Source organism: Actinopolymorpha sp. B11F2 (assembly GCF_040195635.1).
Lineage (GTDB): Bacteria > Actinomycetota > Actinomycetes > Propionibacteriales > Actinopolymorphaceae > Thermasporomyces.
The window spans coordinates 57,331-115,001 of sequence record NZ_JBEFTX010000010.1 but is presented as its reverse complement, the minus strand read 5'-3'; the positions used below and the strand labels follow the sequence as shown (position 1 = coordinate 115,001).

Annotated in this window: 48 protein-coding genes and 1 pseudogene (2 of these 49 only partly in view); 28 read left to right on the top strand and 21 right to left on the bottom strand. The window is 69.3% G+C overall.

All coding sequences use genetic code 11. From position 1 onward, the window contains the following. The 3 genes from ABN034_RS19100 to ABN034_RS19090 form a co-directional block, all read left to right on the top strand. Positions 1-374, top strand: partial view of a methyltransferase domain-containing protein gene (locus ABN034_RS19100; RefSeq protein ID WP_349692340.1) — the 3' end only. It extends 436 nt beyond the left edge of the window; only the last 374 of its 810 coding nucleotides appear in the window; its start codon lies beyond the left edge, outside the window; the stop codon is at positions 372-374. A gap of 144 nt (positions 375-518) precedes the next feature. Further along, positions 519-974, top strand: coding sequence for a carboxymuconolactone decarboxylase family protein (locus ABN034_RS19095; protein WP_349692339.1), 456 nt, complete (start codon positions 519-521; stop codon positions 972-974). A 112-nt stretch (positions 975-1,086) separates the two neighbouring features. After that, a complete protein-coding gene (locus ABN034_RS19090; RefSeq protein WP_349692338.1) occupies positions 1,087-3,447 on the top strand; it encodes an ATP-binding protein in 2,361 nt (786 codons plus the stop codon). On the opposite strand, the gene ABN034_RS19085 is transcribed toward ABN034_RS19090, so the two are convergent. Both ABN034_RS19085 and ABN034_RS19080 read right to left on the bottom strand, forming a co-directional pair. Then, the gene (locus ABN034_RS19085; RefSeq protein WP_349692337.1) at positions 3,444-4,742 is read right to left on the bottom strand and encodes an MFS transporter; all 1,299 of its coding nucleotides are present in this window, start codon (positions 4,740-4,742) and stop codon (positions 3,444-3,446) included. The genes ABN034_RS19090 and ABN034_RS19085 overlap by 4 nt on opposite strands. After that, positions 4,742-5,794 carry a helix-turn-helix domain-containing protein gene (locus ABN034_RS19080; protein WP_349692336.1) on the bottom strand — a complete coding sequence of 351 codons (1,053 nt, stop codon included), beginning with the start codon at positions 5,792-5,794 and terminating at the stop codon, positions 4,742-4,744. The genes ABN034_RS19085 and ABN034_RS19080 overlap by 1 nt, the downstream gene beginning before the upstream one ends. 178 nt (positions 5,795-5,972) lie before the next feature. Here ABN034_RS19080 and ABN034_RS19075 point away from each other — a divergent pair, with 178 nt between their 5' ends. Further along, positions 5,973-9,905: a S8 family peptidase gene (locus ABN034_RS19075; protein WP_349692335.1), complete on the top strand. Its 3,933-nt coding sequence runs from the start codon at positions 5,973-5,975 to the stop codon at positions 9,903-9,905. 8 nt (positions 9,906-9,913) lie between these two features. On the opposite strand, the gene ABN034_RS19070 is transcribed toward ABN034_RS19075, so the two are convergent. Beyond that, the gene (locus ABN034_RS19070) at positions 9,914-10,162 is read right to left on the bottom strand and encodes a hypothetical protein (RefSeq protein ID WP_349692334.1); all 249 of its coding nucleotides are present in this window, start codon (positions 10,160-10,162) and stop codon (positions 9,914-9,916) included. A 208-nt stretch (positions 10,163-10,370) separates the two neighbouring features. Here ABN034_RS19070 and ABN034_RS19065 point away from each other — a divergent pair, with 208 nt between their 5' ends. The 3 genes from ABN034_RS19065 to ABN034_RS19055 are packed head-to-tail and all read left to right on the top strand — an operon-like array spanning position 10,371 to position 12,794. Then, on the top strand, positions 10,371-10,934 hold the full coding sequence (locus ABN034_RS19065; protein WP_349692333.1) for a hypothetical protein: 564 nt from the start codon (positions 10,371-10,373) through the stop codon (positions 10,932-10,934). Further along, positions 10,867-11,853: an alpha/beta hydrolase gene (locus tag ABN034_RS19060; protein ID WP_349692332.1), complete on the top strand. Its 987-nt coding sequence runs from the start codon at positions 10,867-10,869 to the stop codon at positions 11,851-11,853. Before ABN034_RS19065 ends, ABN034_RS19060 begins: the two co-directional genes overlap by 68 nt. An 11-nt stretch (positions 11,854-11,864) precedes the next feature. Further along, positions 11,865-12,794, top strand: coding sequence for a phosphotransferase family protein (locus ABN034_RS19055; protein WP_349692331.1), 930 nt, complete (start codon positions 11,865-11,867; stop codon positions 12,792-12,794). Between the two features lie 83 nt (positions 12,795-12,877). On the opposite strand, the gene ABN034_RS19050 is transcribed toward ABN034_RS19055, so the two are convergent. After that, the gene (locus ABN034_RS19050) at positions 12,878-14,185 is read right to left on the bottom strand and encodes an NAD(P)/FAD-dependent oxidoreductase (protein WP_349692330.1); all 1,308 of its coding nucleotides are present in this window, start codon (positions 14,183-14,185) and stop codon (positions 12,878-12,880) included. A 265-nt stretch (positions 14,186-14,450) separates the two neighbouring features. On the opposite strand from ABN034_RS19050, the gene uidA reads away from it, so the two are divergent. Beyond that, entirely contained in the window at positions 14,451-16,268 is a 1,818-nt protein-coding gene (gene uidA / locus ABN034_RS19045; protein ID WP_349692329.1) for a beta-glucuronidase, read from the top strand. Positions 16,269-16,340: 72 nt separating this feature from the next. On the opposite strand, the gene ABN034_RS19040 is transcribed toward uidA, so the two are convergent. Both ABN034_RS19040 and ABN034_RS19035 read right to left on the bottom strand, forming a co-directional pair. Then, positions 16,341-18,056, bottom strand: a complete 1,716-nt coding sequence (locus tag ABN034_RS19040; protein ID WP_349692328.1) for an MFS transporter — start codon at positions 18,054-18,056, stop codon at positions 16,341-16,343. An 89-nt stretch (positions 18,057-18,145) separates the two neighbouring features. After that, the gene (locus tag ABN034_RS19035; RefSeq protein WP_349692327.1) at positions 18,146-20,662 is read right to left on the bottom strand and encodes a DEAD/DEAH box helicase; all 2,517 of its coding nucleotides are present in this window, start codon (positions 20,660-20,662) and stop codon (positions 18,146-18,148) included. A gap of 106 nt (positions 20,663-20,768) precedes the next feature. Here ABN034_RS19035 and ABN034_RS19030 point away from each other — a divergent pair, with 106 nt between their 5' ends. Then, positions 20,769-21,428 carry a hypothetical protein gene (locus ABN034_RS19030; RefSeq protein ID WP_349692326.1) on the top strand — a complete coding sequence of 220 codons (660 nt, stop codon included), beginning with the start codon at positions 20,769-20,771 and terminating at the stop codon, positions 21,426-21,428. Between the two features lie 2 nt (positions 21,429-21,430). Here ABN034_RS19030 and ABN034_RS19025 read toward each other — a convergent pair whose 3' ends face one another. Continuing rightward, positions 21,431-22,012 carry an NADPH-dependent FMN reductase gene (locus ABN034_RS19025; protein WP_349692325.1) on the bottom strand — a complete coding sequence of 194 codons (582 nt, stop codon included), beginning with the start codon at positions 22,010-22,012 and terminating at the stop codon, positions 21,431-21,433. 113 nt (positions 22,013-22,125) lie between these two features. Between ABN034_RS19025 and ABN034_RS19020 the strand changes: the two genes are divergently transcribed. Continuing rightward, the gene (locus tag ABN034_RS19020) at positions 22,126-23,121 is read left to right on the top strand and encodes an AraC family transcriptional regulator (protein ID WP_349692324.1); all 996 of its coding nucleotides are present in this window, start codon (positions 22,126-22,128) and stop codon (positions 23,119-23,121) included. On the opposite strand, the gene ABN034_RS19015 is transcribed toward ABN034_RS19020, so the two are convergent. Next, on the bottom strand, positions 23,088-23,837 hold the full coding sequence (locus ABN034_RS19015; protein WP_349692323.1) for a GAF and ANTAR domain-containing protein: 750 nt from the start codon (positions 23,835-23,837) through the stop codon (positions 23,088-23,090). The two genes, ABN034_RS19020 and ABN034_RS19015, sit on opposite strands and share 34 nt — an antisense overlap. Beyond that, on the bottom strand, positions 23,834-24,637 hold the full coding sequence (locus tag ABN034_RS19010) for an ANTAR domain-containing protein (protein WP_349692470.1): 804 nt from the start codon (positions 24,635-24,637) through the stop codon (positions 23,834-23,836). The genes ABN034_RS19015 and ABN034_RS19010 overlap by 4 nt, the downstream gene beginning before the upstream one ends. A gap of 391 nt (positions 24,638-25,028) precedes the next feature. Here ABN034_RS19010 and ABN034_RS19005 point away from each other — a divergent pair, with 391 nt between their 5' ends. The 5 genes from ABN034_RS19005 (at position 25,029) to ligD (ending at position 31,601) form a co-directional block, all read left to right on the top strand. Continuing rightward, positions 25,029-28,094, top strand: coding sequence for a DUF5722 domain-containing protein (locus ABN034_RS19005; RefSeq protein ID WP_349692322.1), 3,066 nt, complete (start codon positions 25,029-25,031; stop codon positions 28,092-28,094). Positions 28,095-28,097: 3 nt separating this feature from the next. Continuing rightward, entirely contained in the window at positions 28,098-28,595 is a 498-nt protein-coding gene (locus ABN034_RS19000; protein WP_349692321.1) for a cupin domain-containing protein, read from the top strand. A 125-nt stretch (positions 28,596-28,720) separates the two neighbouring features. Next, the gene (locus tag ABN034_RS18995; protein WP_349692320.1) at positions 28,721-29,083 is read left to right on the top strand and encodes a YciI family protein; all 363 of its coding nucleotides are present in this window, start codon (positions 28,721-28,723) and stop codon (positions 29,081-29,083) included. A gap of 18 nt (positions 29,084-29,101) precedes the next feature. Next, positions 29,102-30,361 (top strand): RNA polymerase sigma factor, encoded by a 1,260-nt coding sequence (locus ABN034_RS18990; protein ID WP_349692319.1) that lies wholly within the window; start codon positions 29,102-29,104, stop codon positions 30,359-30,361. Between the two features lie 4 nt (positions 30,362-30,365). Next, positions 30,366-31,601, top strand: coding sequence for a non-homologous end-joining DNA ligase (gene ligD / locus ABN034_RS18985; protein WP_349692318.1), 1,236 nt, complete (start codon positions 30,366-30,368; stop codon positions 31,599-31,601). 30 nt (positions 31,602-31,631) lie between these two features. On the opposite strand, the gene ABN034_RS18980 is transcribed toward ligD, so the two are convergent. Genes ABN034_RS18980 through ABN034_RS18970 form a run of 3 tightly spaced genes read right to left on the bottom strand, consistent with a single transcriptional unit; the run spans position 31,632 to position 34,312 of the window. Further along, complete coding sequence (locus ABN034_RS18980) at positions 31,632-32,054, bottom strand: Rieske (2Fe-2S) protein (RefSeq protein WP_349692317.1); 423 nt, start codon at positions 32,052-32,054, stop codon at positions 31,632-31,634. A gap of 14 nt (positions 32,055-32,068) precedes the next feature. Beyond that, entirely contained in the window at positions 32,069-33,169 is a 1,101-nt protein-coding gene (locus tag ABN034_RS18975) for an amidohydrolase family protein (protein ID WP_349692316.1), read from the bottom strand. Positions 33,170-33,202: 33 nt separating this feature from the next. After that, positions 33,203-34,312, bottom strand: coding sequence for an amidohydrolase family protein (locus ABN034_RS18970; protein WP_349692315.1), 1,110 nt, complete (start codon positions 34,310-34,312; stop codon positions 33,203-33,205). A gap of 361 nt (positions 34,313-34,673) precedes the next feature. Between ABN034_RS18970 and ABN034_RS18965 the strand changes: the two genes are divergently transcribed. Continuing rightward, complete coding sequence (locus tag ABN034_RS18965; protein ID WP_349692314.1) at positions 34,674-35,429, top strand: MBL fold metallo-hydrolase; 756 nt, start codon at positions 34,674-34,676, stop codon at positions 35,427-35,429. Positions 35,430-35,437: 8 nt separating this feature from the next. Here ABN034_RS18965 and ABN034_RS18960 read toward each other — a convergent pair whose 3' ends face one another. The 5 genes from ABN034_RS18960 to ABN034_RS18940 all read right to left on the bottom strand — a co-directional run bounded on the left by ABN034_RS18960 (position 35,438) and on the right by ABN034_RS18940 (position 42,610). After that, positions 35,438-37,747, bottom strand: coding sequence for a glycoside hydrolase family 9 protein (locus tag ABN034_RS18960; protein ID WP_349692313.1), 2,310 nt, complete (start codon positions 37,745-37,747; stop codon positions 35,438-35,440). A gap of 234 nt (positions 37,748-37,981) precedes the next feature. Next, positions 37,982-38,749 carry a class I SAM-dependent methyltransferase gene (locus ABN034_RS18955; RefSeq protein WP_349692312.1) on the bottom strand — a complete coding sequence of 256 codons (768 nt, stop codon included), beginning with the start codon at positions 38,747-38,749 and terminating at the stop codon, positions 37,982-37,984. Between the two features lie 265 nt (positions 38,750-39,014). Further along, positions 39,015-40,052 carry an NAD(P)-dependent oxidoreductase gene (locus tag ABN034_RS18950; protein ID WP_349692311.1) on the bottom strand — a complete coding sequence of 346 codons (1,038 nt, stop codon included), beginning with the start codon at positions 40,050-40,052 and terminating at the stop codon, positions 39,015-39,017. Beyond that, positions 40,049-41,023, bottom strand: a complete 975-nt coding sequence (locus tag ABN034_RS18945) for an aldo/keto reductase (RefSeq protein ID WP_349692310.1) — start codon at positions 41,021-41,023, stop codon at positions 40,049-40,051. The genes ABN034_RS18950 and ABN034_RS18945 overlap by 4 nt, the downstream gene beginning before the upstream one ends. A 60-nt stretch (positions 41,024-41,083) precedes the next feature. Continuing rightward, positions 41,084-42,610 (bottom strand): threonine/serine exporter family protein, encoded by a 1,527-nt coding sequence (locus ABN034_RS18940; RefSeq protein WP_349692309.1) that lies wholly within the window; start codon positions 42,608-42,610, stop codon positions 41,084-41,086. Between the two features lie 303 nt (positions 42,611-42,913). Between ABN034_RS18940 and ABN034_RS18935 the strand changes: the two genes are divergently transcribed. After that, entirely contained in the window at positions 42,914-43,681 is a 768-nt protein-coding gene (locus ABN034_RS18935) for an SDR family NAD(P)-dependent oxidoreductase (protein ID WP_349692308.1), read from the top strand. A 52-nt stretch (positions 43,682-43,733) separates the two neighbouring features. On the opposite strand, the gene ABN034_RS18930 is transcribed toward ABN034_RS18935, so the two are convergent. Both ABN034_RS18930 and ABN034_RS18925 read right to left on the bottom strand, forming a co-directional pair. Continuing rightward, a complete protein-coding gene (locus tag ABN034_RS18930; protein WP_349692307.1) occupies positions 43,734-44,954 on the bottom strand; it encodes an SGNH/GDSL hydrolase family protein in 1,221 nt (406 codons plus the stop codon). Positions 44,955-44,991: 37 nt separating this feature from the next. Next, on the bottom strand, positions 44,992-45,894 hold the full coding sequence (locus ABN034_RS18925) for an aminoglycoside phosphotransferase family protein (protein WP_349692306.1): 903 nt from the start codon (positions 45,892-45,894) through the stop codon (positions 44,992-44,994). A gap of 145 nt (positions 45,895-46,039) precedes the next feature. Between ABN034_RS18925 and ABN034_RS18920 the strand changes: the two genes are divergently transcribed. Both ABN034_RS18920 and ABN034_RS18915 read left to right on the top strand, forming a co-directional pair. Beyond that, the gene (locus ABN034_RS18920) at positions 46,040-46,468 is read left to right on the top strand and encodes a protein-tyrosine phosphatase family protein (RefSeq protein WP_349692305.1); all 429 of its coding nucleotides are present in this window, start codon (positions 46,040-46,042) and stop codon (positions 46,466-46,468) included. 30 nt (positions 46,469-46,498) lie between these two features. Then, complete coding sequence (locus ABN034_RS18915) at positions 46,499-46,663, top strand: hypothetical protein (RefSeq protein ID WP_349692304.1); 165 nt, start codon at positions 46,499-46,501, stop codon at positions 46,661-46,663. A gap of 44 nt (positions 46,664-46,707) precedes the next feature. On the opposite strand, the gene ABN034_RS18910 is transcribed toward ABN034_RS18915, so the two are convergent. Both ABN034_RS18910 and ABN034_RS18905 read right to left on the bottom strand, forming a co-directional pair. Then, positions 46,708-47,187, bottom strand: a complete 480-nt coding sequence (locus tag ABN034_RS18910) for a GNAT family N-acetyltransferase (RefSeq protein WP_349692303.1) — start codon at positions 47,185-47,187, stop codon at positions 46,708-46,710. Then, a complete protein-coding gene (locus ABN034_RS18905) occupies positions 47,184-48,671 on the bottom strand; it encodes an aminotransferase-like domain-containing protein (RefSeq protein ID WP_349692302.1) in 1,488 nt (495 codons plus the stop codon). The genes ABN034_RS18910 and ABN034_RS18905 overlap by 4 nt, the downstream gene beginning before the upstream one ends. 65 nt (positions 48,672-48,736) lie before the next feature. Between ABN034_RS18905 and ABN034_RS18900 the strand changes: the two genes are divergently transcribed. The 9 genes and pseudogenes from ABN034_RS18900 to ABN034_RS18860 form a co-directional block, all read left to right on the top strand. Next, entirely contained in the window at positions 48,737-49,984 is a 1,248-nt protein-coding gene (locus ABN034_RS18900) for a Tm-1-like ATP-binding domain-containing protein (protein ID WP_349692301.1), read from the top strand. Between the two features lie 85 nt (positions 49,985-50,069). Next, on the top strand, positions 50,070-50,909 hold the full coding sequence (locus ABN034_RS18895) for a phosphoenolpyruvate hydrolase family protein (RefSeq protein ID WP_349692300.1): 840 nt from the start codon (positions 50,070-50,072) through the stop codon (positions 50,907-50,909). A gap of 46 nt (positions 50,910-50,955) precedes the next feature. After that, positions 50,956-51,318: a cupin domain-containing protein gene (locus ABN034_RS18890; protein WP_349692299.1), complete on the top strand. Its 363-nt coding sequence runs from the start codon at positions 50,956-50,958 to the stop codon at positions 51,316-51,318. A gap of 13 nt (positions 51,319-51,331) precedes the next feature. Continuing rightward, positions 51,332-51,844: an alpha-L-arabinofuranosidase family protein gene (locus ABN034_RS18885; RefSeq protein WP_349692298.1), complete on the top strand. Its 513-nt coding sequence runs from the start codon at positions 51,332-51,334 to the stop codon at positions 51,842-51,844. After that, positions 51,844-52,686, top strand: a pseudogene (locus tag ABN034_RS18880) (alpha-L-arabinofuranosidase C-terminal domain-containing protein). Before ABN034_RS18885 ends, ABN034_RS18880 begins: the two are co-directional and overlap by 1 nt. A 219-nt stretch (positions 52,687-52,905) precedes the next feature. Then, positions 52,906-53,877: a Gfo/Idh/MocA family protein gene (locus ABN034_RS18875; protein ID WP_349692297.1), complete on the top strand. Its 972-nt coding sequence runs from the start codon at positions 52,906-52,908 to the stop codon at positions 53,875-53,877. Further along, positions 53,874-54,617 carry a sugar phosphate isomerase/epimerase family protein gene (locus ABN034_RS18870; protein ID WP_349692296.1) on the top strand — a complete coding sequence of 248 codons (744 nt, stop codon included), beginning with the start codon at positions 53,874-53,876 and terminating at the stop codon, positions 54,615-54,617. The genes ABN034_RS18875 and ABN034_RS18870 overlap by 4 nt, the downstream gene beginning before the upstream one ends. 120 nt (positions 54,618-54,737) lie before the next feature. Next, positions 54,738-56,735, top strand: coding sequence for an ABC transporter substrate-binding protein (locus ABN034_RS18865; RefSeq protein WP_349692295.1), 1,998 nt, complete (start codon positions 54,738-54,740; stop codon positions 56,733-56,735). A 34-nt stretch (positions 56,736-56,769) separates the two neighbouring features. Beyond that, positions 56,770-57,671, top strand: the 5' portion of a protein-coding gene (locus ABN034_RS18860) for a metal-dependent hydrolase family protein (protein WP_349692294.1). The gene runs 361 nt beyond the window's last position; the window shows 902 of its 1,263 coding nt (coding positions 1-902); its start codon is at positions 56,770-56,772; its stop codon lies off the right edge, out of view.

Below are 57,671 nucleotides of genomic sequence, written 5' to 3'. Positions count from 1 at the left end.
ACGGATCCACCTACTTTCACCCGGACAGCGAGCCAGCGTGCCGAGCCGTCCAGTGCCTGGTCGACCTCCAGCGGCAGGCCGGTGGCGACGCCCTGATCGGCCGCCGGCTGTATCCGCTCCTGGTCCGGGCCGGCTACCGCGACGTCCACGTCTCACCCCGCATGGTGTACGTCGATGCCAGCAGGCCGGCCCTGGTCGACGGCTTCACGCGGAAGACCTTCACCGCCATGGTCGAAGGGGTCGGAGAGCAGGCCGTCGGACAGGAAATGATGAACGAGGCGGACTGGGCGGCCGGTATCAGGGATCTGTACCGCACCGCCGAAGACGACGGGACTTTCTGCTACACGTTCTTCAAGGCGGTCGGACGGGGATGACCAGGTGATCGGCCTTGCCGGCAAGAAGTGGATGGTCGGCGTCAGCGCGGCGAGCCAGTCCAGCTGTCACATTCTCCGCTCGCGATCCGTCATGAGGATGAAGGATCGAAATGGCCCGAAGTGACGGGCCAGAGGGAGGACAGAATGGAAGCTCGCATGCCCAACCCGGCGACCCTGCTGCCCGGCGCGACGGAAGGCATCCAGGCCGCGGTCAGGGAGATGTTCCAGGCCGGGGTACCGCAGGCGACGATGGAACTCGTGCACCAGCGGGTCAGCCAGATCAACGGCTGCGCGTGGTGCCTGAACTATGGGGCGAAGAACGCGAAGCAGGCGGGTGAGACCGACGAGCGGCTGGCCCTGGTGGCGGGTTGGCGTGAGGCGCACTGCTACACCGACGAGGAGAAGGCCGCGTTCGCGCTCGCCGAGGCCATGACGCGCCTGGCCGACGGGTCCGGCGTCCCGGACGACGTGTGGGACGCGGCGGCCGACCATTTCGCCGAGAAGCAACTCGCCGCTCTGGTCCTGTACATCGCTATGACAAATCTGTTCAACCGGGTCAACGTCACCACCCGGCAGCCGGCGAACGCCAAGCCGTTCTGAGCCGGGGGTCAGGTCACCAACCCCCATAGCGTCTGGGCACGCCGCACCTCGTCCAGCGCGCTTTAGGATGAAGAAGGCGTGGTGAGGAGTCAGCCGACCACGCCGGTAGATTATGACGAGAGTCGCGGTTCGCGAGGAAGGTAACCTGCGCACGGACCTGCCCGGTTTCGTGGGTCGCCGCGAGGCGACGGCGCAGGTGCGGCGAAAGCTGTCCGAGGCGCGTGTGCTCACACTGACCGGTGTCGGAGGGGTCGGAAAGACCCGTCTGGCCCGGCACGTGGCGTGGGAGTCCCGGCGCGCGTTCCACGACGGGGTGTGGCTGGTCGACCTGGCCAAGCTGGATGATCCCTTACTTCTGGACCATGTGGTGGCGGCCACCCTCGGCCTGCAGGAAACCGCGATCCGCGAACCACAGCGGGCACTGGTCGAGCACCTCCAGGACAGGCAACTTCTCCTTGTTCTGGACAATTGCGAGCATGTGTTGGACGCGAGCGCGCGCCTGGTGGCGGAGCTCCTGCGGACCGCGCCGGACATCCGCGTACTGGCCACCAGCAGGGAGCCGTTGATGATCGTCGGCGAGCACGTCTGGCCGGTCATTCCTTTGTCCGTACCGCCCCAGGACGCCCTCGACCCGAGTGCCGGGCATGACCGCCGGTACGAAGCGATTGACCTTTTCTGGCAGCGGGCGGAGTCGGTCCTGCCAGGCGTCGCGAAGGACCGGTCGAACGACCGGGCCGTCGCTCGCATTTGCCACCTTCTGGAGGGGCTCCCGCTGGCGATCGAGCTGGCTGCGGCACAGCTGCGGAGGATGTCGATCGGCCAGCTGCTCGCCCAGCTCGCTGATCGTTACCGCGTACTCGCCGACGACCACACGGCATCGAGACACACCACGCTCGATGCCGCGATGGGCTGGAGCTACGAGCTGTGCTCACCGCCGGAGCGGGTTCTGTGGGCACGATTGTCCGTGTTCGCCGGCGGCTTCGATCTCAGTGCTGCCGCCATGGTCTGCACCGACGCCAGTCTGCCGGCCGACGATCTGCTCTCCGTCCTCGGCGGACTCTCGGACAAGTCCATCCTCACATTGGACCAGGACGCTCCTGAGGCGCGCTACCGGATGCTGGAGACGATCCGTGAGTACGGCAGGAGCCGGCTTGGCGATGGTGAGAGCGACACGCTACGGCGCCGGCATCGGGACCACTACCTGGACCTCGCGGAACGGGTGGAGTCGGCGTGGTTCGGCGAGGCCCAGCTCGATCTGGCCAGGAACCTGCGGAGCGAGTACGCCAACCTCACCGTCGCGTTGGAGTACTGCCTGTCCGAGCACGGGGAGAACCGCTCGGGGCTGCGGTTGGCCGGCGCCCTGTGGCCCTACTGGATTCCCTGCGGATTCCTCCTCGACGGTAGGTCATGGCTCGACCGGGCGCTCCAGCTCGACACGACACCGTGTCGGGAGCGCGCACAGGCGTTGTGGGCCTGCGGTTATGTCGCCACCAGGCAGGGCGACATCGCTACCGCGCTGGACATGCTCGACAGCTGTCGGGCTCTCGGGCGGGAGCTCGGCGAGGAGGACATCGCGGCCCATGCCAACAGCGCCGCCGGGCTGACGTTGCAGTTCGCCGACGATCTGCCCAGCGCCGTCGCGCACCTGGAAGACGCCATCGCGTACTACCGGACCGAGCGTGCCAGGCCGGACACCCAGCTGATCCTCGCGCTCTTCTTCCTTGCGTACGCGATGTGCCTGCGCGGGAACACCGAGCGGGCGGTCGCGCTCTGCGAGGAAGGCGGGAGGATCTGCCGCACCCACGACGAGCACTGGGCACTGTCATGGACGCTGTGGGGACTCGGCCTCGCCCACTGGATCGCGGGGAACATCGAGGACGCCATCGCCCAGCTGCGTGAGTCACTGCTGATCAAACACGCGTTCCACGACCTTGCCGGCACGTTGTTGAGCGCCGAGTGCCTGGCGTGGACGCTGGCGACTCCCGGGGACACCGCGATGGCGGTTCGCGCGGCGCGACTGCTCGGCGCGGTACATGCGCGCTGGAAGCCGATCGGTACGTTTCTGTACGGGCACAAGGCGTTTTTGGACTGGCGCGAGCGATGTGAGGCGCGGCTGCGTGCGCTTCTCGGCGATCAGCCCTACGAAAACGAGTACCAGCGCGGGTCGCTCCTCACCGTCGACGCGGTCGTCTCCTGCGCCACCGGTGAGAAGAAGAGAGGCGCACGGGCCGCACATGGCCAGGATGACCAGAAAACCCTGAGCAGTCGGGAAAGAGATGTCGCGAAGCTCGTCGCCGATGGTCTGTCGAACCGGGAGATCGCCGCGCAGTTGGTGATCGCGGAGCGGACCGCCGAGAGCCACATCGACCACATCTTCACCAAACTCGGCTTCACCTCCCGCACGCAGATCGCGGCGTGGGTCGGCCAGGACACTTCATTCGAGCCGAACGCCGCCGATGACACTGGACGCTAGGTTCCAGAAGCGCCCGGAAGGGTGCGGAGAGTACGCAGCGGTGACATCACCGCGACGGCCACACCCGTGAGCATGCCGACGCTCGCGACGACCATCGTCGACCGGAGCCCCAGCACGCCCCCGGCGACGCCGCCGAGCAGAGCGCCGACCGGTTGGGCGCCGAAGACGAGGAACCGCCAGGTGGCGTTGATACGCGTCAGCATCTCGGGTGCGACGAGGGACTGGCGGATCGTTCGCTGGTTCACGGCGTAGAGCGGCGGCCCACTTCCTGCAAGGACCTGCCCGATCAGGACGATGCCCAGCACGAGGGGCAGCGGACCCGTCGCCGTCGCGAGGACCAGGCCTGCCGTCGAGGCGATGAGCCCGCCGGCGATGAACGTCGGCCCGTGGCCCAGCCGCCCGGTGACTGGACCGGCCACGAACGCTCCCAGCACCGCGGCCCCTCCGCTGACGGCGATGGCGATCCCGACGACGCCGGGTGCGAGGCCGAGCTGACGGGTGAGATACAGGACGAGCATGACGCTCTGCATCTGGCCGGCGAGTGCGCCGATCGTCGCCGACGCGACGATGGCGCGCAGGATGGGGTCGGCGACGGTGGCACGCAGGCCCTGTCCCACCAGCGACCACAGGCGCTGTTTCGAAGAGTTGTCCGGGGTGGTCGCCTCGCCAGCGAGCGGCCTGCTCGTTTCAGCGCCCGACGCCACCACCCCGGGCGTACGGATCCACATCGTGGTCAGTCCCGCGACCAGGAACGAGAAGGCGTCGGCGGCGATCGCGATCGGAGCCGTGAGCAGCTGCACGAGTGCCCCTCCCGTCGCCGCCCCGATGGTCTGGACGATCGAGGCGCTCTGCACCGTGGCACTGTTCGCCTCCAGCAGGTGCGCGCGCCCGACCAGCAGCGGAACGAACGACATCGCGGCGAGGGTGGCGAAGAGTGTCCCCACACCGGCCAGCATGGCCACGGCGTACAGGTGCCACATCGCCAACATGCCCAGCACGGCCAGCACCGGGATGCAGGCGAGGAGCAGGGCACGCGCCAGGTCGGCGAGGACGAGCACCCGGCGGTAGGGCATCCGGTCGACCCACACGCCGGCAGGCAGGCCGAGCACGAGATGCGGAAGGAAGGTGGCGGCGCCCAGGAGTCCCATCTGAAAGGGCGAGGCGTCGAGCACGACCACGGCCGTCAGCGGCAGTGCGACCGTGCTGATACTCGATCCCCACCCCGAGATCGTGTCGGCCGTGAAGAGCTTCAGGAAGTCGGGATAGCGCGCCAGGACGTTCCACTGCCCGAGCACTACGGGAGGTCCCCTTCCACCGACGTCGAGCCTGGGGCGTCGAGCCAGCCGAGCCTAGCCACCTGCCAGGCGAGCTGCATCCGCGTCTGTGCGTGCGTACGCCGCATCAGGTCGTGGATCCGCCGCTGTACCGTCCGCTGGCTGATCCTGAGCTGGGTCGCGATCGCCTTGTCGGTGACGCCGGCGACCAGCAGCGAGAGCAGGTAGCGCTCGTCCTCGGCGTCCGGGTCGCCCGGCTGGCTCTCGGTGAGCCGGACCGGCGACCCGCGGTCCCAGTAACTTTCGAACAACGCGAGCAACGCCGCCAGCAGGCTGCTCTCGCGGACGAGTGCCGCCGTCGGCTCCCCAGGACCGTCGGCGACCGGGACCAGCGGGCAGATCGCGATCGACCGGTCGGCGATCACCAGGCGTACGGGCAGGTCCGCGGTGGCGCGCGCGACCTCTCCGTGCCGGATGCCCTCGGCGACGTTCTCGAGCATGCCGGGTTCCTCGAGCAGGGCGCGTTCGTAGAGCACGCGGTAGCGGACGCCGGCAGCGAGCGCGTCGAACTCCTCGGTGTTGTCGTTCGACGTCATGGCGACATGGCCGGCCTTGCAGAACCACACGAGCTCCTCCCGCGCACCCAGCTGCAGGTTGCGCAGTTGCTGGCGGATCGCCGGTGCGCCGGTCAGGACCTCGACGAGCTGCCCGGCGTCGCGGCGGCGGGCGCTGCTGCGGTACTCCTCGGTGAGCTGGGCGACCGCACTGCGCGCCCACTCCAGCGACTCCTGACCCTTGAGCAGCAGCGGGCCGAAGCCGACGTCCGGCGGGGTCGGCGCGAAGCGTGGTGTGGGGTCGGACATCCGGCTGACCAGGCCCTTCGCGTGCAGGGACTCGAGGATCCGGAGGGTCTCGCCGGCCTCGAGGCCATGCCGCTTCGCGATGCGGCCCGGCTCGGTCTCGAACGACGTGACGAGCAGGCGGTAGACGCGCTCCTCCTCCGTGCTGACGCCGGCGGCTTCGAGCATGCGGACCTCCCATGGCGGGTCGTGCGGCGATGCGGTCGTACGCATGCACAGCCTCGACCATCCGGCCGCCTTGTCCAAGACGCGACATGTCGCAAGTCCGGCAGCCCGGCACCGGTGACAGCGGCCCGTGCCTGGCTCGACGCTGTGCGGTGGCGGAGTCCTTGCGTTCCGGTGGTGGAGCCCTGCGTCCCGCCGATCCGGGAACGGCTGGAGGGGCGGATCGATGCGTACGAGGACCATCGCCGGGAGGGCAAGCACCGGCAGCGTGGCACGCACGGCACGCACCAGCAGCGCGGCACTCGCCGGCTGCGCGGCGCTTGCCGTCGCCGCGTCGTTGATGGCCGTCGTCCCGGCGGCGGCAGGTACGCCCGGCGTCCGGTCGGCCGGACCAGGCGTGGCGACGGCAGCGGAGTCGCCGACGTCCGTCCAGGCCGGCGTGGGTAGGACCCGGTCCATCACGCTCGTCACCGGCGACCGGGTGGATGTCGACCAGGTTCAAGGTGGGCGGCAGGCGGTGACCGTCGTCCCAGGCGAGGGTCGGGCGGAGGTGTCGTTCAGCCAGGTCGAGGTCGACGACGAGCTGCAGGTGATCCCGCTCGATGTCGTTCCCTATCTCGCGTCAGGTCAGCTCGACCGTGCACTGTTCAACGTCACGGAGCTGCTGGAGCAGGGCTACGACGACGCGCATCGGTCGAGCGTCCCGCTGATCCTCACCTACCGAAAGGGCGTCGATCCTGGCCACGCGCGCACGGCCGCTCCGCTCGCCGCGGCCGACGTCGGCCCCCGGCTCGAGAGCATCAACGGGCAGGCGGTCGCGGCCGACAAGCAGGACGCCGAACGGTTCTGGGCGTCGGTGGACGACGACCGGCCGGCCTCGGCCTCCGACGCCGAGATGGCGGGCGCGCCCAGGCTCGCCGGTGGGATCGCCCGCATCCGGCTGGACCGCCAGGTGCACGCCACGCTCGACCGGAGCGTCGCCCAGATCGGTGCCCCCGAGGCGTGGGCCGCCGGCTACGACGGACAGGGCGTCGCGGTGGCCGTACTCGACACCGGCGTCGACGCCACACATCCCGACCTCACCGGCGTGGTGACCGAAACCCGCAACTTCACCACCAGCCCGTCGACGGCTGATGCGGTCGGCCACGGTACGCACGTCGCCTCGACACTCGCGGGCAGTGGGGCGGCGTCCGGCGGTGCCCGGACCGGTGTGGCGAGGGGCGCGACGATCATGGCCGGCAAGGTGCTCGGCGACAACGGGACGGGCCAGCAGTCCTGGGTCCTCGACGGCATGGAGTGGGCGGCGAACTCGGGTGCTCGCGTGGTCAACATGAGCCTCGGCGCCGGCCCGACCGACGGGACGGATCCGATCAGCGAGGCGGTCGACACGCTGACCGCGCAGACGGGGACGCTGTTCGTGGTGTCGGCCGGCAACGACGGGAAGGAGGGCGAGTTCACGGTGGGTACGCCTGGGGCCGCGACCTCCGCACTCACCGTGGGCGCGGTCGACCGGGACGAGTCGCTGGCGGAGTTCTCCAGCCGCGGACCACGGCTCGGCGACTTTGCCGTGAAGCCGGACATCACCGCGCCGGGTGTCGGCATCGTCGCGGCGCGCGCGGACGGCACGAGCATGGGCAGCCCGGTCGACGCTTCGTACACCGCGGCCTCGGGAACCTCGATGGCCGCACCGCACGTCGCCGGCGCCGCCGCGATCCTGGCGCAGCGCCACCCCGACTGGTCGGCCGACCAGCTCAAGGACGCGCTGGTCAGCACGGCTGAGCCTGCCGACCTCACCGTCTTCGAGCAGGGCGGTGGGCGGGTGGACGTGGCACGCGCGATCGAGCAGGACGTGTACGCCACGGGCACGCTGGACCTCGGCGTGCTCGCCGACGAGGCCGGAGCGGGATCGGCAGCGGCGGCGGAGTTCAGCCGGCCGGTCACCTACACCAACCTGGGCGCGGAGCCGGTGTCTTTGGACGTGGACCTGGACCTGCGCGACGCGGCCGGCGATCCGCCCGCCGATGACGCCGTACGACTGGACGCGTCGAACGTGGAGGTGCCGCCCCACGCGACCGCGACCGTGACCGTCACGGTCGACCCGACCCGGCTCCGGCGCGGCATCTTCGGCGGCCACCTCTCCGGGCGTACCGCCGACGGGCAGGTCGTCGTCCACACCTCCCTCGGCCTGGTGAAGGAGGCACCCCGGCACACGGTGACGATCCGCGGGGTCGGGCGTGACGGCGAGCCCGTCACCGTCAACCCGATCTCGTTGTTCGGTGCGGACTCCCGCTTCGACGTCGTGAGCTACATCCCGGCAGGGAGCAGCCGTACGGTCGAGCTCGCGGAGGGGTCGTACCACCTGCACGGGATGGTCACCGAGGGATCGGCGCCGGACACGGAGGTCTCGGAGATCATCGACCCGGCGTTCGAGGTCACCGGTGACATGGACGTGACGCTGGACGCCCGGGACGCGAACCCGATGACGATCAGGACGCCGAAACCCGCTGTGCAGGAAGGGATCCTGAGCTTCCACTCGCATCGCGAGTTCGCGGGAAGGCGGATCACCAACGCGGTGATGAAGTTCCCCGGCATCCGGCATCTCAACGTCACACCGACCGCGCCGGTCGCCGAGGGGACGTTCGAGTTCGGATCGCGCTGGCAGCTGGTGGCACCGCTCCTCGATGCCCGGGTGGTCGGCCACGTGCCCGAGGTGCCGGTCGAAATGTTCTACCTCAGCACGTCTCCGGCGTTGGAGGGCGTACGCACCCTCCCCGTGGTCGACGTCGGCGCGGGAGCCCCGGAGGACTACGCCGGCCGCGACGTCAGGGACCGGATCGCGCTCATCGCAGCGACCGGCACGAACTACACCCAGCTCGCCCGCGATGCGGCGGCCGCAGGCGCTGCGATGGCGGTGATCAGCGTGCGCGACGGTGCCAAGCCGTGGAGCCGGTGGAACCCCACCACCAGCGACCGGCTGCCCACCATGGCGGTCCTGGTCTCCCATGCGGCCGGCGCCCAACTCCGTGGCCTGGCGGAGGCAGGAACGACGACAGACAAGGGAAAGCTGACGCTGGAGCTGCGCGGTACGCCGGCCAGCCCGTACCTCTACGACATCCAGCAGGTCTCACTCGGTCGCGTCCCGGAACACATCATCCACCGGGTGAACGACGAGAACACCGCGACCGTCGTCACCTCCTACCGCGAACCCGGCGGAGCCTCGTGGTCGAAGGAGCAGCGGTTCGGCTGGCGGCCGTGGCAGGACTCGGCACTCAACCAGTACCAACGCCTCGTGCGTACCCCCATGGTCCGGCGCGAGATCGTCAGCTCCGGGGACACGTGGTGGCAGCAGCGGGTGAAGTACCACGCGTCCGGCGACTCCCTCAACCCGTTGCAAGGCGGGATGACACAGCCGCCGCGGCGGTACGAGGCCGGGCAGGAGGCGCACGAGGAGTGGTACGCCCCGGTGATCCGCCCGGCGATCCCGCGCGATGTCCCCGGTGTCACGTCGTACCGCGAGGGTGACACGCTGCGGATCCGCGTGCCGGAGTTCGCCGACGCACAGCGCGGACACTACGGCTTCGCGGAGGGCGGCTTCGGTGTGCCGTCCGACGTCGGAGTGGCGCGGCTCTTCCGCGACGGTGTGCTCATCGCCGAGCAGGACTGGGCGTGGGGCGACTTCCCGGCCGGCGGCGCCGAGGGGTCCGGGACATACCGGCTCGATCTGAGCGTCGGCCGTCCGTCGCCGGAGTGGGTGTTCTCGCCGACGACCGAGACGTCCTGGACGTTCGCGTCACGCCCACCGGCCGCGGGTGAGCGGGAGCTGCTCGGACTGCTGCAGGTCGACTACCGCGTCGACACTGACCTGCGCAACCGTGCTTTGGCCGACCGGGCGGTGTCGCTCGAGCTCACTGTGCGACACCAGGACGGCTGGACGGGCGCGCCCGTGCGCGGGCTGACCGCCTGGGTTTCCTACGACGACGGCGCGAGCTGGTCCGAGGTCCGGCCGGTGTACGACACCGGTCATGGGCAGTTCCGCGCGGTCGTGCGGCACCCACGGCTGGGCGAGACGAACGGCTTTGTGACGTTGCGGGTCCGGGCCGAGGATGTCAGCGGCAGTTCCGTCGTCCAGACCGTCGAGCGCGCCTACGCGCTGCGCTGAGCGCCTGTCTAGACCTTCGAGGCCTGGGCCGGAACGGATGTGTCGGGATGCGCGGCTTGTGCGAACTGCTCATGCTGTTCGGAAAGGACGTCCTGGGCCTCGTAACTGCGGAGCCCGTTCCCGAGCGCGATGAACGTCGGTGCCCATTCGCCGACGAAGATCCCCCAGCGGTCGGCGCGGTCCATTCCAGCCTTCTCTTTTTGCATCGAAACCGCCCAGGTGGCGACGGCCAACGCGATGCTTGCGAGTCCGGCCAAGTACATGTGTTCGGACTTGATGCCTAGTTCGTGAATCTTCCGAAGCATGGTTCCCCCATTGTTCTGGCTGCTGCCGTTGCGCAGCCCTTCCTTGCTACCACGCGTCTGGCTGGGTTTCTAACAGCAGAGCAGGCGCTACTTGACGTAAAGTGTCAAGTAGTCTGGTAGCGTCTGCACCACGGCGCGAGCGGACCTCAGGGGGTGTGGTGTGAGAGCGTCGACTGCGGAGCACGTGCAGCTGCGCGACGACCTGATCCGGGTGGTGACGAGCCGGCTGCTCGATCCGTTGAGTGTGCTGCTGCAGTCCGACTCCGCAGTCGAGTCGATACGTCGGCAGCTGCACGGGGACGCCGAGATGTGGGCGGCCCAGCTGCTGGGTCCTGACGACACATGCGCACGGCAGCTCGCTGTCCGCCTCGTCGCGGCGCTCTATCCCGGCGACACGCCCTTCGATCCGCCGGAGGACTGGTGGCAGACCCCGCTCGGGCGCGCCGTCGCGCGGCGGGTCGGCCATCCGGGTGCCGCCCAGGTGTCGTACGCCGTCGCCGGAGCGATGCTCGGCATCACCCGGCAGGGGGTTCATGACCTGGTGAAGCGGAGCAAGCTGCGGCGCCACCCGGACGGCGGCGTGACGACAGCTTCGGTCCGCGTCCGCCTCGTCGAACTCCGCCGGACCGCCCCGACTCAGGACCCAGGAGGTACGCATGGCCGCCCCACCCGAGGTGAGCGAAACGATCGTGGACTCGGGACCCGTTCCCCTGGCCGTCCGTGACCACGGGGGCGATGGTCCGCCCATACTCCTGATCCATGGCGCCGGTGGAAACCTCCTTGCGTGGGAGGGAGTCGCGCCCCATCTCACCGCGACGCATCGGGTCGTGGCGCTCGACCTGCGCGGTCATGGCCGGTCCGGCGACGGCCCGTGGAGCTGGGCCGCGGTCCTCGACGACCTCGAGCTGGTGATCGAACGCCTCGCCCTGGACGCCCCCGCCGTCGTCGGGCACTCGATGGGCGGAATGCTCGCCGCCATGTGGGCCCGCCGACACCACGACTGCCCGGCGGTGGTCAGCCTCGACGGTCACCGGTCGGCCGAGACGTACGCCCGGAACTACGCGGGAATGCCGCCAGAGCAGGTCAACCAGGATCTCGCCGCGCTGAAGAAACTCTTCGACACGCAGGCCCGGCAGATGGCGCAGCCCCTGACCGAGGCGATGGTCGACATGCTCCTCGAGCAGCAACGCGCCGCCGCTCTCGCCATCGGTGCCGACCCTGACCGGGCGGCCGCAACCATGAAACGCGGACTCCGCGTCGACGACGACGGCAACGCCTGGTGGCGACCCTCGGCGGCGACCAGCGCGACCTTGAGGGACCTGCCGGAGTTCAAGGACTGTCTGCCCGTGTTCGCCGAGGTGACGAGTCCGTTCCTGGTGGTACTGGCCACGAGGATCCTTCCCGGAGTGCCGCCGCAGCTCGCGCCGTTGCTCGACGCGTTGCGGGCCGGCCTCCGACGCGACCTCAGCGCGCTGGCTGCCCGGAACCCGCAGCTCCGCGACCAGGAGTTCGACGCCAGCCACGGCATGGTGTTCGAGGAACCCGCAGCCGTCGCCGCGGTGGTCGGCGCGTTCCTCCAGGGGTACGCACCGGCCGCCGACCCGGCTGGCAAACCGGTGGAGGTCGGCGACGACCAGGGTTAGCGTGCGGTCCCATGGAGCAGACCCGGAACCAGAGCCAGCCCGAGTCGAAGGACCAGCCTCAGTGGCACGAGTCCGCGCCGGTCGCCAGCGCCTTCGACCTGGACTCGCTCGTCGCCGCGGTCGCGGCGGAGGGCCGGCAGGTCGACCTGGCCGGTGTCGTACTGAAGTCCGGGTGGGAGAACGTCGTCCTGGAGACCGTCGACGGGTGGATCCTGCGGTTCCCGCGCGACGACGAGCTGCCGTTCGAGCGGGAGCTCGCCATCCTCGATCGCGTCTGTGGTCGGCTGCCAGCCAAGACCCCGAAGGTGGAGTGGACCGGCAGACACACCCGGTTCGCCGCCTATCGCACACTCACCGGCGCGACCTTCGACGCCGAGGCCTACGTCGCCGCGTCCGCACACCAGCGGGACGCACTCGCCGGCTCCCTGGCGCGGTTCCTGGCGGCGATGCACTCCTTCTTCAGTTCGGCCACTGTCGCGGAGCTGGGTATTCCTCGTCCAACAGAGACCTCGGACCCCGATCCGGACAAGCTCATCGTGAACGGACTGGCGAAGATCCCCGCCGAGGCACGGCCAGCCGTCGAGAGACTGCTCGCGGACCACACGGCGACCTGGGGGACCCGCGCGGTTCCGGGACCGGATGTCGTGCTCCACAACGACTTCCACGTCGGCAACCTGGTCCTCGACGGACCGGTCGGCGAGGTCACCGGCGTCTGGGACTTCTCCTGCGTCCAGATCGGGGTCCCGAGTTTCGACCTGCGCTATTTCGAGGACGGCCCCGCGGACCTGCTGCGCCGCCTGGCCGCGGAGTACGAAACTCTGTCCGGCCACCGCATCGACCTCCGAGCTGCCACCCTCGCCTCCCGCGTCGAGACCGTGTGTGACGCGCTGGAGACCGGTACGACCGACACCCTGCCCGCGGTTGTCGCCCGCTGGCAGTAACCGGCGCATGTTCAGCGCGACCGCTGGCCTGTCGACGCCGCTCGGCGGGGTGGATGGATGGCGCGGTTGGGCGGTGCGGCCGCTCAGGCGTGGTCGGCGTCGAGCGGGACCTCGCCCGGCTGGACGAGCCCGAGCCTGACCACCTGTGGTGGCAGAACCGCGTCGAGCAGCCAGTCGGCGGCGATCCGGGCGCGGTTCGCTGGAATGGCCGCCAGGTGATAGCCGCGGGTCACCGCCTTGGCCGTCGGGCCCGACAGCGGCACGTGGAAGGGGTTGGCGGCGGCGGCGAAACCGCCGAGATCCACCGCGAATCCGAGGTCATGATGCCGGTACGGCCGCATCCGCCCCGTACCGAACGACGCGGCGACGTTCTCCGCGACCTGCTTACCCTGCCGTTGGGCGTGTTGCGCGGTCATCGGGGTGACCTGACCGGGCCGGGTGAGATCCGGTACGGCCGCGGCGTCACCGCAGGCGAAGACCTCGGGCCGGTCAGGGAGCGAGAGGTACTCGTCGACGCAGAGCCGCCCCTTCTCCGTCGGCAGGCCGAGGCCTTCGATCAACGGATCCGGGCGTACGCCCACACACCACACCAACGACCGCGTGGGAACGAACTCGCCGGTCGACAGCTCGACCCCCTCCGCGGTGGCACTCGACACCGACGTGCCGGTGTGGATCTCGACGCCACGGCCGCGGAGCACCCGTTCCGCGGTCGCTGAGAGCCGCTGGTCGAGTTCGGGCAGCACCCGGTCGGCGATGTCGATGAGCAACCACCGCAGCGGCTCGGCGGCCAGGCCGGTCCGTTGGTCGGCGGCCCTGCGGGTGAACAGCTGGCAGGCGGCCGCGACCTCGGTACCGGTGTAGCCGGCGCCGACGACCACAAACGTGCAACGTGCGGACCGCTCGGCCGGGTCGTCGCTCGCGTCGGCCAACTCGATCTGGGCGATCAGGTGGTCACGCAGGAACAACGCCTCGGCGACCGTCCGGAACCCGTGCGCATACTCGCACACCCCCGGAACGGGGAGCAGCTTGTTCACGCTGCCGGGAGTGAGGATGAGTCGGTCGTACCCGGTCGTGTGGTCGCGTTGATCGGGGTCGACAAAGCTCACCGACCGGCGGTCGAGATCGATGGCGCTCACCTCCCCGGGGAGCAGTCGGACGCCGCGAAGGCTCGTAGCCAGCGGCACCGTCACGGCCCGCGGATCGAGGATGCCGGCGGCCACCTCGGGAAGCAGCGGAAGATAGCTGAAGTAGTCGGTCGGGTTGATGACCACGATCTCGGCGCGGCCCTTGGCGAGCCGGTGGAGCCGACGGGCCGCATGGAAGCCCGCGAACCCAGCACCAACGATGACGATCCGCGGGCGCGTCGAGAGATCGCGAATGGTCGACCGCATGCCCGTGGACTCCACCATTCATGACCCCTCGCCGATGCTGGACTGAGGTCACGTGCCCGTCCCCGTCCGCCGCTAAACCCCGCAGTGAGGTGGGCGGGTGGTGCTCGCGGACCGCCGACATCGCGTCACCCGTGAGCCCTGCCGCGTCACCGGGACCTGTCCGACGATGCTGACGGGGCGGAAGGGGCCCTATCCTTCGAACAGGTCCGGCTCCCGTCCACCGCCGCGGGACGGACCGCTGCCCCCGACGATGGGAGACCCGAGCATGTTGCGTCCCCAGGACGGTCCCACCCGTGACCGCAGGCGCCTCGATGGCCTGTGGCGTTTCGTCCGTGATGTGGACGGTGTCGGCCGCGACCAGGGGTGGTGGCGGCAGGCCCTCCAGGGGCCGCGCGACATGCCGGTGCCGGCGAGCTACAACGACATCACGACCGACCGCGCACTCCGCGACCACGTGGGTGACGTGTGGTACCAGACCACGGCGCGGGTCCCACGTGGGTGGGCCGGCCAGCGCGTCGCGCTCCGCTTCGACTCGGCCACTCACCGCGCGGTCGTCTGGGTCGGCGACACGCAGGTGGCCGCGCACGAGGGTGGCTATACACCGTTCGAAGCCGACATCACCGAGCTGGTCACCGCGGGCGCGGGGATCCGCATCACGGTCGTTGTCAACAATGAGTTGACATGGCAGTCCATCCCGCCGGGCGTCGTCGAGGACACGCCGGACGGTCCGCGGCAGATCTACTACCACGACTTCTTCAACTATGCGGGACTCCACCGCTCGGTCTGGCTGTACTCCACGCCACGCAGCCACCTCAGCGAGCTCACGGTCAGCACCGGACTCGACGGCACGACCGGCACGGTCGACTACGGCATCGACGTCGCCATCGACCACTCCGGGGGAGAGTCGGCCCGCGCCGACCGTCACGGGGTACGCGTGATCCTGCGCGACGCCGCCGGCGCGGAGGTCGCCCGTGGCCTCGGAACGGCCGGCCAACTCACCGTGCCCGACGTCCGCCCGTGGGCGCCCGGCGATGGGTATCTCTACGACCTGGTAGCGCAGATCATCGACAGCGAGCGCGACGACGAGGTGGTGGACTCGTACACGCTCGCCGTCGGGATTCGTACGGTGGAGGTACGTGGCACGGAGTTCCTCATCAATGGCGAGCCGTTCTACTTCACCGGGTTCGGCAAGCACGAGGACGCGGCCATTCGCGGCAAGGGGCACGACGACGTTCTCCTCGCCCATGACGTCGAGCTGCTGGACTGGATCGGCGCCAACTCCTTCCGTACGTCGCATTATCCGTACGCCGAAGAGGTTCTCGACCTCGCCGACCGGCGCGGAATCGTTGTCATCGACGAGACCGCGGCGGTGGGCCTGAACACCGGGATCGGTGGGGGAGTCTTCGGAGGCCGGCGCTATGAGACGTTCTCCGCCGACACCATCAACGACGCGACCCGCGAGGTGCACGCGCAGGCGATCCGCGAGTTGATCGCCCGGGACCGGAACCACCCGTGCGTGGTCATGTGGAGCATCGCGAACGAACCGGAGTCGCACACCGAGGCGGCGCGGGCCTACTTCGAGCCGCTGTTCGCGCTCACCCGTGAGATCGATCCCAGCAGGCCGGTCAGTTTTGCCAATGTCGGGATGGCACCGCACGGGAAGTGTCTGGTCAGCCAGTACGCCGACGTGCTCATGCTCAACCGCTACTACGGCTGGTACGTACACTCCGGTGACCTGGCAGCGGCCGAACGGGCGTGGCAGGCCGAGCTCGAAGCATGGGCGGGTGACGGCAAACCGATCATCATCACCGAGTACGGCGCCGACACGCTGAGCGGCCTGCACGCGGTGGTGCCGCAACCGTGGAGCGAGGAGTACCAGGTCGAGTATCTCGAGATGAACCATCGGGTCTTCGACCGGATCCCGGCCGTCGTCGGCGAGCAGGTGTGGAACTTCGCCGACTTCGCCACCAAGTCGGGGATCATCCGGGTCGACGGCAACAAGAAGGGCGTCTTCACCCGCGACCGTCGACCGAAGTCGGCAGCCTTCGCCCTCCGGCGCCGCTGGCAGGCAATGCGACCTTGACGGCGGACGCACGGACACCCGCTTTGTCGCGGCGCCACGACTGTGCGGTCGGCGGGCTGCACGTCACCGGCATCATGCAACCGTTACCGGCAGCGGCTCGCACGTCGTCGCGTCGGCCGTCGCTTCGTCGCCCGCTCCGTCGCTCGCCCGGTCCGTGCCGTTGCGCGCAAGGTACGTGCCGTCGCTTGCCCGGTCCGTGCCGCCTGCCCGGTCCGTGCCGCCTGCCCGGTCCGCACGCAGGACGGCGATGGTGAGGACGGCGAGCCCGAGGAAGGCCAGGCCTCCGACGAGTCCGACCACGTTGAGGCCGGCGGTGAACGCGGTCTGGGCGGCGACCAACAGTTCCTGCCCCGGGGCGCCTGCCAGCTGGTGGGCGGCGGCGGTCGCAGCAGTGATGCCCTCCAGCGCGGTGGTGGCCACCTCGGCAGGCGCCGAGGCGGGCATGGTGTCGGCCAGCGCACCGCGGAAGACGACGCCACCAAGGGAACCGAGCGACGCCACGCCCAGCGCGATCCCGAACTCCCCGCTGGTCTCCGACACCGAGGAGACGGCGCCGGCCTTCTCCGGAGAGGTCGAGGCGAGAACGAGGTTCATCGTCAGGGCCATGGGCAGGGCGATTCCCGCAGAGGCGAGGACGAGTCCGGTCACCACCAGAACAAGCCCACCGGCCCCTGTGATCTGGGTGAGTACCAGGAGCCCGAAGCCGCCGACCGCCAGTCCGGCCGCGACGACATAAGCCGGCCCGAACCTGTCCGCGAGCTTCGGCGCCACCATGAAGCCCGCGACCATCGCGATGCTCCCCGGGATCTGCCACAGGCCGGCCGTCAGCGGCGAGAACTCCTCGACCACCTGCAGGTACAACGCCGTCTGCAGCGAGACACCCGCCATGACGATGCCGCTGAACACCATGATCGCCATCGCGGTGCTGAACGACCGGCTGCCGAACAGTCGCAGGTCGAGCAGCGGCTCGGCGAGGCGGCGCTGCCGGCGTACGAACGTGACGCCGAACGCGAGACCCACCACGAGCGCGGCGCCGGCGACGGGGTTCCAGCCATCCCGGGCCAGCGTCTTCAGGCCGTGAATCGCCGGCAGGATCGCGGCGAGGGACAGCGCGACGCTGCTGAGGTCGAGGCGACCGGCCGCGCGGTCGCGGTACTCCGGGAGCAGGATCGGTCCGGCGACCAGCAGCACCAGCATGCACGGGACCCCGATCAGGAACGCCGATCCCCACCAGAAGTGCGCCAGCAGTGCGCCGCCGACCAGCGGGCCGACGAGCATGCCGCCCATGAAGCAGCTGAACCACACGCCGATCGCCACGCCCATCTGCTTCGGATCGTGGAACATGTTCCGGATCAGCGCCAAGGTCGAGGGCGTGAGTGTCGCCCCGGCGATCCCGAGAAGTGCGCGGGCGGCGATCAGCATCTCAGGAGTCGTGGCGTACGGAGCGACCACCGAGGCCACGCCGAACGCCGCCGCGCCGATCAGCAGCAGCTTCCGCCGCCCCACCCGGTCGCCCAGGTTGCCCATCGTCACCAGGAACCCGGCCAGCAGGAACGAGTAGATGTCGAGGATCCACAGCTGTTGGGTGGTCGACGCGCCCAGGTCGGCGCTCAGCCGCGGCAGGGCGAGGTAGAGGACGCTGACGTCGATCGACAGCAGGAGGGTGGGCAGGGCGAGCACCGCCAGCCCGATCCATTCCTTCCGGGACGCGCCGCGGACGTCGCTCGTGGGATGTTCGGTCGTCGCCACGCCGTTATGGGTGCCCTTGGTGGTGCTCGCCTCGCTCATCGGAGTTCCTCTCACAGGGTTGCCTGTCCCTATGGACCCGCGCCGCGAGCAAAACTCATCGCTCCAGGTTTGTTGGGCCGGCGGGATCGCTACAGCGGGCCGACGGCGGTGACGCGCACCACCGCCTCGCCGGCCTCGTCGGACGCCGCGAGGTCGACCTCGGCGCTGATGCCCCAGTCGTGGTCTGCGTCCGGGTCGTCGAAGATCTGCCGGCAGATCCACCGGTCGGCACCCATGTCGATCATCAGCAGAGCCGGCCCGCGCGCGTCGGGGCCGGTACCGAGCCGGTCGTACTCGTCGAAGTACGCCTCCATCGCCGACGCCCACGCGTCGGCGTTCCACCCGGCGTCGGCATCGAGTTCGCCGAGGGCGTCGTAACGGCGCAGAGCCGCCAGCTCGACCCGGCGGAACAACGCGTTGCGCACCAGGACCCGGAACGCCCGCGTGTTGCCGGTCAGCGTCTCCGGCCGCGCGGCGACCTCGGCCGTCGGGTCGTCGGTGGGGTTCTGCAACCGTTCCCATTCGTCGAGCAGGCTGGAGTCGATCTGGCGTACCAGCTCGCCCAACCACTCGGTGAGGTCGAGAAGCTCCTCGGTCCGCGCGTCCTCCGGCACGGTCTGCCGCAGCGCCTTGTACGCATCGGCGAGGTAGCGCAGCACCAGGCCCTCGGACCGCGCGAGGCTGTAGTAGCTGATGTACTCCGTGAACGTCATCGCCTGCTCGTACATGTCGCGCGCCACGGACTTCGGCGACAGTTCGTGGTCGGCCACCCAGGGATGGCCGCTCCGGTACATCTCGTACGCCGCCTCGAGCACGTCGGCGAGCGGCTGCGGGTAGGTGACGTCCTCGAGCAGCTCCATCCGTTCGTCGTAGTCGAGACCGTCGGCCTTCATCTGCGCCACCGCCTCGCCGCGCGCCTTGGACCGTTGCGCGGAAAGGACCTGCCGCGGATCGTCAAGCGTCGACTCGAGCACCGACAGCACGTCGAGGGCGTACGAAGGAGACTCCGTGTCGAGCAGCTCGATCGCCGCGAGCGCGAACGGCGACAACGGCTGGTTGAGCGCGAAGTCCAGCGGCAGGTCGACCGTCAGCCGCACCGCCCGCCCCTCGGCGTCGCGCTGATCCAAGCGTTCGACCACACCTCCGGCCAGCAGCGCGCGGTAGATCGCGATGGCCCGGCTGATGTGCCGGCGTCGCGCCGACGGCTCCTCGTGGTTGTCGGTGAGCAGGTGCCGCATCGCGTCGAACGCGTCCCCGGGCCGCGCGATCACGTTGAGCAGCATGGAATGGCTCACCACGAAGCTGGACGTGAGCGGCTCCGGTGCGGCCGCGACCAGCCGTTCGTAGGTCGGCTTCCCCCAGCCGATCGTGCCCTCCGGCGGCTTCTTGCGTACCACGCGTCGCCGCTTCTTCGGATCGTCGCCGGCCTTGGCGAGCGCCTTCTCGTTCTCCACGACGTGCTCGGGCGCCTGGACGACGACGGTCCCGAGCGTGTCGTAACCAGCCCGACCGGCGCGCCCCGCGATCTGGTGGAACTCGCGCGCCTTGAGCAACCGCACCTTGGTCCCGTCGTACTTCGACAGACCCGTGAACACGACCGTACGAATGGGCACGTTGATGCCCACGCCCAACGTGTCCGTCCCGCAGATGACCTTCAGAAGCCCTGCCTGGGCAAGGGTTTCGACCAGTCGGCGGTACTTCGGCAGCATCCCCGCGTGGTGCACGCCGATGCCGTGCCGGACGAGCCGCGAGAGGGTACGCCCGAAGCCGGCGGCGAAGCGGAAGTTGCCGATCAGCTCGGCGATCCGGTCCTTCTCCTGCCGCGTGCAGACGTTGAGGCTCGTCAACGCCTGCGCCCGGTCCATGGCCGCCGCCTGGGTGAAGTGCACGACGTAGACCGGGGCCTGGTGCGTGGTGAGCAGCTCCTGGAGCGTCTCGTGCAGCGGGGTCGTGACGTACGAATAGACCAACGGCACCGGCCGCTCGGTCCCGGCCACGACGGCGGTCGGCCGCCCGGTTCGCCGGGTGAGGTCGGCCTCGAAGCGGCTGACGTCGCCGAGCGTCGCCGACATGAGGACGAACTGCGCCTGCGGCAACTCGAGCAGCGGCACCTGCCAGGCCCAGCCGCGATCGGGTTCGGCGTAGAAGTGGAACTCGTCCATCACCACCTGGCCGACGTCGCCGTGATGTCCTTCGCGCAAAGCGAGGTTGGCGAGGATCTCGGCCGTACAGCAGATGATCGGCGCTTCGGCGTTGACGGCGGCGTCGCCGGTCATCATGCCGACGCGCTCAGGCCCGAACATCGCGCACAACGCGAAGAACTTCTCCGAGACGAGCGCCTTGATCGGTGCCGTGTAGAACGTCCGCCGGCCGGTGGCCAACGCCGCGAAGTGTGCGCCTGCCGCGACCAGACTCTTGCCCGACCCGGTGGGCGTACTCAGGATCACGTTGGCGCCCGAGACGATCTCGATCAGCGCCTCCTCCTGGTGCGGATAGAGGCTGAGCCCCTGACCCGCCGCCCACCCGGCGAACGCGTCGAAGAGGGAGTCGGCGTCGGGTTCGGCGAGGCCGGAAAGGGCGTCGGGAAGCGCGATGGTCGAAGTCATGGCCACTCCATCGTGCCGTAACCATGCGCGGCTCCACCCGTTGCCTATGCGTGACGAATCCGGCAAAGCCGGATGATCCACGACACTTCCTACGAGGGGATGGCCCATGGACCAGGTGACCCTGGGAGGACGACCGCCCGGCCGGGGTGCGGGCAAGGCGGGTACGACACTCGGCGCGGTCGTCGTCGTCCTGGTCCTCCTCGTCGTCGCCGCCCTCGGCTACGGCACGTGGAGCTGGGCGGCGGGGCCCCGAGCGAACGAAGGTCCGTTGGAGTCGCGGGCGTTCGAGGACGGGTGTGCGTGGCCGCGGGAGTACTTCCCCCGCGCCGCCGCCTACACCGGCGAGGCGCCTCATCCGGTGCAGATCCTGATCGAGGAACACGCGGCGAGCGGCGACTACTACACCGGGATGGTGCTCCTTGCGCCGAATGCGGCGGAGCGGCTGCCCGGCTATCTCAACCCGCGCGAGACGGCGGAGGTCCAGCTGCTCGCGTGCCTCGACCAGACCGGGCAGGGCCGGCAGGTGCGTACCTGCCGCTTCGCCGAGCCGTCCGCCACGGTCCCGGTGTACGAAGCGACCTACGACATCACCGTCTACGAGGCCCGCACCGGCGCCAAGGTCGGGACCGCGGTGATCCCCGCGGCCGCCACTGCCAGCTGCCCGATGCTGCTCAGCTACGACTCCGACGACGAGCCGAAGATCTTCACCAGACCCAGCGCGCGCCAGGTCGACGACGCGCTGGCGTCGTTCACCCGCGCCTACTGAGGTCAGGCGACTGGCTGTGCGGCACTTCCCGTACGTACCGAGCGCAGCGCGCCAGCCCAGCTGAGCACCTCGTCCAGCATGGTCTTCATCGAGGCCTCGTGGCGCGGATCGGGCTGGAACTCGGTGAAATTCACGAAGTCGGTGAAGAGCGACAGCGAGACCTGAGGCCCCACGTCGGCCACCTTGAGGTGTGCCATCACCTGCCGGATCTGTTCGATGGCCCGGATTCCGCCATCGGCGCCGTAGCCGACGAACCCCGCCGCCTTGTGATGCCACTCGGCGTAGACGAAGTCGAAGGCGGTCTTCAGTGCCCCCGGCATCGAGTGGTTGTACTCCGGCGTGACGAAGATGTACGCATCGCACGCACCGACCGCGGCCGCCCAGCGCTTGGTGTGCGGATGGGCGTACTCTCCCACCGCCGCCGGGACGGCCTCGTCGAGGTGCGACAGCCCGTAGTCGGCCAGGTCGACGATCTCGTACTCCGCGCCGCCGTGCTTGGTCGCGAGGTCGTGGACCCAACGGGCCACCGTGTCACCGTTGCGGCCGGGGCGCGTGCTTCCGATGATGATTCCCACTCTGGTCATGAGTCCTGACCGTACGAGCAGAGCAGAAGACGCCCCATGCGTAGAAGTCTCCGGACTATACGTCAGCGTCTCCGGCCGCCGGCGACGGAGCGACGCCGGATAGGCTGGCGGTCATGGACGTCCTCAGTCACGTGATCACCGCCATGCGGACTGGGCAGCCGCGATCGTTCCTCGTCGAGTGCCGGGCGCCGTGGGGTAGGTCGTACCAAGCCGTCCCCGGCGCGGGTTTCCACGTGATCCTCCAGGGCTCGGCCTGGCTGCTCCCCGAAGATGGCGATCCGGTCGCGCTCGGGGTCGGCGACGTGGTGTTCATGCCGCAGGGGATCACCCATGCGATGGCCGACAGTCCCACCACGCCGACGGTGCCGACGCACCCGGACGAGCACTGCCGGACCGAGCGGCACGTGGTCCCGGTCGGCCCGGACCGACCGAACGGCTCGGCGCCACTGACGGTGATGCTCTGCGGGATGTACCGCCTCGACCGGTCGCGGATCCATCCGCTGCTGCGGGAGTTGCCCGACGTCGTCCATCTCCCGGCTCGGCTCGGGCACCATCCGTCGCTGCGCGCGGCCATCGACCTGCTGGGCGGTGAGCTGCAGAACCCCCGCTACGGAACGGACGCCGTGGTCCCCGCCCTGCTCGACATGCTGTTGCTCTACATCCTGCGGGCGTGGACGGAGGACCAGCCCTGCGACGAGGCGGAGGGCGGGTGGGCCGCCGCGCTCAGGGATCCGGCGGTCAGCGCGGCCCTGTGCGGAATCCACCGCAACCCCGAACGCCAGTGGACGGTCGAGAGCCTGGGCGCCGAAGCCGGCCTCTCCCGGGCGGCGTTCGCCCGCCGGTTCACCACGCTGATCGGACAGCCGCCGCTGGCCTACCTCACCTGGTGGCGGATGACGACGGCGGCGAAACTCCTTCGCGACACCGACATCTCGTTGCATTCGACCGCACAGCGGGTGGGCTACACCTCAGAGTTCGCGTTCGCCAACGCGTTCAAGCGGGCTTTCCGCACCGCGCCCGGTGCCTACCGTCGCCAGCACGCGGGCGAGCCGTTCGCGGCCGGCGACGCCGGCTCTCAACTGGGGGAGTCGGCCTCGAGCATGAACTGACCCGCGACGATCGCATGGGCCACATAACCGATGGACTGTTCGTGGCTGAAGGCGTGGAACTGCACCCTTGCGAGCGCGTCGTCGAGGCTGATGCCGAGGAACTCGGCGACCATACCGGTGGCCTGGTAGACCTCGGCGCGCTCGCCCAGTCGTACCGCCGCGAGACTGCTCCCAACGTCCTCCGGTCCGCCGGCGTGACCGAGGATCGACACCAGTGCGAGTTCCGCGCACATCGCGGCGTCGCGCAAGTTGTCCGGGTCCACCAACCGTGGGGTGGTGCGGTACAGCTGGAGGACACCGACCCGGTTCCCGTCCGACGACAGCGGGAGTGCGGCGAGCGCGCGGATCCCCAGGTCGGCGGCCGCCGGAGCGAAGACCGGCCAGTTGTGCGCCGACGCCTCGCTCGCCAGGTCCTCGACGATGACCGCATGGCCGGTCCTCAGGGCATGGAACTTGGGGCCCTGGCCCAACGTGAACTGCAGGTCGGCGAGCGTCTTGGCAAGCTCGCCGGATGTTCCCAGCAGCGCTGACCAGCGATGGGCGCTGATCAACGACAGGGCGGCGCCGTCGGCACCCGCCACCTCGGCACATGCGTCACACACGTGGTCACCGGACTCCGGTCCGTCTGTCCGGTCGGCACAGTCGGCAAGCAACCGGTAGAGCCGTGCGTAGCGGGTAGCAGCAACGGCGGATCCCGCTCCGAGTTCAGCGTTCACGAGTGGTCCATTCCTCGCCACTCCGCCCGCGGTGTGGGAGCGCGTCGTTGGCGCAAGCCGGCGGTCGACAGGGCGTCGAGAATCCTCGACGAGTCGACGGTTCCGTCGACCACCGACTCGGCGACCTCGACCAGACCAATCCGGTGCTTGCGGGCGAAACGGAACAATGCCTGGAACGCCTGTGCGACGTCGATGCCGCCACGTTGCGCCAGCATTCCCTTTGCCTGTTCGATGACGACGCGTGCGTCCAGGGCGGACTGCAGCTGACTCACGCCACCGTGCACGCCGTGCGCCGCCGTGTCGCGCTGCAGGAGCCCGCCGACGGCGATGTCGGCGATCGCACCCACCAGGCGGACGTGATGCAGATCGAGATGCTCGTCTTTGGTCGCGAGCAGGCCGAGTGCGCCGATGCTTGTCGCGCGGTCATGAAGCGGAAATGCCAGAACGCCACGGACCCCAGCTTTCCGGGCATCTGTCGCGAACTCCGGCCATCGCCGGTCAGCCCTTTCCAGGTCCGTCTCGATGACGGGCTCCAGCAGGTGACAACTGTCCGCGCAGGGGCTCGCCTCGGGATGCGAGGCGAAGAGATCGCCCAACTCCGGCACGGTAGGGGCAGCCGTCGCCGCGGCGTGGAGGTCGCCGCCCGGGCCGACCAGCATCACGCCCGCCGCCGACACACTGAACAGGTCGGTACAGTGATGGGCAACCCGGTCAAGGAATTGGTCGGAGTCCTGGGCGTGTTCGGCGGGCGCCGACTCGTCGAATCCTTCGTACGTGGGGTGTTCGAGCTCCCCGAACATGCTCACCAGCCCTCGCCTGACGTTCGCGGGGGGACGGGTACCCCCGACGCTGATCGCTCCACGCTTGCCGAGGTGAGGGCCAAAAGTCAACGGGAGTGAGGGGAAAACCCCAGGTCACGCCCTGGTATTCGTACACCTGTCCGAGATGAAGTGAGCCGACGCATTCCCGTGGGATGACCTGCATAGGTGTCCCGCCACGACTGCCGTGTCCCTGCGGCCATTGTTGGCCATGTCCACTCATCCCCGATGATATTGACAGCCGTTCGGGTCCGGACCACACTGCCGACATTTCATTGAAACGATCCAGAATACTAGTGGACATGGGCTGGGTCGGGGCGCAGTGTCCGTGGTGGTCCGTGGTGCCGCGGGCGGTCGAAGGGGAGGACGTGTCATGTCTGCACGAGGGGCTCGACCAGATCGGGGTGTGATCAGCCGGGCGGTCGCGCTGCTCGTCGGTGTGCTGCTCGCTCTTCCAGCGGCCACGTCCGCGTGGGCGGGGTCCGCGGTCGGCGCGGAGGTGTCGCCCGCGGCGGAAGCGGGCATCGCGTCGGTGGTCGCGAAGGACACGACCGTCGAGGTGGTGGGCTCCGCGGGTGCGGCCGGGGTCGAGGCGCGGATCTACGCCCTGGGAACGGAGGCCGATCCGGAGAGCTACCCGGGCGCCGATCCTGTCGCGGCGGTGACGTCCGGCGCTGACGGCGCGTTCACCGCCTCGCTGCCGCGCGTGGACCGTGCGGGTCATGACCGGCTCTACGACCAGTACGTCGCCGTCACCGGCGAGGGCGACGCTGCCCAGGTCCTGGGGGAGCCGCGCCATGTCGACGCTCTCGACTTCACCCCCGCCCGGGACTTCGCGTACCCGCGGGCCGCCAGCAAGAAGGGCCTGCAGGTGGAGATGACCGACGACGCCGAGGAACTTGGCGTGCAGCACGCCGGCATCAACGTCGCGTTCAACGAGATCATGCGGATCGACGCCGGCGACGACCCGTCGAAGGTGATCGAGTTCTCCTCGGGCGGCCGTTCGTACTACTTCGACGCCGACGCGGTAGCGACGCTCGACGGGCAGGTCAAACCCCTGTCGGACAACGGTTCGCTCGTCAACCTGATCCTGATCCTCTACCAGGACAGCGATCCGACGTCGGCCTGGCCGGTCCTGCGCCATCCGGACGCCGACGTGAGCTCCGGCACGGTGTTCGCGTTCAACACCAAGACCGCCGAGGGTGTGGGGTACTACACCGCGGCGATGGAGTTCCTCGCCGACCGCTACACCCGCGACGACGAGAAGTACGGCCGCGCCGTCGGCTACATCGTCGGCAACGAGGTGGACGCCCAGTGGGTGTGGGCGAACGCAGGCGACATGACGCTCGAGGACTTCCTCGGCTACTACGCCAAGGCGGTCCGGATCGCCTGGCAGGCCACGCGAAAGTCCTGGAACGGCGCGCGTACCTACATCTCCCTCACGCACTGCTGGACGATCGTCTGCGGAGAGAACCCCGACCCGGCCAACCCGACCCGGTTCTACGCCGGCAAGGACGTCATCGACCAACTGAACGCCCTGACCAAGCGCACCGGCGACGTCGGCTGGGACATCGCTCACCACCCCTATCCCGAGAACCTCGGCGACCCCGCCGTGTGGGACGACGAGACTGCCCTGCCCGGCTTTGACACGCCACGGATCACGTTCAAGAACATCGAGGTGCTCCCCGACTACCTCGCCCGGGACGACCTCGGCTACGCCGGCGCGAGTCGGCGGATCATCCTGTCCGAACAGGGTTGTCACACACCTGGCGACTCGCTGGGAGCCGAACGTCTGCAGGCCGCGTGCTATGCCTACGCCTACTACAAGGTGCGCTTCCTCGACAGCATCGACGCGTTCATCCTGCATCGCCACGTCGACCACCAGCACGAGGGCGGCCTGCGGTTGGGCCTGTGGACGTGGGACGACGAACGCGAAGAGCCAGCGATGCCTGGACGGCACAAGGTGAGCTACGACGTCTTCGAGGGAATCGACACCGCCCGCTCGCTCGAGGTGACCGACTTCGCGAAGGACGTCATCGGGATCGACGACTGGGCCGAGGTCGTGCCCGGCTTCGATCCGGACGAGCTGGCCGATCGGACCGAGCCGCGCCAGGTCGGCACGAGGATCGCCGCGAAGCCGTTGCAGGAAACGGTGATCGCCGACTTCGAGGACGGCGTCGACGGCTGGCGCCTGTCCGACAACGCCTCGGCGGTGGAGTCGGTCGCCGGCGGCTTCGAAGGAGACCGGGCCCTGCGGGTGCGGTTCGACAACGCGAGCCAACTGCGGGAGTGGTCGCGCGAGGCGAAGACCTGGAAGGGAACCGATGTCGTCCTCCCCGAGCCAGTCGACGCGCGTGCCACGCCGCACCTGAACCTCGGAGTCCAGGTGCCGGAGCCGGGGGACTTCAAGCCCGGCAACGTGTTCTACGTCAAGGTCCAGGTCTACTCCGCGACCGGTGAGGTGGCCTATGGTCTCGCCCGGCTCGATCCCGCGCGCGGCTGGAACCCGCTGTCGCTGGACCTGTCCGGCTGGGCCCCTCGCTCGGCCATCGGGCGGATCAAGGTCTGGGTACGCGGAACCACCAACGACGAATGGCGCGGCACCTTCGACGTCGACCACGTGACGATGTCGCGCAAGGTCGCACCCGCGTCGGCGATGCGCAACATCGACGCGGTGGCGGAACTGTCGGACCGGAGCGGCGTGGGCTCGACCCTCTCGGTCACGGTGACCAGCAACGACGCCAAGCCGCTCGAAGGCAAGGTGAGCTTGACAGCGTGCGACGGTGTCGCGGTGGAGCCCGCCGCACTCGATGTCGCCGGCCTCACGACCGGCGTGAGTCGTACGTACGACACCGAAGTGACCGCATTCGAACCCGCCGACACCGACCATCCAGCGATCTGCCTCGACTACGGGGATGCGACCCTCCGGCTGCACATCACCGTCCCACCGCCCGTTCCGACTGCGGTGTACGACTTCGAGGACGGCCCCGCCGGCTGGGCACCGGGGCAGAACGTCGACTCCGTGGCGACGGTGGAGAGCTTCGCCAACGGACCCGGTTCACCGCGCAGCGGGGACTGGGCACTGGAGGCGACCACGACGCCCGGGCCGGCGTCGGCGGCGAAGACCGTCGTCGTCGCACCCGCCACCCCACTGGATCTGTCGGCGGCAACCGGTGTCGTCGCCTGGGTCGACGCCTACGGCGGTGCACCCGGCGCGACCGGCTACGAAGCCACGCTCACCCTCGTCAGTGGAGAGGAGCGGCTGACCAGCACGCTCGATTCGTTCAAGCCGGACCAGTGGAACGCCCTCACCGTCGACGTGGCCGACTGGACGCACCGTGGCCGGATCACCGCGATCGAGATCGGCTTCCGCGCCCTGGGCACCGACGCGCCGTGGGGAGCACGGTTCCAGGTCGACGACGTGGCGTATCTTCACTGAGCTATGTCCTATCCACCGATTCGCTACAGCGGTGAGACCGGAGAGGTCAGCGCGACCTTCCGGCCACGTGACCACGAACCCGAGCTGTCGTACACCTCGGGTGGCTCCGTCGACTACCTCACCACCGGGGTGTCGACCGGCGGGGACTTCGGGCTCTACCGCTGGAACTTCGGCCCGAACGAAAGCGGACCCGGACCGCACTTCCACAAGACGATCTCCGAGTCGTTCTACATCCTCGCCGGAACCGTCCGGCTCTACAACGGAGAGCAGTGGGTCGAGGCGACCGCGGGCGACTTCCTCTACGTCCCTCCCGGTGGCATCCACGCCTTTCGGAACGTCGCCGGCGAACCCGCGTCGATGCTGCTGCTCTTCACCCCGGGTGCCCCCCGCGAGGAGTACTTCGAGACCCTCGCGGAGCTAGCCCGGGGCCGGACGTACAGCGACGAGGAACGCGCTGAGTTCTACCTACGCCACGACAACTACTGGCTCGAGGAGTCCTGAGCCCGGTCCGTACGTCAGCGTCGTACGGCAGAATTTCTGGGGCCGGATGTCCAAGCCGGATCGCCCGCTCCGACGTCTCCGGCGAGAAGGGCCCGAGAGGGGTCACAAACGTGAGGAGCGAGGACATGAAGTACATCATGCTGGCCTACACCAACCCCGAGGGCTGGGCCAACGCGACGCCGGAAGAGGTCCAGAAGGCCTGCGACTTCTACGCGCAGTTGGGCAAGGAGCTCAGCGACTCCGGCGAGTTCGTCGCCACCGAGGGCCTGGGCGACCCGTCCCACACCGTGACCGTCCGGAAGCAGGACAGCGGACCGGTCGCCACCGACGGACCGTACGCAGAGGTGAAGGAGGTCCTGGTCAGCTTCGGCATCGTCGACGTGGAGAGCCACGACCGGGCCCTCGAGATCGCCGCCCGGATCGTGGACGCCATCGGGGACACCGTGGAGCTGCGCCCGTTGATGGCACCCGACGGCTTCGAGGCCTGACCGAAGCCGGGTGATCCGATGGCGTACGACACCAGCCTCGAGGACCTGCTGCGCGACCTCGCGCCGCAGGTCCTCGGCGCGGTCGTCCGGCGCTACGGGCACTTCGACGCCGCCGAGGACGCGGTCCAGGAGGCGCTGCTCGCCGCCGCCGTCCAGTGGCCCGCCGAGGGTCGGCCGGACAGCCCGCGCGCGTGGCTGATCCAGGTCGCCGCGCGCCGGCTGACCGACCAGCTCCGCAGCGACCAGGCGCGCCGGCGCCGGGAGGACGCCGAGGGGCTGCGGGTCCCACTGGAGGCCTACGTCGCCCCGGCCGCCGACATGCGGCTGGCGGCCGACGCCGACGACACCCTGATCCTGCTCTTCCTGTGCTGCCATCCCTCCCTCTCGCCCGCGTCGCAGATCGCGCTCACGCTGAGGGCCGTCGGCGGCCTCACCACGGAGGAGATCGCGCGGGCGTTCCTCGTGCCCGACCAGACGATGGGCAAGCGGATCAGCCGGGCGAAGCGGACCATCAGGTCCTCCGGCGTTCCGTTCAGCCTGCCCCCGCCCCACGAACGCGCGGCGCGGCTCGGCGCGGTGCTGCACGTGCTGTACCTGATCTTCAACGAGGGCTACTCCGCGACATCCGGCCCGGACGCCTACCGCGTCGAGTTGTCCGGGGAGGCGATCCGGCTCACCCGCATGGTGCGTCGGCTCCTGCCCGCCGACGGCGAGGTCGCGGGACTGCTCGCCCTCATGCTGCTCACCGACGCGCGGCGCCCCGCTCGGATCGGGTCCGACGGCGAGCTGGTTCCGCTCGCCGAGCAGGACCGCCGCCGGTGGGACCGCGAGGCCATCGCCGAGGGGACCGCGCTCGTCACCGATGCGATGTCGCGCACCGCCCTCGGTCCCTACCAGCTCCAGGCCGCCATCGCCGCAGTCCACGACGAGGCCGCGCGCGCCGAGGACACCGACTGGCGCCAGATCGTCGCGCTGTACGACCTGCTCGCCCGCATCTGCGGGACCAACCCGGTGGTGACCATGAGCCACGCCGTCGCGGTCGCGATGGTCCACGGACCGCGTGCAGGGCTCGACCTCCTGGCACCTCTGGACGACGACGAGCGGACCGCGACGCATCACCGGCTCTCCGCGGCGCGGGCGCACCTGCTGGAGATGGCCGGCGACCACGAAGCCGCCAGTGAGCACTACGCGACTGCCGCCCGTCGTACGACGAGCCTTCCCGAACGCCGCTACCTCACAGCCCGCGCCGCCCGGGCGGGTAAAACCGCTCTATCGTGAGCGAATGGCGAAGTCGTCGCAGGTTCTGGAGGTCGCCGGTCGCGAGGTGACCATCACCAACCCGGACAAGATGGTCTTTCCGGTCGGCGGCCACACCAAGCTCGACCTGGTGAACTACTACCTCGCCGTCGCCGACGGTGCCCTGCGCGGCATCAACGGCCGGCCGATGATCCTCAAACGGTTCGTCAAGGGAATCGACGAGGAGGGGTTCTTCCAGAAGCGCGCTCCGGCCAACCGGCCCGACTGGATCGAGGTCGCCGAGTTGCACTACCGCTCCGGGACGTCCGCCGCCGAGGCCGTCGTCCGCGACGCCGCCGGCCTGGCGTGGGCGGTGAACCTCGGCTGCATCGACCTCAACCCCCACCCGGTGCAGGCGGAGGACCTCGACCATCCCGACGAACTGCGGATCGACCTCGACCCGGTGCCCGGCGTGGACTGGCGCCAGATCATCGACGTCGCGCTCGTCGCGAGGGAGGTCCTCGAGGACCACGGCCTGACCGCCTGGCCGAAGACCTCGGGCTCCCGTGGCTTTCACGTCTACGCGCGGATCGAGCCCCGCTGGGCTTTTCGCGACGTACGCAGGGCCGCCGAGACCGTCGCCCGCGAGGTCGAGAACCGCGCGCCCGACCTCGCGACCGCGCGGTGGTGGAAGGAGGAACGCCAGGGCGTCTTCGTCGACTTCAACCAGAACGCCAAGGACCGGACCGTGGCGTCGGCCTACTCCGTACGACCGAAACCCGACGCACGGGTCTCCACACCGCTCGCGTGGGCGGAGGTACCGGACTGCCGTCCCGAGAACTACACCCTGCCCACCGTGCTTGCCCGGTACGCCGAGCAGGGTGACCCGTGGAAGGGCATGGAGGACTCGACTGAGTCACTCGACGCGCTGCTCGCCCTCGCAGACCGGCTGGGCCCTGCGGAGAAACCTCCGAAAGGCGTCGGACGGCGCCAGTCGACGATGCCGCTGATCGAGATCGCGCGCGCGAAGACGAAGGACGAGGCCCTGTCCGGGCTGGAACGCTGGAAGTCTCGGCATCCCTTCGTCGTAGGCCATCTCGAACCCGCCGACATCCTCGTCGACGGCATGCGCGGCCGGAGCTCGGTGTGGTACCGGATCCGCGTCAACCTCCAGCACGTACCCGAGGGCGAACGCCCGCCGCAGGAACCGCTCGAGGTCGACTACGACCCGTGGGCCAATACTCCCTGGGCCCAACCCGACAGCTCGCGCACCGACGCCTGAGCGTTCCCGTCCGTTGGGCGCCCGGGCGGGTCACAGGTGGAGCACGACGTACTCCCGGTCGACCTCCACCCGGTAGGTCTCCGCTTCGTACGGGCCCTTCGCGTATCCCGCGAGGGACTCGTGGGTCTCCACGGTCGCGTCGTAGGACTGGACTCTCGTCTTCGCCGGGTCGAACCACGACTGCCCGGTCATGACGTCGAACTCCCAACCGTGCCACGGACACCGCAGGATCTCGCCGCGCCGGAGATAGTCGTACGTGCCCGGTCGCGGCGACCGTACGAGGCCGGAGAGGACGCCCTCACACAGCGGTCCGCCCTCGTGGGGGCACTGGTTGCGCAGGGCGTAGTAGGCGCCGTCGACGTTGAACACCCCGATCGAACGCCTCGCCACGGTGACGATCTTGCGGGCGCCCGGCGGGATCTCGTCGACGGTCGCGACGACGTAGCTCGGCATCGTCGACAGTCCCCTCAAGCCAGCCCGTACAACGCCTTGGCGTTCCCGGCGAAGATCTTCTGCCGGTCCTCCTCGGGCAGCCGCACCCGGAACGCGCGGTCCGGGTCGTCGTAGTCCCAGTGCGGGTAGTCGGTCGAGAACATCACCCGGTCGGTGCCGCCGAGGTGGTCGAGGACCTGCAGGATGTGGCGCGGGTCGTGCGGTTCCTCGATCGGCTGGGTGGTGACCCAGAGGTGGTCGCGGATGTACTCCGACGGCGCCCGGGTCAGGTGCGGCACCTCCTCCTTCAGCCGCCGCCAGTGCTTGTCGAGGCGCCACATGAGCGGCGGCAACCAGGCGAAGCCGCCCTCGATCAGGACGACCCGCAGTCGCGGGAAACGCTCGAAAACCCCTTCACAGACAAGGCTCACGACGTGTGCCTGGAACGCCTGCGCCATGTCGGTGTGGTCCTCGATGTAGTACGACGGCCAGCCGGAGGCCGTGACAGGAACTCCGCGGGCGCCGCCGCCAAAGTGGATGCCGACCGGAAGGTCGTGCCGCTCCGCCGCCTCGTAGATCTTCCAGTACTTCCGGCGGCCGAGCGGTTCGGCACTGCGCGCGACCAGCAGGACCTGGACGAAACCGGGATGGTCGGCGAACCGGTCGATCTCGGTGACCGCGAGGTCGGCGTCCTCGTAGGGGATCGCGACGCCGGCACGCAGCCGCGGCTCCTTGTCGAGCCACTCGACGATCTGCCATTCGTTGACGGCGCGGGACAGTGCCGCGGAGTAGTCCGCGTTGAGCTGGGTGCCGGCCGCGCTGAGGCAGTTGAGGATGCCGTAGGAGATGCCCTCGGCGTCAAGGAGCTGTTGGCGCATGAAGTCCAGGTCGCCGCCCGCCGGACGGCCCGACGGTGGCCAGGCGTCATGGCGCGCGGCGGCGGGACTTCCCTTCGGATACAGCGATCCCTGGTGCGTACGCGAGCCGAAGACCGCACCGTGGCGGCGCCACCGCTTCGGCAGGTACGCATCGAGCGCGCCCGGCCAGACGGCGTTGTGGATGTCGCAGTCGACGATCGGTGGCCGGGTCCGCTTCGCGGTGGTGCGGGTCGGGGCCATCGGCGTGGTGGCGGCCATGCGGGGTACTCCGTACTGTCTGACGTCGCTTCGTCAGAACTGGTAGGTGGCGCGGGCGTTGGCGGCGAGGATCGCGCGTTCGAGATCGTCGCGGAGTCCGGTGGGGAGGAGTCCTTCGCCGGAGTCGTACTGCCAGTGCGGGTAGTCGGTCGCGAACAGCAGCATCGTGTCGTCGCCGAGCTGTTCGATGGTCTCGACGAGCTGGCGCGGGTCGGCCGGCTCGTCAAGCGGCTGCGTGGTGAGGCGGATGTGCCTGCGGATGATCTCCGACGGGGGCTGGTCGACCCAGGGGATCTCCCGCCGCAGGCCCTTCCAGTTCTTGTCGAAGCGCCACATCAGGGCGGGCAGCCAGGTGAAGCCGCCCTCGATGAGCACCACCCGAAGCCCCGGGTGGGTCGCGAAAACCCCTTCGCTGACCAGGCTCACGACCTGGGCCTGGAACGCCTGGGCAATGCTTACGTAGTCCTCGAGGTAGTACGACGGCCAGCCGACGGGTGTGATCGGATTGCCGCTCACCCCGCCGGCATGGATCCCGACGGCCAGGTCGTGGCGTTCGGCGGCCTGGTAGATCGGCCAGTAGCGTCGTCTGCCCAACGGCGCCTCCGCGCGCACGGGGAGCAGGACCTGGACGAAGCCCGGATGGTCGCCGAGCCGGTCGATCTCCTGTGCCGCGAACTCCGGATTCTGCGGCGGTACGACGAGGGAAGCGCGCAGGCGTGGTTCCTGGTCGAGCCACTCCGCGACCTGCCAGTCGTTGACCGCGCGCGCCATCGCCAGAGCCCAGTCGTCGTTGTGGATCGCGGAGATCTCGATGCCGCACTGGGTGACCGCATGGCTGGCCTGCCAGTGGTCGAAGACGTACGTACGAAGGAGATCGAGGCCAGCGGTCGTTGTGGAGGACGGGGGTGTGGCCACGATTCCAGGGTGGTGGGAAAGTGGCGCGTTCGGCGGGTACAGCGGCGGGTTGACGGCGCGAACACCGCTCTCCGTCATGTAGTCGCGCCAGCGCTGGTCGAGATGGCGCTCGAGCTGGTCGAACGACGGGACGGGGAGATGGACGTCGCAGTCGATGAGATCCGCGTCGCGCCATCGGTCCGGCCGGCAGAGGAGTGTCGTGTCGCTCGCCTCGCCTGTGTCGAGCATGCCGCCACCCTTGTCTTTTCCGTGCCGGACGCGAGAACCGGTGCGGATGTCGCGCGCTGCGTGGAACGGAAATTCCACGATGCGACGAACGTAGGTATGCGCGTCGCGCGACGTCAAGGGTTCGTACAGATGCGGACACGCTCACGCCGAGAGGATTCGGCCGACATTCTCCTCGGAGAAGAACTCAACCGGCGACGTCACTCCCGCGTTCACCCGAACGAACGCGTCCATCGCCTCGCCGGCGCCACGCAGACCACTCGGCGGCCACCGCGATGGTGGTGACCTTCGAGACTCGTGTGGTCATTGTCGTGTCCCTTTCCTCCGCTGGATGGACCGAAGGCAGAGTTGGCAGACTGTACGGATGGAGATCACGGTTCTCGGCGGCTGCGGTGCGTGGCCGGCGGCCGGGCTGGCGTGCAGCGGCTACCTCCTCGACCATGACGGGTTCCTGTTGCTCGTCGATCCCGGTTACGCGACGCTGCCAAGGCTGCTGGAGCTGGTACCGGCCGAACGCATCGACGCGGTCGCAGTCACCCACAAACACCCCGACCACTGCGCCGACCTCAACCCGCTGCTCCGCGCGCGGGCGCTGCGGGACGACCCCGCACCCGGTCTCCCTGTCCACACGTTGCCAGGTGCGCTGGATGCCGTCCTCGCACTCGACCGTCCCGGAATGCTTGATGAGGCGTACGACCTGCAGGAGTTCGCCGCAGGTGAGGCGTTCGAGGTGGGGCCGTTCGGGATCGAGACGATGCTCCTCCCGCACTATGTTCCCAACGCGGGTCTCCGGATACGCGCCGACGGAGCGACCGTCACCTACACCGGCGACACCGGTCCCAGCCCGTTGGTCGCCGAACTCGCCGCGAGCAGTGACGTGCTGATCGCCGACGCGTCGTACGCCGAGGAGGTGCCGGAGGACTCCGCCGCCTACCTCACCAGTGCGCGGCAGGCGGCGCTCCAGGCAACCGAGGCGGGCGTCGGGCGGCTCGTCCTGACTCATCTGGTGCCCGAAACGGATCCGGACGCTGCCCTCCGAGCGGCCCGCGACGGGTTCGGCGGTCCGATCGACGTCGCGCGCCCAGGGCTGACACTCGACGTCCCGCAGCAGAGCGGCTAGGCCTAGCGCTAGGCGCCGCCCTGGTCGGCGAGGAACGACGCCACCCACGCGAGTGCGGAGTTCCAGTTGATCGCCACCTCGTTGGTGGCGTAGGACTCGATGTGGTCCACGTAGCAGAACTGTGGTGCACAGCCGGCGAGCAGCTCCGCCGCGAACGGGTCCTGCAACGCCGCGTTCGCCCCGCCCGCGAGCGATCCGGCCGGCGGCTTCGGTGTGTTCGGGTCGAGCTGGTGGCCGAAGATCCGGGAGTGCTGGTTCTGCGGTGACTTTGTACCGTAGTCGGTGACGTAGGAGTGGTTCAGCGCGTTTCGGCCGAAGATGTAGTCGACGCCCTGCAACGCACCGTCGCGGTAGTCGGTCCGGCCGGTGAGGTCGTACGCCGTCGCCAACACAACGACGTTGTTGAGGATGCCGCTGTTCGAGCCCCAGTTGTAGAACTCGGCGCGGCCCGGCAACGGCAGCCCGTACGCCTGCCCGTGCAGCGTGTCGAGGTAGCGGTCGGCGGCCGCGACGACGGAGTCGTGGACCTCGCGCCGCTGGTCGGTGGGCAGCCGGCTGGGCACCGTCGCCAGCTGGAGGCGCCCGAGCGCACCCACCGACCCCCAGCTGAAACCGCCGGCGGAGAACACGTCGGCGTCGTGCATCGGCGAGGACAGCACGGCCTTGTGGAAGGACGGCTCACCGGTCGTGAGATACAGCTCCGCCGCCGCCCAGTAGAACTCGTCGTCCACGTTCGGGTCGCCGTACGCACCGCCGCCATTGCTGTCGGCGTCATCGGCGTAGATGTCCGGGTGCGCCTTCGCGGCCGCCCACGCCGTCTTCGCGGCGCCGAGGCAGCGACGCGCGAACTCCCGGTCGTACGGCTTGAACACCCGGGCACACTGCGCGGCCGCGGCGGCGAGGTTCAGCGTGGCGGCGGTCGAAGGCGGGTGCAGCTCACGCAGCTGCGGGTCGGCCTCGGGTTGCAGGGGCAGGCCGGTCCAGTTCTGGTCGTGCATCTTGTGGTGCGCCATCCCCGCCAACGGCTGCCCGGACGGCACCTGCATCCGCAGCAGGAACTCCACCTCCCACCGCGCCTCGTCGAGGATGTCGGGCACACCGTTGCCTCGCTCGGGAACCCGCAGGCGGCCGTCGCCGAGCGGGGCGGTCCGGCCCGTGCGTGCGTGCATGGCGCGTTCCCAGGTGCTGAGCAGCTGGTGGGCGGCGATCCCGCCGTTGACCACGTACTTGCCGTGGTCGCCGGCGTCGTACCACCCGCCGTGCACGTCGAGCGTGTAGTCGCAGACCCCGTCCTGGCAGGGCACGTCGGTGTCGCCCTGGTTGGGCGGGATGCCGACGTGGCCCGCCGGCCGGGTGTACTCCTCGCCGACGAGCGCGCCGTCGATCGGGATGCCGCTGCGCTGGATGTAGAAGAACTGCAGGGAGTCCGACCGCAGTCTTTCGTACGCCGAATCAGTGATGACGAACGGATAGCTCGTCTCGCCGTCCACGGTCAGGGTGTAGCCGGAGCCGCGGCCGCGGTAGGAGCTGAAGTCGATCGTCGCGACGTTCTGCTCGGACGCCGCGTCGACACCGCGCGGGGTGGACGATCCCTCAGCCACCGTGCGGCCGTTCGCGTCGCGAAGCTGCCAGGGGAGTGCGTCCGTCGCGTCGGTCACCACCGTGGCGTTCTTCGGCCCGTCCGGCAGATATCCGACCTGGTTCACCCGCACGCGCGGGCCCGTGTCAGGCACATACACCGGCGGCTCTCCCCCACCCCGCAGCGAAACGTCGTCCAGGCAGAACGTCCACGGCTCAGCCGCTCCGCCGACCTGTAGTTGGACGCTACCGGCCGTGGTCTCGGTCCCGGACGTGAACTCGTAGGTGTACGACCCGGCCTCGCCGGTCAGCTCCACCGGTTCGGAGAGTTCGGCGGTGTAGGGCGGGTCAGCGAGCTGGACGTTGGTCCGCACAGTGACGGGCGAGCTGGCCGACGCGGTGAACGACAGGGTGTACGACGCGCCGTCCTCCAGGGCGATGCCGTTCTGCCCGACGATGACGTCCCACGGGTTGGCGGTGCCGCCGGGGACGGTGGTGCACAGGCGGCCGTCGACGATCTCGGCCGGCGCGTTGCCGGTCCACCACCAGGGGTCGGTGCCGTCGTCGAAACCGCCGTTCTCGACCTGTTCGGTGCCCTCCGCAGCCGTGGCTGCCGTGGTCGTCCTGGGGGCCTCGGCCGCTTCGGCCGCTCCCGCGGCGCTGGTCGAGCCGGCCATGGCGGTCAGGGGGAGGGCGCAGGCCAGCAGGACGGCGGCGTACCGCCTGGTTGCACCGATCATGGAGTTACTCGGGTCATGCAAGCGTCCTTTGCGGTCCGCATCCCCCGTCGTCACAGCGTGGCGCGAGCGGTGCCCGCTGAGGGGACGCTCGCGCCGTCGCTGATGGTGGCAGCCTGGCTCCGGGCTGTCAATTCCGTCCTGGTCCGGCCGGAGGTGCATGATCATGCGCGACAAACCGGGCGTTTGCGGCATCGAGACGCCCAGCTTTCCGCGCATGATCATGGTCGCGGCACGTCAGTCGAGTCTGTCTCCCACCCGTGGTTTCGTCGCCCGGATGAGGTACCGGTGGTCGTGCGTGACGAATCCACCCGTCCCGCGGATGTGTGCGTCGAGCCGGCGTAGTGCCACGTCATACGTGCGTACGTCGAAGTCGTCGATCGTCCACGGCACCGCCCGCAGCTGATAGACGACGGCCCCGATGTCGCCGAAGACGTAGGCCGGCATCTCCTCCCGCGCCTCGTCCACCCGGAAGCCCTGTGCGCGCAGCGCAGCGATGGCGAGGTCGCAGGTTTCCGCGTCCGGGTCGACCGACCGCGGCGCGCCGAGCGCGGCGTTGAGCTCGGCGCCGTTGCGGCTGCCGACCTGCTGGGTGAGGAACACACCACCTGGTGCGAGAGCGCGCCACGTCTCGGCGGCGTCGAGCCAACCGTGCCGGTTGAGTACGACGTCGAACTCGCCGTCGGCGACGGGAAGCCGGCCGTCGTCGGCGTACCGGACTTCGACGCCGAGCGGTTCCAACCGTCGTCGCGCGACGGCGAGGTTGGGCTCCCACCCTTCGAGGGCGACCGTGTACGCCGGCAGGGGGCGCAGCCCAGCGAGTTGTTCACCGCCGCCGGTGTCGATGTCGAGCAGCCGAGCCGCGTCGGCGATGGCGGCGCGAGCGAGCTCGGGGTAGGACCACGACAGGTCCTCGCCCGTCGTGCGGTCCCGGAGCCAGCTGAAGTCCCAGCCCTCGAAGGGCGCGGCAAGGGCCTCGGCCACGAGTTGTTCGTACGGTTCCATGGGTGATCACCTGTTCTGGTGCAGATACGTGCGAGGGAATCGGTGAGCGCGGAGCGGTCACGCGCACCTGCCGACGGACATGCGACTGCCCCCACGTGGCGGCGCAAGGCCAGAGCCACGGGGGTGCGGATCAGCCGCTATCTCGCACGCCTGGCAACCTACGGGTCCCGTTGGCGTCCCGGCAATGGACTTTGGACTCGGCGGCCTTCGTCACACCGCGCAGGGTGTCGACGTCCTACGTCTGGATGGTCGGATCGCGGGCGTGTCAGCGGAACTTCGCGAGGATCGCGCGGGCGAACGCCTCGTTTGCCTGCTTCGTCCGGCCGGCGTTGTGGGGCGTGTGGACCACGTTGTGCCGGGCGAGCAGCGGATCGGACAGCGGCAGCGGCTCGACGTCCCACACGTCGGCCGCCAGGGCGATCTCGTCCGCGAGGACCCGCCGGCGGATGGCCGCCATGTCACAGATCAGCGCGCGCGTCACGAGCACGACGAGACAGCCCGCCGGCAGGGCGTCGATGTGGTCGGCGGTGACGAGCCCTTCGGTCGACGGCAGCAACGGCACCATCGGCGCGAAGATCTCCGCGTCCCGCACGAGCCGGTCGAGGTGGTGCTCGCGGCGGGCGCCGGCACGGTGGAAGCAGGGCTCGCTGGCGTACGGATCCCACGCGGCGACCTCGGCACCCAGCGCGGACACGAAACCGGCGTACCGGCTGGCGATGTTGCCCGCACCGACGATCCGCACCCGGGCGCCCGCCACCGTGCCGCCCGTGAACCGCGGGTCGTCGCCGTACTGCCCGCCCCGCGCTCCGGGGCGCGGCACACCGCCGGGCGGGCTGTAGTCCCACGGCGCCAGGTCGGTGAGCATCTCGTGGTGCAGTTGCGGGATCCGCCGCAGCCCGCACAGCGTCAGCGCGAGCCCGAACTCCGCGACCGACTGGCCCCAGAAGCCTTCGCTCTCGTGGCGGTGGACCTCGACTCCACGGGCGCGCAGCAGCTCGGCCGGTTCGGTGTTCTCGCCGTACGCATCGAGCAGGGCGGCCTCGCGTAGGCCCGCGAACGCCTCGACCGACTCCGGCGTGAACGGCGCCCCGAGGACCACCAGCCGGCGTACGGTCGCGGGATCGCGGATGGCCTCGTGCACCGGCCGGGCGTCGTCGACATCCAGGCGTACGCACTCCAACGGGCGCTGGCCGGGCGGCCACTGGAGGCGGAACGCCTCGGCGACCCAGGGCCAGTGGCCGTCGAAGGTGGCGTGCGAGACGAGGACGTCGCGCCCGGACTCCCCGAGCACTGGCACCGTCACCGCAGGCCGAGCTGCTTCAGGATCTGGTCGATTTCCGCCATCTCCTGCGCACCCAGCGGACCGTGCGCGATCGCGCCGGCGTTGTCCTGGGCCTGCGCCACCGTCCGGATCCCGGGGATGGGCACGAACGCCGGGCTGCGGGCGAGGAGCCAGCCGAGCGCGCCCTGCGCGAGGGTGCGGCCACCGGAGGTGAGGATGTCGCGGATGCGGTCGAGGGCGTCGAGGGTGCGCCCTTCCTTGCCGGAGAAGTCGAAGCGTCGGCGTACGTCGTCGGCGGCGAACGTCGTCTCGCGGGAGAACTTCCCGGTGAGCGCGCCCATCGCGAGCGGACCGCGGTTGATGCCGGCGAGCCCAGCGGACTCGAGCAACTCGACCATGGCGGGGTTGTCGTCGATCACGTTGGCGTGCAGCTGGATCGCGGCACAGTGCGGACTGCGGGCGAAGACCTTCGCGCGCTCGGGGTCGTCGGTGCTCCACCCGAACGACCGAATCTTGCCCGCGTCGACCAGCTCCTCCAGCGTCGCCACCACGGTCTCGGCCTGCACGGGGTCGTAGTCACCGATGTGGAACTGGTAGAGGTCGATCACGTCGACGCCGAGCCGGGCCAGGCTCGCGTCGCACTGCTCGCGGATCGAGGCGGGCGAGGCGTCCCGGCCGATGGCCCGCTTGGCCTCCTCGTCGAAGAGGTTGCCGAACTTCGTCGCGATGACCACCTCGTGCCGCCGGCCTGCGAGCGCCCGCCCCACCACGCGCTCGCTGTGCCCGGCGCCGTAGATGTTGGCGGTGTCGAAGAACGTCACCCCCGCGTCGAGCGCGGCATGGATCGCCGCGACCGACTCGTCGTCATCGACCTTGCCCCAGCCGATCGGATTGCCGTCGCGGAACGCCGGACCGCCGATCGCCCAACAGCCGAAGCCGATCGGGCTGACCGCGAGACCGCTGCGTCCGAGGGTGCGGGTGGTGCTCGTCATCGTCATACTCCTGCGAGGTCGGGGACTTCCATCCTTTCCTACTCCCTTGGAACTGGTCAGCTAGCTCCCGTACCGGGCTCCGGCTGGCCGATCGCGGCGCACCCGGCGCGAGCTCAGCCGACGCGTGCTGACCCGGCGTGGGCTCACGCGGAGGGGTCCCACCATGCGGGGACCGGCATACCGGCGTTCTCTCCGGGAGAGCTGTCGACGCAGCGGCTGGCCGAGGAACTCACCGAGGATCACGCCCGCCGCCAGCGCCAGCGCATCGGTCGCCGCGTGCAGGAGACCCGTGACGCCGCTGATGCTGTCGCCGTGGGTCAGCTGCAGCATCGCGCTGTAGATCGTGAGGCCCGGCAGCATCGGGATGATCGCGGGGAGTACGACGGTGAGGGCCGGCAGTCGCCGCCGCGTCGCGAACGTGTAGCCACAGGCGCCGATCCCGACGGCGACGAGCGCCCGTGCCATCGACGGTGACGTGAGGACCTGGTTGAGCGCCAGGAACGCGGTGTACCCGGCGCCGCCGAGTCCGAAGGCGGTGGGGAGCAGCCGGAGCGGTGCGTACACCCCGACCGCCATGGCCGCCGCGACGATCCCGGCCGAGGCGAACCGGTACGGCAGCCCGCTCACCGTGAACGGCGCAGGCGGCTGTACCGGCATGGTGATGCCCAGCTCCCGGGCGACGACGAGCGCCATCGCCACACCGCCAGTGATGCCGGCAGCGAGGATCAGCACCTCCATCGCCCGGCCGGCGGCGGTGACGACGTACCCCGTCAACGCGTCCTGGACGCACGACAACAGCGCGAGTCCGGGCAGCAACAGGACCACGCCGGCCGCGACCACCAGGGCCGGTTGCACCGAGACGCCGGTGGCCGTCAGGACGGCCGCCACCGCGGTCGCGATGGCGGCGCCGACGAAGTTCAGGTAGAAGTCGGGGACGTTGCGCCGGGCGAGACGCCGGCCGATCCGGTCGATGACCACCGTCGCGCAGAACGTGATCAGCGCGAGGAGCCAACCCCCACCCAGCTGCACCGCGACCGCGCTCGCCAGCACGCCCCATGCGCAGGTGACGACCCATCGGGGATAACGCTTCGCGGACCGGACGATGGTGTCCAGGCGTACGTACGCCTCCGCTGGTGTCAGCGTGCCCTCGGTCAGTCCCAGCACCATCTCGTGCAGGGCGGCGAGGCGGTTGTGGTCGACGGCGCGGACCCGGACGTTGCGCAGGTCGGTGACCGGCAGCTCGGACTCGCCGACGGCGACGGAGACCAGCACCTCGGTGTGGGTGACGGAGGCCTCGGCGCCACGGAGCCCCAGTGCGGACGCGCAGGCGACGATCGACGCCTCGACGTCCACCGCTCCCGCACCGCTGCGCAGCAGCAGCTCCCCGAGCCGGAGCAGGAAGTCGAGGGCCCGTCGCAGGTCGGGTCCGCAGTCTCCGTCCGGCATCCGCACGACGTACGGCGAACGTCGCGGGGGTTGGTCCGTGGGGTCCTCCCGGCTGAGCACGGCGTCGGCCGCGCGGCGCAGTCGGGTACGCAGCTTGGGCCGGGCGGGCGTGTCCGCCTCGCTCTGGCCGAGCACCGGCATGCGATTCACCTCCGTACGTACGGACGAACATCTGAGAGCTTTCCCACCCGCCCAGTCCCGGAACACGCCCGGAACGCCGACCACGGACAGGTCCGGTGTGGGTTCGTTGGCGCGGGGCCCTAGCCGAAACTGGTCACACAGGTCGGCATCGACTGGGGCCTGATGTCGGCCGCTGGTGTCCTGATGATCCCCACGCTGCTGTTCGTGTGGTTCGCTCAGGGCTACCCGGTCAAGGGCCTGGCCGCGGGCGCAGTCCGGGGCTGACCGGAACCCCGGGGAGAACCCAAGGAAGGAAGGGAACCCATGGACCTGTCGCTGGATGGAAAGGTCGCCATCGTCACCGGAGCCGCGTCCGGTCTCGCCCGCGCGGTTGCGACCACTCTGGTGGCAGAGGGCGCGCGGGTCGCGGGCGCGGACCTGAACGAGGCCGGGGTGCGGGATGTGATGTCCGACCTCGCGGCCGGCACGGACAGTGACTCCTGTCGGGGGTACGGGGTCGACGTCAGCTCGCGGGAGGACTGGAGGTCCCTGGTGTCGTCGGTCGAAAACGACCTCGGCCCGGTCGACATCCTCTGCAACATCGCCGGTCCGGCACCGGCGCCGGGGAGCGGTCATCTCGACACCGACGACGCCGAGTGGACGCGGCAGATCAACGGCCACCTCACCGGCGTCTTCCTGGGCTGTCAGACGGTGCTGCCGGGAATGATGGAACGAAGGTACGGCAAGATCGTCAACATGTGCTCGTTCACCGCGCACGGGACGGTCGCCAACATCCCCGGCTACGACGCGGCGTTCGGCGGGATCCTCGCGTACACGAAGGATCTGGCGCGCTTTGCGGCGCCCCACAACGTCAACGTCAACTGTGTCTCGCCGGGCAACATCGAGACGCCGATGACCCAGGGCTGGATGGCTCAGCCCGGTGCCTACGACGCGCTGCGCGAACGCACGCTGATCGGCCGCGTCGGCCAGCCCGACGACGTAGCCAACTGGGTGGTCTTCCTGGCCTCGGACCGTGCCCGGCACGCGGTTGGCGTCGAGATCAACGTGTCCGGCGGCCAACTGCTCGCCTGAAACGCGTCCGCGGCGACTTCGGTGCTCGCCTGAACGTCGTCGCTCATCGGGTTCATGCGAGGTGTTCGGCGCGGACGGGGGGAGCGGAGGCATCGGTCGCGTACGAAGGCGGCCCCGGCTGGAGCCAGCGCACGAAGGCGGGCTTGACCGCGAAGGCGAAGTAGTGGTTTCCAACCGGGCTGTAGTGGCCGCCGTCGATGTAGTGCCGGTCGACGTACTCGTCCGGCGTCGTCGTGTACGCCGCATAGTCCGCGACGTGGATGGTCAGCGAGTCGACGTAGGCGATCCCCTCCTCGTCGAGGAGTGAGACGAACTCCGCGTCGGGACGTGGCCTTCCCGCGCACGCGTCGGCGACGGCATCACCGGGATAGCTCAACAGAACAAGCAGTTTCTTGCCCTGCTCGGCCAACGCGCTGCGCATCCGGTGGAGCAGGATGATCGAGGCACGGAACGCGCAGCGGTCGTAGAACTCGGTTGCCGCCCGTTCCCGGTCCGCCTCGCTGGTGAGATCGAGGGAGAGCCCGAGGGCGGCGGCGGTCTCGGTGTGCTGGGCGAGGAAGTCGAAGTCCCCGGTCCGCTGGCCCACGAGCAGCTGCACCACAAGATCGTTGTCGTACGAATCGATGAGGAAGTCCCGATCGCACAACTGGTAGAGGGATTCCGGCGTGGGGCAGGAGTTCGGGCGCTCGACGAGCCGGCCCGCTCCGTCGAACCGCACATGCACCCAGGGGTTCGCGTGGAACATGCTCGTCCGCTGCGAGCGGTGCATCTCCCACCAGCCGTTGCCGACGCGCAGCCGCCGATAGGCGTCCAGGCTGCGATAGTGGTCGTCGAGCAAGATGTTGAACACGACGTAATCGGCACCCGCGTCCGTGGCCTCAGTCCGCCGCAGCCGACGGTAGGCCTGGTGGACGCCGAAACCGCCGACCCCGAAGTTGCGGATCGGCTCACCGAAGTGCCCCGCGAGGTACTCCTGCCAGGTCTCGCCATCGCTGACCTGGTGGCACTGGGTGAAACTGTCGCCGTAGGTGTTGATCCGGCAGGGTCGGTCCGCGCCGTTGATGACCCGGCGTTCGCCGAACCCGCCGTACCGGTACGTGCTCACCGCACCGTCGATGCCGTCCTGCACGTCGGACGGATGCGGCAGATATCCCAGCTCGCTGTCGAATCTCGCCCACTTGGGTTCGTCCGGGTCGAGGAACCGGTCGACCTCCTCCCGGTCGACCACGGCGTCGGCGAGGAAGCGGTGCACCTGGTCGGTAAAGCTCGTCATGCGTTCCTCCTCGGCAGGGATTTGCGCGCCGCCAGGACTACGGTGACGTCAGGGTCTCGACGACGCGGGCGCACCGGGCCGGGTCGATGGTGAGCCCATTTTCCAGCCCCCACAGCCAGTAGTCGACCGACCGGACGAGGGTCCACGTCCAGGTGAGCTCGCCGTCCAGGCCCGCGGTCGACACCAGCAGGTCGAGGCAGTCCCGCAGGCCCTTGTCGCCGGGCATGTCGTCGAGTCGCCACCAGAGCAGCTGGGCGATGCCGTACTCCGGCACGCCGACCAGGACTCTCGGGTCGATCGCCAACCAGGGTTCGCGTTCGGCGGCCAGGATGTTCTCGTCATGCAGGTCGTGGTTGACCAGCAGGTCCCCGGTGACGGTGGCCAGCTCGCGGGCCAGCCCGACCGCCATGGTGAGGTCGTCCGACGGGACCGGATCCCCCAACTTTGCCGAGCGCTCGACCGCCGACGCGACGAAGGCTTCGGCGACGCCGGCGACGGGCGGCAGGTCCGCGTCGGCCGGGGCGGGAACCGCTTGTCGCCGGAGCAGCTCGCCCGCCACCGTGAGCGAATCCTCGAGCGGTAGCGAACGAAGCGAGCGGGAGGCGTCGAGCCGTTCCAGCAGGAGCGCGCCGTCCTCGACGGAGGCGTCGAGCAGTCGGACCATGCCGTGGCCGTCCCACAGCGCCAGCGCCACGATCTGGTTCCGCAGCTCCTGGTCGAGCCAGGCCACCTTGAGGACGCAGGCGGCTCCACCGTCGCGTCGGACCACCGGCACGGCGATCCCGTTGGCGCCGTGCATGGGCGCGCCGTCGATCGTCAGCGACCACCGTACGCAGAGTTCGTCGACGAGCGCGGGGAGCGACTCCGCCCATGCCCGGCCGGCCGCACCCTCCCGCGAGACGCGGGTGTAGGAGAAGAACGACGGCGGAAGGCTGATCACGACCAGCCATCCTGGCAGACCAGTCGGCGGGGGCCGGGCACATGCCGCCGTCGAAGGCTGGCTTCATGATCAAAGTGCGCAAACTGTAGGTGTCGGACCCTTCGGACCTACAGTTTGCGCACACTCGCCGGTGTCAGAATGGGGCGTGGGCAACCGCGCAAGTTCCGCTTGGCTGGACGACACCGGGCTGGTGACCCTCCCCACCGGTAGTCAGGTCCGCGGGCGGCGGGCGGGAGACGTCACCATCACACCCGCCGACTTCGCCCTGCTGCTGGTCGAGGGACCGGCGCCGGCCTGGCCGCATCGGCGTATCCGCTGGCCGGACTTCTGGACCCCCAGTGACCGTACCGACGCGCTCGACGCCCTGCGCGAAGCTCTCCGACGGGCACACGCCGGCGAACGCGTCGAGGTCGCCTGCCGAGGCGGCGTCGGCCGCACCGGAACCGCCCTGGCCGCCCTCGCCATCCTCGACGGACTCCCGGCACCACAGGCCGTCTCCTGGGTCCGCGCCCACTATCACCACCGTGCCGTCGAGACACCGTGGCAGCGCCGCTGGCTACGCCGGCTCCCCTGACTCAGCTGGACCACCTGGGAGGATCAACCTGTGACCTCCGAACCTGCGGACGGAACGAGCCGCGCCGGCGTCGGCGAGGGCGGGGACCCGGTGTGCTGGCTTCACCTGTTGTGTCCGGAATGCGGCGCGATGGTCGAGGACCAGCCTCCCCCGGACCACTGCGTCCGCTGCGGGGCCGAGCTCCCCGCCGACTGACGTCAGCTGGCCGACGTCAGTCGGCGGGCGTCACCGGGTCGTCGTCACGGGGCCGGACTGAGGTCCTTGGTCAGGTGAATGAGATCGGGTACCGCAGGCTCACGCTCCCGCCTGGTCTCGACGTAGCCGAGCCGGCGGTAGAGGCGCAGGTTCGCCGCACTGAGGTGGCCCGTGAACAGACTCGCCCGGTGCGCCGGCGCACTGGTCTCGGCGGCCCGCAGCAGCGCCGTCCCGATTCCCTGGCCTTGCAGATCTGGCGCGACGGCGAGCCGGTTGATGTACAGGACGTCCATGTGTAGCCGCATGCGGACGGCACCGACGAGGCGCGTGCCGGCCGTCGCTGCGATCCCGGTACTGCTGACGATCTCGTTTTCCAGCTCGGCGAGCGTCTGGGTCAGCGGAGGCAGCCGAGGGTCGCCGTAGAGCTGCGCCTCACCGACGAACGCGGCGCGCTGGAGGGTCAACAGTTCTCCCGCGTCGCCGAGTTCGAGCGGGCGTAGCTGGAATCGCGGTCGCGGTGTCATGTCATGCGGTCCTCGTCCTTGCCGGCGTGCCACAGCTCCGCGAGCCGGAGTAGTCCGTCGGCGATGGCCTCCTCCGGCGCGGCGAACGCCACCCGCAGCCAGCCGTCGAGCGCGTCCTCGCAGCTGAACGTCGGACCGGCCAGGACGTCGACACCAGCCCGACCCGCACGTTCGGCGAACGTGGTCGCGGAGTGGCCCGCGGGCAGTTCGATCCACAGCGACGCGCCGCCGGCAGGTACGTACGACCGCCAGTCCGGCAGTTCCTCCGCGAGGATCTGCAGGGCGAAGTCCCGCGCGGATCCGAGGGTGGCCCGGCGGTGGGCGCGGGCCTCGGCGGCGCGGTCGAGCAGCCGGGCGGTCACGATCTGCGCGGGGATGGACGTGCCGAGGTCCTCGGCACCCTTGACGATCGCCAGGCGTTCCACGAGGTCGCGGCCGGCGCGCAGCCAACCGACCCGCAGGCCGCCCCAGAAGCCCTTGCTCGCCGAGCCGAGCGTCAGCACGTCTCCGCCGTACGACGCGAGTGGGGGAGGCGGCGGACCGTCGATGATGGCGTCGGTGGGTGCCGCGTCGTCGACGATCGTGAGACCGGCCTCGGCGGACAGCCTGGCCACTGCCGCCCGCGCCCGTTCGGGCAGGACCGAGCCGGTGGGGTTGTGCACGGTCGACTGCAGGAGGACGAACACCGGCCGATGGCGGCGTACGGCGGCGGCGAGGGCGTCGATGTCGACCCCTTCGCGCCCGCTGGGTACGCCGACGAGGTGGGCGCCGACGCTGCGCAGAACCTCGATCGCGCCGCGGAACGTCGGCTCCTCCACGATGACGGTGCCGCCCGGCTCGACGAGCGTCTCGGCGACGATCCGCATCGCCTGCTGGGCGCCCGAGGTGACGAGGACCTGACCGGGCTCGGTCCGTAGGCCCATCGCCGTGTAGTAGCTGGCGACGGCGGTACGCAGGACCGGGAGACCCCGCGGGACATAGCCGTGCGACGGCAGCGTCCCGGCGAAGTCCGCGGCGGAGAGCCGGTCGAGCTCGTCGGCGACCATCGGGATCCCTGGGAGTGCTGCGCTGCGGAGGTCGATCCGGGCGTTCAGCTGTCGGGTTCCCCGCGGGCCGGCGACCAGCGTGTCGGTGACGAACGACCGGAGCCGGTCGTCCCCGCGGGCGTTCGCGTGTCCGGCCGCGGTCGACACGAAGGTGCCCGTGCCGGTGCGGCTGACCAGGATGCCCTCGGCGCGTAGGGTGTCGAACGCCTGACCCACCGTCGTCCGGCCGAGTCCGAGGGCCGACGCGAGGATGCGTTCGGACGGCAGGCGGGTGCCGGCCGGCAGCTGGCCGGCGCGGACCAGTTGGCGCAGCGCCTCGGCGAGTCTGGTGCTCAGCCCGCCGGGCTGGTCGGCCCACCCGTCCAGCAGCCGGATCAGTCGCGGCGCGCCGAAGTAAACCACCGGGGCCGGATTGGATCTGGTGCTGCTGGTAGCCATCGCCCGATCATCGCCAAGTCGGAACGGAATTGCACTCCCTGGCTGGTAGGCAGGAGGGATCGTCAGTGCCAACCGTCGTACTTCTGGGCACGCTGGACACCAAAGGTGCGGAGTACGCCTTCGTCCGCGACCGGCTCGTCGAGGCCGGTGTCGACGTCGTGGTCGTCGACGCGGGCGTCCTCACCGCCCCGAGCCTGGCCGATGGCTCGGGCGGAGCCCCCCTGGCAGCCGACGTCCCGGCCGCCGAGGTCGCCGCGGCGGGCGGCGCGGACCTTGCCGCTCTCGCCGCCGACCGGGACCGCGGCGCGGCCGTCACCGCGATGGCGCGCGGGGCCGCCGAGGTGCTGGGGCGCCTGCACCAGCAGGGGTCCTGCGCCGGGGCGCTCGCCCTCGGCGGGACCGGAGGGACGTCGATCGCCGCGCAGGCGTTCCGCGGACTACCTCTCGGCGTACCGAAGGTGATCGTCTCGACGGCCGCGTCCGGCGACACCCGGGCGTACGTCGCCGAGAGCGACCTCGTGCTCTTCCCCAGCGTGACCGACGTCGCCGGCGTCAACCGACTGTCGGCGCGGATCCTCGCCAACGCGGCGGCCGCACTGGCCGGCATGGTGACGGCGCCGGAACCCGCGGTCGCGGCGGAGCGTCCGCTGCTTGCCGCGAGCATGTTCGGCGTGACGACCCCGTGCGTCACTGCCGCCCGTGAGCTGCTCGAGAAGGGCGGCTACGAGGTGCTGGTGTTCCACATGACCGGCGTCGGCGGTCGTACGCTCGAAGGGCTCGCCGCCGACGGCTGGCTGGCAGGCGTCCTCGACGTCACCACCACCGAACTCGCGGACGAGCTCGTGGGCGGCGTGTTCTCCGCGGGTCCGGGTCGGCTCACCGCCGCCGCAGCCGCCGGGGTCCCACAGGTGGTGTCGGTCGGCGCTCTCGACATGGTCAACTTCGGCCCGAAGGAGACCGTGCCGGAGAAGTTCGCCGGCCGGAACCTCTATGTCCATAACCCGAGCGTGACGTTGATGCGTACGACGCCGCAGGAGTGTGCCGAGCTGGGGACCCGGCTGGCGACGCGGGTGTCCGCGACCACCGGACCGGCTGCGGTCTTCCTTCCGCTGAAGGGGATCTCGGCCATCGCCGGCGAGGGCGGCCCGTTCCATGACGCCGACGCCGACGCCGCACTCTTCGGCGCGATCCGGTCGACGCTGGACCGTACGCGGGTCGAGCTGATCGAGCTGGACCTGGACGTCAACGACCCGGCGTTCGCGGCGGCGATGGTCGAGAAGCTCGACACCTATGTCACAGGGGGTACCGCATGAGCGCGAGGAGCCCCCATGGAGGTACGCCGAGGTACGAGGTGTGCCGGAGTGAGGCACCGCAGTGGTCATGCGAGAGGGGAATGCCATGAGCCGGCTGACCAGGGAGTCCATCCTCACCCGCCTGCGTGCCAAGGTCGCGGCCGGCCAGCCGATCATCGGCGGTGGCGCCGGCACCGGCCTGTCCGCCAAGTGCGAGGAGGCCGGTGGGATCGACCTGATCGTCATCTACAACTCGGGCCGCTACCGGATGGCGGGGCGCGGATCCCTCGCCGGGTTGATGGCGTACGGCAATGCCAACGACGTCGTGGTCGAGATGGCCCGTGAGGTACTGCCGGTCGTTAGGCGCACGCCGGTGCTGGCGGGGGTCAACGGGACCGACCCGTTCTACGACCCGGACGTGTTCCTGCCCGAGTTGGCCCGGCTCGGTTTCGCCGGCGTCCAGAACTTCCCGACGGTCGGGCTGATCGACGGCGTGTTCCGCGCCAACCTCGAAGAGACCGGGATGAGCTACGCGCTCGAGGTCGACATGATCCGCCGGGCGCGTGGCTTCGACCTGCTGACCACGCCGTACGTCTTCTCCGTCGAGGACGCGGCCGCGATGGCCGAGGCCGGGGCGGACATCGTGGTCTGCCACTTCGGCCTGACCACCGGCGGCGCGATCGGTGCCGAGACCGCGCGCAGCCTCGACGACTGTGTCGAGCTCGCCACCGCCTGGGCGAAGGCGGCCCGCGACGTCCGGGACGACGTGCTGGTCCTGTGCCACGGTGGACCGGTCGCAGAACCCGACGACGCCGCGTACGTCCTGCGTCGGGCGTCCGGTGTCGACGGCTTCTACGGTGCCTCGTCGATGGAGCGGTTGCCGACCGAACGGGCGATCACCGCGCAGATCAAGGCGTTCGTCGACATCGACCCCTCGACCGGCTGAGCCGCCGGAACCGGATCGAACGAGCGGAACGACGAAAGAGGAGCCGATGACGGAAGCCAGCATCACCCGGGCAGGAGACGTCGCCAGCGAGGACTATCCGTGGGGACGCCTGGACTGGTTCGTGTCCAAGGCGCTCGGCAACTCGCGGAAGCTCACCGTCGGCCGCTGCCAGATCGACCCCGGCCAGGCCAACGCGCCGCACTACCACCCGAACTGCGACGAGGTGCTGCACGTCCTGCGCGGCAGGATCCGGCACCGCCTCGGCGACGAGTACGTCGAGATGGCCGAGGGCGACACGATCTCGATTCCGACGGGAGAAGTTCACAACGCCGAGAACGTCGGGAACGACCGGGCAGTGCTGCTGATCACGTTCTCCACAGCGGACCGCCAGGTCGTCACCCTGGATTGAGGGTGAGCGAACCTTGTCATCGACATCTCCGGCCGTGACCGCCGTCGTCAACGCCGACGTTCCCGGCCCCCTGATCAGTCGCCATCTGTACGGTCGCTTCGCCGAGCATCTCGGGCGGTGCATCTATGGCGGCTTCTACGTCGGGGAGGACTACCCGGTCCCGAACGTCGGTGGAATGCGTACCGACGTGGTGGAGGCGCTGCGCGAGCTCGCGATCCCGAACCTTCGTTGGCCTGGCGGATGTTTCGCCGACGAGTACCACTGGCGCGATGGCGTCGACCCCAAGGAGTCCCGACCATGGATGGTCAACACCCACTGGGGAAACGTCGTCGAGAACAACCATTTCGGCACCCATGAGTTCATGGAGTTGTGTGACCAGCTCGGCACTGAGCCCTACATCGTCGGCAACGTGGGCAGCGGAACCGTCCATGAGATGAGTGAGTGGGTCGAGTATCTCACCCGGTCCGGTGCGGCGCCCATGTCATGGCTTCGTCGTGAGAACGGGCGCACTGGACGCAGACGTTGATGCAGTCGATCGGCTGCCTGGACTGCGGCAGGGACCCGCGAAACACCTATCAGGCGCTGGCGTTTCACTACTACACGACTGCACCCTCGCGGGAAGCCCGGGGTGCGGCGACGGTGTTCAGCGAGGACGAGTACTTCCAGACCATGGTGAACGCCTGGCGCATGGACGAGATCATCACGGGCCATTCACGGGTCATGGACTGTTACGACCCACGCAGGCGGATGGGCCTCGTCTGCGATGAATGGGGCACCTGGTGGCGGGTGGAGGACGGCACCAATCCGCGTTTCCTGTACCAACAGAACGCTCTTCGTGACGCGCTCGTGGCGAGTCTGCATTTCGATATCTTCCACCAGCACGCCGACCGGTAGGTGATGGCCAACATCGCCCAAACGGTGAATGTTCTCCAGGCGATGGTGCTGACCGACGGTGACCGACTGCTGAAGACGCCGACGTTTCACGTCTTCGAGATGAACAAAGGGCACCACGACGCGATGCTGTTGCCCCTTCACATCAAGGACGCCACCGCCTTTCGCGAGGTTGCCGATCGAGAGATCAGGACACTCTCGGCGTCGGCAAGCGTCAAGAACGGCGTGTTGCTCGTCTCGGCGACGAACCTCGACACCGAGGCCGGAGTACGGCTTCACGTCGACGTACGCGGCGCCGACTGGCGGCTGGAAACGTCCCGTATCCTCACCGCACCGAATGTCGCGAGCCACAATACGTTCGAGGATCCAGGAGCGGTATCACCACAGCCATTCGACGACGTCGGTCGCTCCGACGGAACCCTCGTCGTCGACGTGCCCGCCCATTCGTTCCGCACCGTCTCTGCGCGACTCGGCTGACCTGCCTGATCGACATGCTGGCTGGCAGATTCGGCCAGAATGCAAACCAATGAACGGCTAATTGGCTATGGCATCCCCGAATGTGGCCATGCCAGGATGGCTCCGCGACGTTGACCGTGCGTTCGGACCTGGACGCCTGAGGTTGATCTGAATGTCGACGTCTGGACGTTGAACCCACAGGCAAAAGATAGGGGCTTGATGGCTGTTCACGATATTGCGATGGTCGGTTGCGGCGGTGTGTCCGCGATGCATTTCGATGGTTATCTGGCCCATCCTGAGCGGATCCGCATCGCCGCTGCGTGCGATCCGCGACCTGAGCGGCGCGAGTGGGCCCAGCAGACCTACGGGGTGGAGCGTGTGTACTCCAGCTTGGAGGAGATGATCGACGGCAGCACGTGGACCGCCGCGGTGCTCTGCACGCCTACCAACGTGCGTCAGGACATGGTCAGGACCTTGGCCGCCGCGGGCAAACACATACTCGTCGAGAAGCCGCTCTCGGAGACCCTCACGGAAGCCAGTCTGATCGTCGACGTCTGCGCCGACGCCGGTGTCCACCTCGCCGTCAACCAGAACTTCCGTGACCACTACGCATTCGACCTCGCCCGACGACTCATCTCCGACGGCAGAGTCGGCGAGGTCCAAGGAGTGGTTCACACCAACCTGATGTTCCGGCAGGACCGCGGGTGGCGCACGCAGATCCAACGCCATGCAATGTCGGTGATGGGCGTGCACTGGTTCGACGGCTTTCGGCACATGCTCGAACGGGAGGCGGCGTGGGTGTGGTGCCGCACATCGTCCTCGCCGGAGGTCGACTGTGCCGGTGAGACCGACGCATTCACCCAACTGCTCTTCGATCACATTCCGGTGTCGTACGTGCAGAGTTTCTCCAGCCGGTTGCGGCGGACAGACACGGTGGTCCTCGGCCAGCTGGGCACCCTGGAGTTCGGTTACGACGCCGTGAGTCTGCGCGACAAGGACGGCAGCACGGAGTGGGAGAATCCGTACGCCGGGCGGGGAAAGCCGGAGTCCACGTACCTCAGCCTCAACCGGCTGCTGGACGCGCTCGACGACGGCGGCGAGCCACCTAACAGCGGTAAGGACAACCTGCGAACCATCGCATTGCTCGACGCGGCCTACGAGTCCGCGCGTGCGGGGGAGCCAGTCACCTTGACGGGAGGCCTTCCCACATGAAGATCGCCTTTTCCAAGCCGACCGCAGGGCCCGAAGAACAGCGGTTGCTCTTCGACAGGTTCCGGGAGGCCGGATATGCGGGCCTGCAACTCAAGGGTGGGCAGTACGGCTCCTACCTTGATGACCCCGAAGCGTTCCGCAACGAGTGGAGTCGCGACTCGGCATGCACGACCGGGCTGATCACCGGCGGCACACTCGACCCGGACGGTCTGGCGCGCTTGCGTTCGACGATCGAATTCGCCAGCGCGGTGGGTTCGGAGCGGATCGTCTTCTGCCACGGCCTTCCGCGCGCAGGGCTCAGCGACACTGACATCGCCGGCTTCGCGCGAGTGCTGTCCGAGGTGGGCCGGGAGGCGGCCGACCAGGGCATCGCGCTTTCGTTGCACCACCACTACAACCAGCCCGTCATGCACCGACGGGACTTCGATGTCTTCTTCGACGCCGCCGACCACTCTGCCGTCCACCTCACCGTCGACACCGCTCACCTGGTGAAGTCCGGTGTGACCGACGTCGCGGGGCTCGTCTCCGACTTCGCTTCGGTGATCGACAACCTTCATCTGAAGGACTTCGCCGACGGGGAGTGGCGGCTCCTCGGCGAAGGAGTGATCGACCTCGACGGGCTGTTCGCGACACTACGAAGCATCGACTACCGCGGATGGCTGTGCGTCGACGAGGAGACCAGCACGGGACTCGTCCACGCGATGGACGTCTCGATGGAGTACGTCCGCTTGAGGGTCTGACCCACCTCGAAGACCCAGCCCCACGGCCCGACGGACCGAGCTGTCCAGCAGCTGTCCGGCAGGCGTCCACGCCCACTTTCGAAGAGGAAGACGATGGCGAGAAGACCAGACCCACGAGGGATGAACAGGCGGCAGCTGCTGGGGACAGGAGGAATGGCGGTGCTCGGCGGCATCGCCATGTCCGGATGCGACCTGCTCTCCACCGATCCAGGCCAGCAGGAGTCGAGGCAAGGCGGTGGAACCGGCGCCAAGGAGTCACCGATGCTGACCGACATGGTCAAGCGCGGCGATCTTCCCCCGTTGAAGGAACGCCTCCCCCGGTCTCCGCTCGTGGTGAAGCCAGTGGACGAGGCCGGCGTTTATGGTGGAGAGCTGAGACTGATCAGCGTCGGTGGGCCGAGCAACGTCGGGGGGAACCTCGATCGCACCCTGGCCTACGACCACCTGGTCCGCTGGAAGCCGCAGATGACCACGTGGACCGCTGAGGACGTCATTCCCGACATCGCGGAGAGCTATTCGGTCAACGACGATGCCACCGAGTACGTCTTCAAGCTTCGTTCGGGCATGAAGTGGTCCGATGGTGAACCGTTCACGGCGGACGACATCGTCTTCTGGTGCGAGGATGTCGCCCTGAATACCGAGATCACACCGGCCATGCCGACGTGGCTCGTTGCCGGCGACGAACCCTTCACGGTCGAGAAGCGGGACGACCACACCGTCGTGTTCCGCTTCGCAGGCCCGAACGGTCTGCTGCTCGGCAACCTCGCCACGGCCAACGGACTGGGACCGACGCGCCACCCGGCGCACTATCTGCGTGACTTCCACAAGAAGTACGCCCCGGATGCCGAGGAGAAGACCAAGGACGCCGGTTTCGACAGCTGGGCGGACTTCTTCCTCCAGAAGGCGACGCCATGGGAGAACCCTGAGCTGCCGGTGCTCACCGCATGGCAGGTGACGAAGGCGGTCGGCGACGTCACCGACCGGGTGGTCGCCAGGCGCAATCCGTACTACTGGAAGGTGGACACCGCAGGGAGGCAGCTGCCCTACATCGACGAGGTGTCCACCCAGCTCGTGGCCGACAACGAGGTCGCCAAGCTGAAGACGCTCGGTGGCGACGTCGATCTGGTCTACTCCACCATCACCATGGACATCCGCGACAAGCCATTGATCGCCCGAGGTCGGCAGGAGGGGAAGTACCAGATCCTCGACCTGACCTACGAGGACTCCAACACGATGGCCTTTGCGGTCAACCTCACGCACCGCGATCGGCAGATGCGTAGGGTCTTCCGCGACATCAACTTCCGGATCGGGCTGTCTCATGCGATGAACCGGCAGGAGATCATCGACACGGTGTTCCTCCGGCAGGGCGAGCTTCATCAGATCGCGCCCCATCCCGATACCGTCTACTACAACGAGAAGCTCGCCACGCAGTACACGGAGTACTCCGTCGAGACGGCCAACCGTTACCTCGATCGAGTCCTCCCGGACAAGGACGGTGACGGCGCGCGCCTCGGCCCGGACGGCCAGCCGTTCAGGTTCAATGTCGATGCCATGTCCGACATCAGAGCCAGGGACATCGCCTGCCTGGAGATGATGCGCGAGCACTTCAAGGCCGTCGGCATCGACATGCGGATCAAGTCCGAGACGAGCACGCTCTTCTGGGAACGCGTGGACGCGAACTTCCACGATGCCTGCGTCTTCGGCTCCGGCGGCGGCCTCGACCCGGTCTACCAGCACGACTTCATGGTGCCGCTCGCGATCACGGCGATCCCGTGGTCAAACTGGTACGACGCCGGCGGGCTTCGCGGCCCGATCCCGAAGGACGCCGTCGGGCCGTTCGAGGAACCGCCGCCCGCGGCCCGCGAGCAGATGTCGCTCTACGAACAGCTCAAGAGCACGGCCAACGGCGAAGAACAAACCGACCTGATGAAGCGCATCATCGCGATCGCCCAGGAACAGTTCTGGTACATCGGGATCAGCCTGCCGAAGGGCAACTACGGCGTGGTCAGCAATCGCCTTCACAACGTTCAGAATCCGATGATCGACGACTGGCCCTGGCAGACGCCCGGCCCGACCACCATGGCGCAGTACTTCATTCGCGAAGGCGAGGCATCGTAGGAGCCGCGACGGCGGATGAGGCACCATGGGGCGGGTGGAAACCGAGGCGACGCGCACAGGGGTTCTGGCGTTCCGCCATGCGCGGGTGCTGCCGTGCACCGGGGCCGACCCGCTCGACGACGCGACCGTGGTGGTCGAGGACGGCGTGATCAAGGACGTCGTGGCGGGCGTCTCCAGGGTGCGCGCGGACGACACGGTCGACTGCCGTGGCCGCACGCTGATGCCCGGGCTGATCGACGCGCACGTTCATGTCTGCTCGTTGGACGTCGAGGTCGGGCGGGAGCAACGGGACTATCCGACCAGCCTGTTGGCGTACGCGATCGGGCGGGTGATCGGGCAGACGCTCGACCAGGGCTACACGACCGTCCGGGACGCGGGTGGCGCCGACTGGGGGATGAAGGAGGCCGTCGACCGCGGCCTGATTTCCGGGCCGCGGATGTTCGTGAGCGGGCGGCCGCTGTCGCAGACCGGCGGGCACGGGGACAGCCGGTCGCGCGCGCAGGACAGCGTGGGCTGCCTGTGTGGCGCGCACCTCGGCATGGTCGACAACATCGCCGACGGCGTGGACGGCGTCCGCCGGGCCGTGCGGGAGCAGCTGCGTCGCGGTGCCGACGCGATCAAGGTGATGGCGAGCGGTGGGGTGGCGTCGCCGACGGACAAGCTCGAGAGCCTGCAGTACACGGATGCCGAACTTGCCGCGGCCGTCGAGGAGGCGGCGCACGCGGGGACGTACGTCCTCGCTCACGCCTACTCGGCCGAAGCGATCCGGGTCGCCGTCGAGGCCGGCGTCCGCTCGATCGAGCACGGCAACTTCCTCGACGAGCCGACCGCTGCGTTGATGGCCGAGCGGGGCACGTTCCTCGTGCCGACGTTCGTGGCGTACGAAAAACTGCACGAGCACGGCCGCGCGCTCGGTTTCGCGCCGGAGAAGCTCGC

Coding starts and splice junctions, on each gene's coding strand:
- ABN034_RS19095 (WP_349692339.1), top strand. CDS start 519: ATGGAAGCTCGCATGCCCAACCCGGCGACCCTGCTGCCCGGCGCGACG.
- ABN034_RS19090 (WP_349692338.1), top strand. CDS start 1,087: ATGACGAGAGTCGCGGTTCGCGAGGAAGGTAACCTGCGCACGGACCTG.
- ABN034_RS19080 (WP_349692336.1), bottom strand. CDS start 5,794: ATGCGTACGACCGCATCGCCGCACGACCCGCCATGGGAGGTCCGCATG.
- ABN034_RS19075 (WP_349692335.1), top strand. CDS start 5,973: ATGCGTACGAGGACCATCGCCGGGAGGGCAAGCACCGGCAGCGTGGCA.
- ABN034_RS19060 (WP_349692332.1), top strand. CDS start 10,867: ATGGCCGCCCCACCCGAGGTGAGCGAAACGATCGTGGACTCGGGACCC.
- ABN034_RS19055 (WP_349692331.1), top strand. CDS start 11,865: ATGGAGCAGACCCGGAACCAGAGCCAGCCCGAGTCGAAGGACCAGCCT.
- ABN034_RS19050 (WP_349692330.1), bottom strand. CDS start 14,185: ATGCGGTCGACCATTCGCGATCTCTCGACGCGCCCGCGGATCGTCATC.
- uidA (WP_349692329.1), top strand. CDS start 14,451: ATGTTGCGTCCCCAGGACGGTCCCACCCGTGACCGCAGGCGCCTCGAT.
- ABN034_RS19040 (WP_349692328.1), bottom strand. CDS start 18,056: ATGAGCGAGGCGAGCACCACCAAGGGCACCCATAACGGCGTGGCGACG.
- ABN034_RS19035 (WP_349692327.1), bottom strand. CDS start 20,662: ATGACTTCGACCATCGCGCTTCCCGACGCCCTTTCCGGCCTCGCCGAA.
- ABN034_RS19030 (WP_349692326.1), top strand. CDS start 20,769: ATGGACCAGGTGACCCTGGGAGGACGACCGCCCGGCCGGGGTGCGGGC.
- ABN034_RS19025 (WP_349692325.1), bottom strand. CDS start 22,012: ATGACCAGAGTGGGAATCATCATCGGAAGCACGCGCCCCGGCCGCAAC.
- ABN034_RS19020 (WP_349692324.1), top strand. CDS start 22,126: ATGGACGTCCTCAGTCACGTGATCACCGCCATGCGGACTGGGCAGCCG.
- ABN034_RS19010 (WP_349692470.1), bottom strand. CDS start 24,637: ATGTTCGGGGAGCTCGAACACCCCACGTACGAAGGATTCGACGAGTCG.
- ABN034_RS19005 (WP_349692322.1), top strand. CDS start 25,029: ATGTCTGCACGAGGGGCTCGACCAGATCGGGGTGTGATCAGCCGGGCG.
- ABN034_RS19000 (WP_349692321.1), top strand. CDS start 28,098: ATGTCCTATCCACCGATTCGCTACAGCGGTGAGACCGGAGAGGTCAGC.
- ABN034_RS18995 (WP_349692320.1), top strand. CDS start 28,721: ATGAAGTACATCATGCTGGCCTACACCAACCCCGAGGGCTGGGCCAAC.
- ABN034_RS18990 (WP_349692319.1), top strand. CDS start 29,102: ATGGCGTACGACACCAGCCTCGAGGACCTGCTGCGCGACCTCGCGCCG.
- ligD (WP_349692318.1), top strand. CDS start 30,366: ATGGCGAAGTCGTCGCAGGTTCTGGAGGTCGCCGGTCGCGAGGTGACC.
- ABN034_RS18980 (WP_349692317.1), bottom strand. CDS start 32,054: ATGCCGAGCTACGTCGTCGCGACCGTCGACGAGATCCCGCCGGGCGCC.
- ABN034_RS18975 (WP_349692316.1), bottom strand. CDS start 33,169: ATGGCCGCCACCACGCCGATGGCCCCGACCCGCACCACCGCGAAGCGG.
- ABN034_RS18970 (WP_349692315.1), bottom strand. CDS start 34,312: ATGCTCGACACAGGCGAGGCGAGCGACACGACACTCCTCTGCCGGCCG.
- ABN034_RS18965 (WP_349692314.1), top strand. CDS start 34,674: ATGGAGATCACGGTTCTCGGCGGCTGCGGTGCGTGGCCGGCGGCCGGG.
- ABN034_RS18960 (WP_349692313.1), bottom strand. CDS start 37,747: ATGATCGGTGCAACCAGGCGGTACGCCGCCGTCCTGCTGGCCTGCGCC.
- ABN034_RS18955 (WP_349692312.1), bottom strand. CDS start 38,749: ATGGAACCGTACGAACAACTCGTGGCCGAGGCCCTTGCCGCGCCCTTC.
- ABN034_RS18945 (WP_349692310.1), bottom strand. CDS start 41,023: ATGACGAGCACCACCCGCACCCTCGGACGCAGCGGTCTCGCGGTCAGC.
- ABN034_RS18940 (WP_349692309.1), bottom strand. CDS start 42,610: ATGCCGGTGCTCGGCCAGAGCGAGGCGGACACGCCCGCCCGGCCCAAG.
- ABN034_RS18935 (WP_349692308.1), top strand. CDS start 42,914: ATGGACCTGTCGCTGGATGGAAAGGTCGCCATCGTCACCGGAGCCGCG.
- ABN034_RS18930 (WP_349692307.1), bottom strand. CDS start 44,954: ATGACGAGCTTTACCGACCAGGTGCACCGCTTCCTCGCCGACGCCGTG.
- ABN034_RS18910 (WP_349692303.1), bottom strand. CDS start 47,187: ATGACACCGCGACCGCGATTCCAGCTACGCCCGCTCGAACTCGGCGAC.
- ABN034_RS18905 (WP_349692302.1), bottom strand. CDS start 48,671: ATGGCTACCAGCAGCACCAGATCCAATCCGGCCCCGGTGGTTTACTTC.
- ABN034_RS18895 (WP_349692300.1), top strand. CDS start 50,070: ATGAGCCGGCTGACCAGGGAGTCCATCCTCACCCGCCTGCGTGCCAAG.
- ABN034_RS18890 (WP_349692299.1), top strand. CDS start 50,956: ATGACGGAAGCCAGCATCACCCGGGCAGGAGACGTCGCCAGCGAGGAC.
- ABN034_RS18875 (WP_349692297.1), top strand. CDS start 52,906: ATGGTCGGTTGCGGCGGTGTGTCCGCGATGCATTTCGATGGTTATCTG.
- ABN034_RS18870 (WP_349692296.1), top strand. CDS start 53,874: ATGAAGATCGCCTTTTCCAAGCCGACCGCAGGGCCCGAAGAACAGCGG.
- ABN034_RS18865 (WP_349692295.1), top strand. CDS start 54,738: ATGAACAGGCGGCAGCTGCTGGGGACAGGAGGAATGGCGGTGCTCGGC.